Genomic DNA, 53,576 nt, shown 5'->3' with positions numbered 1-53,576 from the left:
GGTCTCGATCACCGCCTCGCCGCGCCCGACCACGAGCCCGTGTTCCCTCAGCGCGGTGCGGCAGCGGGCGCCGTAGGAGGCGTGGTCGAGGAGCGATGCGCCGCCGACGACCACGAGCTGCGCTTGGCGGTGACGTCGACGCAGGAGCGCGAAAGCCTCGATGATCCCAGCCGTGTTCTTACGCGCCTCGAATCCGCCGACGCTCAGGACGACCGGCCCGACGCCGATGCCCCAGCGCTCCCGCACGATCGTGTCGGCTTCGGTCGGCGCCTCTCGGTAGATCGACAGGTCCACCCCGTTCCCGACGACGCCGACCTCCGTACCGCAATCGTCCGCGATCCGGTCGGCCCAGGCGTGGCTGACGGAGAGCAGGTGCGTGGCCTCCCGAATGGAGCGATCCTGCCAGTCCGCGAGCACCGGGTCTGCGAAGCTGTCGACGTGGTGGACCGTCCGCACGAAGCCGGGGATCAGGCGGCGGTCCTTGAGCGTCGCGAGCGCATTGCCGCCGATGCCGCAATGGGCGTGAAAGACATCGAAATCACAGGCAGCGGGGGACGCGAAGTGGCGCAGGTAATCGTCGATGCGAGCCCGCACCCGGTCGACCGTCGTGCCGCCGACCGGCTGTGCGGCCACCGAGACCGTCGGGCAGGCGGCTGCGCGAAAGAAGCCGCGCCCGGACGGATCAGGCGCGTGGACCGCCGCCTCGTGCCCGAGCGCGCACAGGGCCTCGGCAAGGGCGAGGCAATGCGCGACGCCGCCCCGCGGATTGGTGGAATGGGTCAGGACGGCGATGCGCAGGGCCGTCATCGGACGGCACCCAGGCCGTCCTGGCCGCAGCCGATCAGCGGGCTGAGCGCGAAGTCCCAGACCACGGCATCTCCGCCGGCGGCATCGCGCACGCGGGCGACCCGGCTGGCGTCGAGCTGACCCACCGTTGCGACCGCGATGTCCCGTTCGGCGAACCGCGCGCGGATGGCGGGCGTACGCTCAGGGTGCACGCTCAGGAGGTAGCCGAAGCTCGGGAAGGCGGTGAGCCAGCGATCGAGCGGCACATCGGCCGGCCGCGGGATTGCGTCGAGATCTATGACGCCGCCGACGTTCGAGCATTCGAGCAGCATCAGGGCGGTGCCGACGACACCCGCCATGCTGATGTCCTTGGCCGCCCGGCAGAGCCCGTCCTCGGCGAGGCCCGGCAACAACGCCAGATCACCGCGCAGACGCTCGCCGGCTGTGCCGGTCGAAGCGTCCCAGTACGGGTACGGGTCGCGGAAGCGCCCGCGCAGGTCGATCGCCGCAACGAGGTCATCGCCGGGCGCCGCGTCGAAACTCGTGAGCAGGCGCCGGCCGGCCCGGCCGAGCACCGCGACCGCGAGGTTGCCCGTATCGGCCCGGGTATTGGTATGACCGCCGACGATCGGGACGCCGTAGAGCGCCGCCGCGTCGGACAGGCCAGCCAGGATCGGGTCCGCCGCCGCGGCATCCCGGCTCCACAGCGCGTCGACCACGGCGAGCGGGCGCCCGCCCATGGCGGCGATGTCGCTGAGGTTGACCATGATGCCGCAATAGCCGGCGAAGTACGGATCGGCCGCGACGAAGCTGTCGAGGAAGCCCTCGATGGCGAACAGCAGGTGGCCGTCGCCATCCGGTATGGCGGCGCAATCGTCACCGACCGGCACCGTGGCGCGCCGGACGTTCAGCCCGAGCCGGGCGACAACGGCATCGATGTCGCACTTGTGCGCGACGCCGCGCGCGTCGCGGATCTGGCGAGCCAGGGCCTGGAGGTCGAAGCCCGCCGCCATCAGGCGGCCTTACGGAACGTGACGAGCCCGTGCTCGGGATCGTGCATCGGCGGGTAGGCCGCGAGATCTGCCTGCATCAGGTGATGCGGCCGCCCGTGCAGGTCGACCGCGTCGAGGCTCGTCCAGTGCAGGGCTTCGAACAAGGGTACGTTGCGGTCCTGCACATGGGCCAGGAACCGGGTGCAGCCCCGCGCGCGGGCCGAGGAGACCGCGACCTGGATGAGCCCGGCGCCCAAAGCGGCGGTGCCGCGGAACGGACCGGCGACGGCCAGGCGCGAACCCCACCACTCGCCGGGACGCTCCTGACCTTCGTGGATGCGCACGGTGCCGACGACGGAGTCGGCGTCGCCGCCGAGGGTCGAGAGAGCGCAGATCGGGATCGCGTGGGCGTCGACGGCGTCGCGGTCGTCATCGGTGAAGATGCGCTGCTCCGCGCAGAAGACTTGGCGGCGCAGGGCCGCGCAGGCGCGGCGCTCCCATGCACCCGTGGCGAATTTAATGCGGAAGTGGCTGGGCCAGTAGGGCGGCACCGGTTCGAGGATCACGATGCCGTCCCTGCCCGCTCGTAGGTGGAGAGCGCCGAGCAGGCGCCGCAGCGCCCGCAACCCGCTTTGATGTCGGTGGAGCGCAGATCTGCGGTGGCCAGCATGGCGGCGAGCGGCGCCAGGATGGCGTGCATGAAGTCGGGGCCGGGCGCCGGGTGGCTCTCCAGGGGGGTCCCGGAGATCGGCACGAACGGCACGACGAACGGGTAGACGTCCATCCCGATCAGGCGCTCGGCCATCGCCAGGATCGCCTCCGGCGCATCGCCGAGGCCCGCCAGGATGTAGGTCGAGACCTGACCCCGCCCGAAGACCGGCACGGCCGCCGCGAAGGCGTCGAAGTACCGCTCCAGCGGCACGCCGGCCTTGCCGGGCATGATCCGGGCCCGGATCTCGGGCGTGACGGCCTCCAGGTGCATGCCGAGGGCATCGATGCCCGACGCTTTCATGCGCTCGAACCAGCGGTCGTCATCCGGCGGCTCGCACTGGGCCTGGATCGGCAGGTCGACCGCGGCTTTGACCGCGAAGGCGCTCTCGCAGAGCACGGCGGCGCCCCGGTCGGTGGCGTTCGGGGTGCCGGTCGTCATGACCATGTGCCTGACGCCGTCGAGGAGTACGGCCGCGCGGGCGACCTCGGCGAGCTGTTCGGGCGTCTTGTGCGCGACGGTGCGGCCGGCGGCGAGCGATTGGCCGATCGAGCAGAACTGGCAGGTCTTGGTGCGGCTCGCGTAGCGGATGCAGGTCTGGAGCACCGTGGTGGCTAGCACGTCCCGCCCGTGCAGCACGGCGATCTTCGAATAGGGCACGCCGTCGAAGGTCGAGAGCGCGTAGAAGCGCGGCTTACCCGGAAAGGTCGCCTGCCCGATCACCACGCCGTCATGCTCGATCACCGAGACCCCGTTGGCGTCCGGGCGGCGGACCAGGAAGGGCGACTCGAAGGCGGCCTCAGTGTGGACCGGCACCATCACGGTGCGCCCCGCGATGGTCATGGCCTTGTGGTCCGATGGCCCGGCCCCGCCGCGGCGGCTCGGGGCCCCGGCGCGGCTGTCGGCGAGCCTAACGCCGTAGGATTGCAACGCGTTGATCAGGCGTTCCGTTGGCATCCCGACCAGGCCCGCCACCACCGACGGGCACGTGGGGAGGCTCGTCGGAAGCGGAGAACTGCTCATGGTCGAGGCTCCGGAAATCGGTCTGGGAACGGATCGGCTGGTGCACGAACGAGGCCGGGCGGTCGTCGTGGAGCAGGCTGAGGAGTTCGGGCCTCGCGTAGTGGCCGACGGAGTCCATCATCCGCTTGCGCTTGGTCACCAGCGCGAGGTCCATATCGGCGATCAGGATGCCCTCGCCGGCGCCCAGCGGCTCCGCGAGGTGCCGGCCCTCGGGCGAGACGATGGCGGTGCAGTTGCCGCCGCGGCAGGCGCCGCGCAGGCGCTCGTCCGGGCAGACCTGCTCCACCTGCGCGTCGGTGAGCCAGCCCGTGGCGTTGACCACGAAGCAGGCCGCCTCCAGGGCGTGGTGGCGGATCGTCACCTCCATCTGGTCGGCGAAGATCTGGCCCACGAGCGAGCCCGGGAACTGCGCCGCGTGGATCTCCTCATGGCGCACCATCAGGGCGTAGCGGGCGAGCGGATTGTAGTGCTCCCAGCAGGCCAGCGCGCCGACGCGCCCCACCGCCGTGTCGACCACGGTGAGGCCTGCGCCGTCGCCCTGACCCCAGATCATGCGCTCATGGTAGGTCGGGGTGATCTTGCGGCGCTTGAGCTTGAGGCTCCCGTCGGCATCGAAGATCAGCTGCGCGTTGTAGAGCGAACCGTGATCGCGCTCGTTGACGCCGAGCACGATCACCGCCCCGTGGCGGCGTGCGGCGGCGGAGACGGCCTGGGTGACGGGCCCCGGCACCGTCACGGCCCGCTCGTAGAGGCGCAGGTGCTCGGCGCCCTGCATCGCCGGCGGCAGCACGAAGGAGAAGTAGGGATAGTAGGGCACGAAGGTCTCGGGGAAGACCATGAAACGCGCCCCCTTGGCGGCGGCCTCGTTGATCGCATTGAGCACCCGCTCCAGGGTCCCCTCTGGCCGGTCGAGATCCGGCGCGATCTGGACGGCGGCGGCTCGCACGATCCGGTTGTCCGACATGGGTGATCCTCCGGCTGTGACGGCGGCCGCGTCGCGCGCAGCCGCCGGATGCGACGTCCCGGACTGGGTGCAACCGGGCCGGTCAGACGGTCCAGGTGTCGATGATCACCGCATTGTCGCGCTTGTGCAGGAGGATGCAGTCCAGGACATCGAGGGGGTTGATCATGCGGATACCCTCGATGAAGGCGGCCTCGCCGTGACCGTAGAGGGCCTGGGTCGAGAACCGGCAGGCGTAGACCTTGCCACCCTCGGCCATGAACTTCTCGAGCTGGTTGTTGAAGTTGAGGTGCCCCGGGAAGGCCTCGTCGCCGAGCCGCGGGAAGCCGCGCTGGACACCGAGCGTGATGCCGGGTCCGTAGAGAAGGATCGAGGTCTCGAAGCCCTTGCGCTGCAGACGGGTGGCCTGGAGCAGGTTCACGAGGCCGATGGAGCCCTCGAACGCGACGGTGTGGAAGGTCACCAGCGCCTTCTGGCCCGGCTCGGCCTTGACGTCCTCGAAGACCTTCTCCTCGTAATCGACCAGGAAGTCGCCCTTTTTGTGAGGCTCGCGGTTCACAGCAGGCATTGATCTCTCTCCTCGATGGATTGGACCGCGGCAGCCGGAGCCTCCGGCGGTCACACGGCGTCCATGGCAAGCGGTGTGCCACAGTGCGGCGATCAATAAGTCTATCAATAAGCCCGTATGGTATGCATACAATAAACAGATCAATCGTCGCACGACCCATCGTCGTTCGTGGATTATGACGCTCATCGTTCGAGCAAGTCGTGCCTCGCGATCGCTCAGTAGATGCTCAGGCCATGATCGCGGATTGCAGGCATTGTATGGATGAATCGGCCCGCGCAGCTGGAACCGATCGCGGTACGGCTATTGCTAGCCATACAATTCAGAATTGATCGTATTACGACCCGGGCCGCGACGAATGACTGCGCCAGAGCGAGACGAACGACCGAACCCGCAGATTGGCGGGTCCGGGGGCTGGACGCCGGATCTGAAGCGGTGGGGCAAGCCGCACTACCTCGCCATTGCAAAGGCGTTGGCCGAGGACATCCGAACCGGGCGTCTGACCGCGGGGACGCGCCTGCCGACCCAGCGCGCGCTCGCCGAGGCGCTCGACCTGAACTTCACGACGGTGTCGCGCGGATACGTCGAAGCCCATAAGCGCGGGCTGATCGAGGGGCGCGTCGGTCAGGGAACCTTCGTGGTCGATCCCGCTCGCCCGGCGCGTTCGACCGGTGCCACGGCAGCGCGTCGAACCGGTCCCGTCGACTTCACCATGAACCTGCCCCCCGAGCCCGACGCGCCGGCCCTGCAAGCCCGCATGCAGGCCTCGTTCGCGGACCTGTCCGGCGATCTCACCAACCTGTTGCGCTACCAGGGCTTCGGCGGCACGGAGGAGGACAAGGAAGCGGCTCTGCGCTGGCTGAAAGGCCGCGGGGTCGTCACGTCCCGGGAGCGTCTGCTGATCTGCCCGGGTGCGCACAGCGCCCTGTTCGGCATACTGGGGCAGGTCGCCCGGGCGGGCGACACGATCTGCGCCGAGCGGATCACCTATCCCGGGATCCGCGCGCTCGCCGCACATCTGCGCCTGCGCCTGGTCGATTTGCCCATGGACCGATACGGGGTCGATCCGGATGCCTTCGCCGCCGCCTGCACCAAAGTCGCGCCGAAGGCCATCTACCTGAATCCGTTGCTGCAGAACCCCACCACCGCGACCCTGCCCAGGACGCGGCGCGAGGCTGTGATCGCGGTTGCGCGGCGATACGCCGTCACCATCATCGAGGACGACGCCTACGCCCGGATCTGCCCGTCTCCGCCGCCGAGTTTTGCGGAACTCGCGCCGGAGATCACCTACTACGTGGCGGGTTTGGCCAAGTGCCTGGGCGCCGGACTTCGGCTCGCCTTCCTGGTCGCCCCGAGCGCCCGTTCCGCCCTGCCGCTCGGAGGCGCACTCCGAGCCGCAACCGTCATGGCCTCGCCGATCTCGACGGCCCTGGCGACGCGTTGGATCATGGATGGCACGGCGGAGGCCATCGTCCAGTTCGTCCGCGAGGAATCGGCCGCCCGCCAGCGCATCGCAACCGCGATGCTTCCCGCCGGGACCTACACGGCCGATCCGCACGCCTTCCACGTCTGGATCACGTTGCCCGAGGGGTGGACGCGCTCGGCCTTCGCCAGCCAAGGTCGGTCGGCCGGGCTCGGCGTCATCGCCAGCGACCCGTTCTGCGTCGCGGGGACGCCACCGGAGGCGGTCCGTCTCTGTCTCGGCGGCCCCTCGACCCGTCAGCAGATCACGCACGGCTTGGAGGTGCTCGCCCACGCCCTCGAAGGCTCCCCGGCCCTCGCCTCGGCCTACATCTGAACCGCCCAGGCCCCATAGCGGTCGAAGCACACGCCCGGTCACTCGATGATGCGCGCGGCGGCCGTACCCTCGACCCGCCGGATGGCAATTGGGAATGACGACGATGACCGCGTGATCAAGGTCTTTCCGGTCATCGGCCGTGCAGCCGAAAACCGCCTGATCGCGATCGCCATGCGAAGGTCTCCCGGCGACCCGGAGGACTGCTTCCGGGCTACGCTGCCGTGAGCGATCCGAACTCGGGCGGCGACAGGCCATCTTCGCCTCCCGCGTCCGCGGACGTGGCACTCAGGTCACCCAACGGACTTCGCGCTGCCGCAGCGCATCGACGAGACCGTCCGATGCCGCTTCGCTCGCGCGACCAATCTGCTACGCAGCGGCCTGGACCGTCACGAAGGGCGTTGACTTGGACCCCCGAAGCCGTTCAGAACGCATCCCGTTGCGGGCGTAGTTCAGTGGTAGAACGTCAGCTTCCCAAGCTGAATGTCGTCGGTTCGATCCCGATCGCCCGCTCCAACTAACGCGCTGAAGCATCAGCCTTTCTGACAGTCTGCCGCTGATCTCGCGTTCCCCACGTTCCCCGTCGCGTTCCCCAGAGGCTGTTCAGGCCCCGTTCTTCGCGGCCCGATGGGCGAGCCTCAGCCCGGCCACCGTCCGCGATTTTCCGACCGCGCCGCGCGAGTAGCGCTGCGTCGTCGAAACCTGTGTGTGGGCTGCAGCCGACCGGATGTGGTCGAGATCCGCCCCCGCATCCTCCGCCTCGGTGATCGCGCCTGCCCGAGCGTCCATGTTCCAGATCTGGTCCGGCACGCCGGCCGCGCGGGCTACGATTCGCCATTCCCGCCCGTAGGCAGATTCGGCGTAGGGCCTGCCGGCGGTCTCATCGATGATGAGCGGCCCGATGCGGCGGTCGACCGGTACGCGATCGAGCAAGGCCAGCACGAGAGGGCAGAGCTTGAGGTCGTGAGCTGCGAAGGCGCCGGTCTTAGTCGTGGCCTTGCGCACCAGGAGGTCGGCGGCGAGGTCGGACCACGTCAGCCCGTTCGCCCAGCGCCGGCCGTTCAGCAGGATGCCGGACGCCCCCTGCCCTTTCGGGACTGGCTCCCATTCACCGATCACGTCCTTTTGGCGCAACGCGGTCTCGAACTGGATGGCTGTGCCCAACGCCAGCGATAGCCGATCCAGTTCGATCGCCTTCGCGACGAACGCCTCGACGTGGCCGAGCTCCATGGCGATCCGGCGCCGCGCCGGCTGTGCGAATCGGGCGTGCTCCAGCACTTCATAGAGGCGACGGCACTCCGGCAGCTCGGCCATGATCCCGAAGGCGAATAGCTCGCGCAGCTTCTTAACGATGCCGTAGGCGCGACGCACGCGCTCTAGGCCGCCCGGAACCTTCGGCTTCTTGGCAGCCTCGTACCACCGGTAGAAGTCGCCGATCTTGAGCGCGGCGAGCGAACGGGTGCCGAAGGCCTTCTCGATCAGGATGAGGGTGTAGGTGTCCTTGGTCCGAGTGTTGTGCTTGAGCCGCTTGAACGGGCTCGCCTCGTCGACCTGATAGCGGCGGGACAGACCCAAGATCGTCCCGTCGAAGCGCGCCGTCTCGCGACCACGGCCTGAGGACCATTCGAGCATTTCGGCCTGGAGCCGGAAGCACGCTGCTTCGATCAGAATGCGATCGGCAGGATCGTCAAGCTTGTAGCGGAGCGGTACCGTCTTCGGCAGGTAGCCGACTTTCACGAGGTCCGCACGGGCGCACCAGTAGAGGCGGTGGGTGCCATCCCGATTGGGCCTGGTCTTCAGGCCGGGGGCGTTGAGGTCAGAGGGCATCGAGGTTCTCCTGTCCGTCGAGGGCGGATGCCTCGACGCGGGAGAGACCGTAACGGCGGTTGAGGTAGGCGACGACGCCGGGCCAGAACCGGCCGCCAAACAAGGGGTCTACCTTCGGCAAGCCATCGCGCTCGAGGATGATGGCCGCAGCCTTCCAGGAAGCCGGATCTTGGCTGAGGCGGCGCGCCACCTCAGCCTCACTCGGAAACAAGCCCTGATCCTCGTGAGCACGGCGGGGCATTGTCAGGCCTTCACCGTCGGGAGGGCATCGAGGACCTGCTTAGCAAGCGCTTTCAGGTCGAGAATGGTGATGATGCCTTTTGTATTGGCGAGCGTCTCGGCCAATGTGGCCTCGTCGTTCAAGAATACGAATGAAGTCTTCGGTTCCGGTAAGTCTTTCGCCAACGCGACTTGCGGAGAACCAACCTCGTCGATGTAAACGACTTTTTCGCCGATCTTGGATCCACCCAAGAAAAACCCAACCAGATCGGAGGTCGTCTCACCTGTGAGTAGCCGGTCGAAGCGGGAGCGAAGATAATCCTGCGAGAAGTTGACGGCGTTTCCGGTGCTCAAACCATGTGCAGTCATGACTGCGATTGCACGAACGATGCAGACGTCGACGACCGTGAAGCGCTTCCAATTGCGACCGCCGGCCACCTCGGGGAACAGCCCATTACGGTTCCGCCACGTGCGGAATGTCATGGGCTCGCAGCCGGCGGCAGCCGTTAGCGTCGAGGTGGTGAAGGAGCGATCGTCGAGAAACATCTTAGCTCACCTGCACCACTTTTGTGACACGATCTGAGAAGTGACGCAAGTGCACCGCTCCTCTGTTGCCGGAGTCATCCGGCCGCGCCGGCTCTGGCTCGATCACGAGCTTCCCGAGCGATCAGATCGGCGAACCGCTAGGGCAGGCATTTACAAAGCAGGCGGCGGCGTCCGTGAGGCTCGGCCGTGCTCGGCAATCTGCGCTACCCGAGACAAGGGACAGCACCGGATGCGTGAGCGGCGTTCGTGAGGGCCATTGGCCATTTCTCGTGTAGCCCTCCCGCGCACAAACTCGACAGCAGACCTGATCTGATTTCAACAAGTACTCTCTGCCCTTGCTAAGATTCACTGCTTATGGACAATCGCCGGCGGCGCGAATCAGCGCGCCTTGCTGAGGTGTCGCAATGCGATTTGCGCTTCTTACTGGTTCGGTCCTGATTGCGACCGGCTTTCTCGGGTCATCAAGTGCCATCGCGATGAGTTGTAGCGAGCGCAATAAGGAATGCTTTCGCTTCTGCGAGACCAATTTCACTAAGAAGCCCGCTTGCACGTCGCAATGCGCGGATGCCATGCCGAAGTGCATGCAGGATGGGTGCTGGAGCACCAAGATGTCCAACAAGTGCGGTTACACGAAGAGTTGACCGGACGGGTCCAATGTTGAGTGGCGCTCGTCTCAAAGCGCACGCTCCATGCTCCGTTATGAGGTCGGCGGCGTTGGGCGCTTTGCCGACATCCACGCCCGCCTCAAGCATCACCCCCGATGCAGAAGGGCGGGCGTGGATGCCCGAGGCCGGGTCAGGTCCTGCGATCTGCGCTCCCCGAAACGGGGGACCGCAACTGACCGTGCGAGGGACCGGGCCGGTGGCCACCGCCTCAGCCCTCCTTGAGGTCATGATCGCCGCCACGCAGCCACACGACCTGCGAGGCATGTCCTTCCGGCGCACCCAGGGACGGCTCCGCGTCGCCCCCGTCCTCGAGGTCCGGATCCTCGTCCATCTCGTCGAGGGCGGCCACGAGGTGGTCGACCGCGTCGAGGGCTAGGGCTAGCGCGCCTTCGATACGGTGGCGGGTGTCGACGGCCAGCAGCTGCGGCCGGCGCATGAACGGGATGATGTCGCCCATGTCAGTGTCCCTTACGTTCAGCGGCAACGTGGTCGAGGAGTTCGTGGGCAAAGGCCTCCGCGGCATTGAGGTCGCCGTCGTTGATAATCTGGACAGCAATCATCGCGAGCCGCGTTTCGCGGTCTGCGGGCGTATCAGGCACTCGGCGCGCGACCTCCTCGTCGACTGCGGTCTCGACGTCGGTCAGGGCATCGCCAAGCCAGTGCATCAGCCTGCCGATGTCGTTGTGCTCTATCGCTCCGTAGCGCCCGACGCTTGTTCCGCAGCGTGGTCCCCAGGTGTAGGCGTAGGCCACGGCGCCAACGTGTTCGGCGATGTCTTGGACGGCCCGCAGCTCGTCCATCGAGGCGGACGCGAGGTCGAGCATGCCTACGAGGCTGGGCGGACCGGCCTGTACCGCGAAACTTGCGCGCCCGCTCGCGACGCTTGCCAGGGCGTCGAGGTGTAGGTCCCGCCGCAGCCGCTCCAGGTCCGGCGCCATCATCGCCGGCCCGGCCCGACGTTCGAATTCGGCGATCGCGATGCCGCGGAGGCGTCCGAGCTCGATGGCGATGCCATCCGGGATCCGAGCGAAGCCAAACGGCTCGATCGCGGGCGAGGCCATGAAGCCTGGGGGTGGGGCGTACCAGTCGACCGGATCGGCCAGCGTGCGTGCGCTGGCTTCGCCGATGATCGCCTCGTGAATGTCGAGAGCGATCCGACCCGTGAACGATTGCTCGGACCGACGCTTCCCCGGTGAGACCTCCGAGACGTACTCAAGCCAGCAGATGGCCAACGCCTTCGCCAGCACGTTGTCTGGCGACGGCGGCAGGGCCTCGGCTGCGTCGAGCAAGGCACCTCGACGCTCGGCGGCTCGTTCATAAGCGGCATCGGCCTCAGGATCGCCCTCGGGCTTCCCGAACGTCGCGTTCCAGGCGCGCCAGCCGTCCATGATCTCGTCGGCTGCAGCGCCGGTTGGCACGGCTTCGACTGGCGCCGCGCGCTTGATGAATCGCCCAGCGGCGTCCCGAGCCCGGGCGGCGCGCTGGCGGAGGTCGGCGGCTGGCTGGGCAGCCTTCGCGGTGTTCTGCTTCGTCATGGCCCTCTCCATCACGCGAGAGGGAGGTAGCCGTAGGCGAACACGCCCCCGGCGATGATGAGGGTGGCGGTCAGCAGCTCGCCGGCCAGGTCGAGGAAGCGCGGGGCTCGGACGTGGGCGGTGTCGGGCCGAACGGGTGCGACGAGCTCCCAGGCCTCGACGGTGCCCGGGGCGGCCTCGTCAGCTTCCAGCGGCGGCTTGGCGCCATTGTAGAGGGATGAGGGCGAGCGAGAGCGTTCACCGGCGCGCGCCGGTGCTGTAGAATGACGGGTAGCCATGATCGTCTCCAAGCGACGTGCGTGGTCAGGGCCGGGAACGAGGCTGCAACCTTGTCCCGGCCTGCAATTTGTGCCATCATAAAAATACGATGTCAATTAGTGATGGCATAAAAAGACGAGGTCGGCCGGCGACCGGGAAGGGCGAGCCGGTGACGGTACGCCTGCAGCCCGAACACGCCGCTCCCCTAGACGCCTGGATTTCAGATCAGCCGGACCCGAAGCCCTCGCGGCCGGAGGCGATCCGCGAGGCGCTCACCGAGCACCTGAAGGCGAAGGGCTATCTGAAGTGAAGATCATTACCGTCGGCGATCGCGGAGCGATCAGATGCGTGCAATCCTCATTGCCGCGGTAGTCGCGATCGCGGTTGTTGCAGTCGTGGTTCTCAGTCAAATCGTGACGCACGGCTAGGACGAACCTGATTCGCTGTGTCCTGCCAACCACGCAAATTCTGAATTGGCCAAACGTTCAAATTTCGCGCTGGCAGCCGCCGGTAGGCTAAGTGCATCACTGGGCTCGCTTCTACGAGCAGACGCCCATGCCGATGCCTCTCTACGACCGCTTACACCGCTATATCGTGGTCGCGCTGCTGTGCGGCGGTTTAGCTATGATCGGAGCGGCTTGGCTCTGGGACGGCTTGTGACGGACTGATTTACTGGCCAGGGCTACGTGCAGCATCGCGAGGATCTCTAGGGGTGAGCCGGATCGCGACCATCGTGAGTGTAGCGGTCGTGGCAGCGGCAGGTACGCATTTGCTCGCAAACGAGGGCGTCGAGCACGCTCCCCTGAAGGTGCTGGGCGCCGGGCTTATCGCGAGCGGCCTCGTTGCGCTACTGAACCGGGCATGAGCTGCCCTGAGCCCGATGAGTTGTTCCGCGCCCGTCTCCTGCGAGTCGTTGCTGATCACGAGCGGCATCTCGTGAGAATGGCGTATGGTTCGTTCCTCGATCGCATCGGCCGGAAGTACGACTGGTTCAGGACCGGAGTGCCGCTTAAGGGCCTCGACGGCTTCAAGGATGACATCACCGGGGACGAGACCTGACCGCATCCTGCGCCTCATGGAAGAGGCGCTGAGCGCCCTACCTAGCGAGATCTCACCGATTGGATCTCGACCATGTGGTACCTCTACGGCGCCGTGCTGATCGCCGGGATCGCGAATGCCATCCAGCCCGGCCAGAACAGCACGCTGGCCAGAAGCTTTTCTCAGCCCCTTGTCGCCGGTCTGGTCGTCGGGATCGGCACGGCGTTGACTGTCTTGGTCGCTGGCCTTGTGTCCCGTCGCTTGGCATGGCCAACGCCGCAGGAGCTGTCGCAGGTGCCCTGGTGGGCCTGGGGCGGCGGTATCTTGGGTGGGGGGATCGTGATCACCCAACTGCTGATCGCCCGCCAAGTCGGAGCCGGGGTGTTCCTCGGCCTGTTGATCACCGCAGGCGTCGTGACTTCGATCCTCCCAGACCATTTCGGGTGGGTGGGCTTCGAGGAGCATCCCGCCAGCCTCTGGCGGGTCCTGGGCGGCCTCCTGATGGTGGCCGGCGTTGCGCTCGTGGCGCTCTTCTAAGCCTTTCCGCCCTCGAAGCCGCCGGCGTCATCTTCATCGAGGAGAACGGCGAGGGGCCGGGGGTTGGCAAACTGATGTGCGACAGTGACAGGGTAGCTATGATCGAGGCTGTATGATGTGTCGCACCGCTCTTCCTACTTGACGAGCAGGAACCTATCATATTGACAGGTGTTGCGCCTATCAGGATGATAGGTGCATGACGACCGACGCCGAATCTTCGCAATCTCCGCAGCCGCTGTCGCAGCCGCGCGATCCCCCACCCAAGCCATATGCTCACGTGCTTATGGCTCGCATCAGATTCCTTGCCGACCATTCGGAGCGGGTGATCTTCGGCGATCATGCCCGCGAACGGATGGACGAACGGGACATCACCGACGGAGACGTCCTAAGGGTGCTTCGGCTCGGTGAGATGAAAGGGGGAATCGACGCTGGTGAAGACCCCGGCGAGTGGAAGTGCAAGATCGTGGCGAAACCGAAAGGGTCACGGCTTATGGGAGTCGTGACGATCGTCATGGTGGATGAGCACCTGTTCATCAAGACTGTCGAATGGGAAGATCGATGACCTCGCCCGCAGGGTTCCGCCTCAAAAATGCAGAAGAGCGCGCCGAGCCGTTTCACTACACCATGTGCGGCTTGGATGATATATACTTGCTGAACGGCTATGACGTTCACAGTACAAAGCACGGACGTGGCGTGTCCATCAATAATCAGGAAGAACTGCATGCCGCGATTGGACTATATTTAGTCAAAACTAGAAAGGCCTTAGGCCCAAAAGACGTCAGGTTTTTGCGTAAGCATCTTGATTGGACGCAAGAAGAACTTGCAGATGAGTTGGGCGTCACTAGTCAAACAATTGCACGATATGAAAAGGGGACAACCGAGATTGCCGGTCCAGCAGACAAACTTATCAGATTTTTATTTGTATTTTGTCTACTTCCAGAAGGCGATCAGCTCAAGATCATCAGAGAGATCAAGAAATCAGCACAGGATCATCTAGAGCTTGACGAAACACGAGACGAGCCTGTGTGTTTTGGATCCTTTTCTACTGGTTGGTTGATAACCCCACCGATGTGTAAAAGCGCTAGTTCATGCGTAATGGATTATAATTAAATAGAGGGTCATCGGGTTGTTCATGCTCGGTGGCCTCAGCTTTTTAGTTGGCGTAGACCAAAAGGATGATCTGCTGAAAAATCTAGCGGACAATAACGCTTCTGTGGCGCGCACTCAGTTTTGGTTACGCCTGATAGAACTCAGAACACAAGAAGGTCGGTGCGATGACTGAATTTATTGCTACCTACGATCTTAAAAAAACCATTCCCGATCCGTATGCAGCCTTCAAAGAGGTCGGACGTGCACACAGTTGGTATACATCCGTCTACGATAGTAAGACAGGCGCGCTCGTTTCGCTGCCGAACACTACAATATGTTTGTCTGCAGACAATATGCGTACCGCTGTCGCATCTTTCGCAGCTGTGATTGCGCAAGCGAGGCGTGAAATTGTCCATATACATCTAGAAAAAGTGACTATAATCGGAGGAGGAGAGGTGCGCGCATTCGCCGAAAATGAATCGATTGTTTATTAACACATTATGAAACTATTGACGTCTATATTGGTCGCAATAGTAACCAATTCCGGTGAGGCACTACAGGCAAGATAGAGATGACCAGTCCAAAGAGTGGGGGCGAATGGAATAATTACTGCATATATTCCGGTAAATATCTTCCAGATGCGGCGATGAACGCCGAGCACGTTATCCCGAAATCGCTCGGAGGCAACTTTTCAACGGTAATCAGAGCTTCAAAAAAGCTCAACTCTGAGTTTGCAACTAAGATTGATGCTCCCATCACGCGTGACCCAATGGTCCAGTTCGGGCGGCGGGATGCTAACGCACGAGGACATAGCAAGAAAGAACCGATGCCAGTGCTTAGAGACGCTCACTTCTGGAAACAGGGTGAGTCTTGGTATGAGCCGGAGAAGCGTTACACGCTGGAGGTTCCGAAAGGCAGGGGACCGATTGTTCACGATCGCAAGACGGGCAGCAAATCGATCGGAGTGAAAGCTGGCGGATACATCATTCCTGATCTGAAGATTGATCACGTTGCACGAATGAAATTTTCTGCCAAAACTTTGCTTGGAATTGGATGGAAGTACTTTCGAAGTGACATTCTTCGTTCTGTCGATGTGGATGTTCTTCGACACATTCTCTCCGCCGATCTGCGCATAATTGAAGGAGAAGGTGAGGGTAGACTGAGATACTCTGACCCGTTCCTCGTGCGTAGCGAAGATCGTGAAACGCACGAGTTGGTAAAAATCGAGAGGGTTTTGGTCAAGGCGGATCAGACTAGCGTCCTGATGCGCGAATTCGATGGCCGTCTGGAGTGGACTGTTTCCTGCGTGGGGTATCTAGTCGGTAGCATTTCGATACCGGTGCAAACTCCACTTCTAAAAGGAGATGTGCAGCCACGCGGCGGCATCCTTTTGACGGTCAAGAAGGACCGGCTTGAGCCGGAGCTGGTAAGCCCATTCTAGACGCTTGGCGTAGTGCCTCCGGGTTCGCCTGCCGCTACAAGCCACGTTAGCTCCAGTCGCTCAGATCCTCCTTCGCCCGCGGCTCCGTCGCGCCCAGGTCGGCGATGCCGCCTACACGTCGTACATCCCGCGGGGCGGCGAGTTGTAACCCTCCCCTCGATCCAGATCTGGCATCGTCACACCCATGTCGGCTGTCAGACCGCCGCGGTTCTTCATCCTGACTGCCGTCGCTCGCATGCCAGCTCGGTTGAGGCCGGTGACCTCGATCTGGCCGTGGAAGCTCGACTCCCCGAACCGATCGATATGCCTGCCGAGTTCGGCGACGTGCTCCCGAAGCTCCGACATTCCGCGGCCGCTGCCAGCACCCCCGATGCCGCCTGGAGGCGCGTCCGGGATCTCCAAACCGCTGCGGGTGATGGAGCGGACACTGCCATCCGGCATTTTCATCAGGCCGTTGCCGAGGTCGAGGCCTTCCTTGCCGTCGAGGCCCTTGATGAGGTGGGGCTCATCCGGCGTCTTGGCAGCCACGGGGCCATCTTTCGGCATGGGGACCGGTCGGACAGTGCCGATGCCGTCTCGCGTGCCGATTCCTGCGCCATAGCGGCCGTGCCAAGCGCCCCAGCCCTCGCGCTTGGCTGTGCGTAAGGCGAAGTCGATCTGCTCTTTCCAGTGCTTCGGGTCGCTCGCATGATGCCCGGTTTCCCGGGTGTAGCGATCGCCGAGGCCACCCAGCGTCAGGCCAGGAACGCGGGAGGCGTAGTGCAGCTGAAACGGCCCGAAGCTCGTACCCTTGTCGCCAGGCGTGTTCCTGACGCCCGGCACTGAGCCTCGCAAGCCTTCCGAGTTGGCGATGCGCAACGCTACGGTCGGATCGATGCCGTTCGCCACAGCGGAAGCCCGGATGTAGGCCGCCATTTCCGGGTTCACATCGCGCATGTCGCTGGCCGAGATGCCGCGGGTCGAGCCTACGACACCACCCCCGGCTCCTAGACCACCCCCGCCTCCGCCGCCCGCACCTATCCCGCTCCCACCGCCACCGAAGCTGGCGCGCTGGATCAGGCCACCGAGGCCCCCGCTGCCGAAGCTGGCGTTCTGGATGCCGGACCCGCCCCCGCCGCCAGAGCCATCGCCCGGCACGAAGTTGATCGGGACGTTGATGCCGGTGCCGACCGCCTCAATGATCCGCTGAAGCAGCGTCTTACCGGCCTCGGCGCCTGTCTCGCCCGCCTTCGTCTGGAAGTCCTCCAGCATGGCCGGGCGACGCGGCGGAAGCGGAGCATCGACGATGGCTTTGCCCATCGTCTCGCCGACCTTCTTGCCGGCCTCTTCGCTGCCGCCAGCCCAGGCCGGCATAGTCTTCGTCCACCAATCGCGGATCCAAGGGGTCGTCTCAGGCACCACCGTGTCCAAGTGCTCGCCAGTGGAAGGGTCGATCGCTCCGGGCCCTTCCTTCTCGGCGATCTTCGGCACTTCCTGCGAGGTGGCATAGCCCGCTACGGCCGCACCGGCACCGAGGCCGAGCGTGATGCCGCCTAGGCCAAAGCCGGCCATCGGAATGGCTTTCACGGCATTCAAGACCGCGCCCTTCTCGACAGCGGCTCCCTGCAGCATTTTCGCGGCGACAGTGAGCTCGGCGGCAGCCGACGGCAGGCCGAACCCGGTGGCGATCTTATAAGAGGCATAGCCCGAGGCCGCGAGGCCGCCGGCAACTGCGGCGCCCCCAGCACCAGCCGCCATCATCGGGTGATCCTTCGCCACCAGGGCGATACTCTGGAGTCCCTCGGCCAGCGCCTTCAGGCCAGCGGCCGCCGGCGCCATTAGCGGCGACGTCGCCGCGGCCAGCACGTCCTCCAGGCCAGATTTCACCGCCTTCAGGCCCTCGGTCGGATCCTCCTTCAGGTTCCGGTTGTAGATATCGTCGAGGGAACCGGTCTGCCGCTGGAGAGCAGCATCCTTGTGCAGCCGGGCACGGAAAGACTTGAGCCCAATCTCGTTCGCGAAAAAGTTCGAGGTGTTCTGCCGGAACATGGTCGCGAAGACCTTCGACAGCTCCTCGTCGTCGTCGACGTTGACGCCCTTGGCTTTAAGCGCCGGTAGGACGACGGTCTCCATCCACTTCAGCGGGTTCTGGTGCGCGAGGGTCGTGTCCTTTACCGCGCCCGAGCGCCAGGCGGTGGCGTGACCCGCTTTCATGATGACCTGACTCTTGTCGAGCAGGCCGTACTTCATCCACTCCTCGGCCTGCTTCTTATCATTGACCTTGCCGTTGATGACGTTGTTGAAGGCGTTCGCCGCTGTGCCGGCGCGCTCACCCTTCATCGTGCCAACGATCGAGGGCATGATCGTGGTCAGGAACTCTTCGTCGTAGCCGCGCAGGGACGACTTGGCCTGCTGGGCGAAGTTGATCGCCTCGTGCGGATTGAAGTTGCCGCCCGAGAAGACCATCGCCCGAACGAGGCCTTCGGTCTCCCGCTCGAATCGGTGTCCGTCTCCGGCCGACCCGCGCTCTTCAGCGAAGCGGGCCATCTTGTTGCCCATCTCCCCGGCGCTGTCGGTGATCTTGCCGCCGGCCGCTGCGTTCACCGCCGCCGAGGCTTTCTGCATGAAGGTCAGGTGCTCCAGGGCATGGTCGAGCGACCCGAACGCCGAGACGGTCTCGTTCACGACCTTGAGGTTCTCCTCAAACGTCGCGGTCGGCACCGCCTTGACGGTCTCGCGGGAGGCGCGCTCGATCTGAGCGAGCTCCGCATCGGTCCGGCCCGCGTTCTTCAGCGATACCGTCTCGTGCTGGAGCCGGGCGCCAGCTTTCACCCCGTCGATCGTGCCATGCACCACGCTGTGCGCCGACACCGCGCCGGCCGCCGCGCCGGCCGCGAGCCCGATAGCGCCGTGCTGGCGCATGTGCCGGGCCGCCTCCGCCTGCTCCTTGGCGAGATGGGCGGCAGACCGGGCGGCTTGGTCCTCCACCCTGATCTGCGTCCGCATGGCGCCGGTGGCGGTCTCGGTGGCGGAGCGAAGGCGGACCTGGTGAGACTCCAGGCTGCTAAGATCGGCCCCGAATTTCACGGCTGCCGATTCAGCATGCTGGAGCGCAGACGACTGAGCGGCGACCGCTGCGGTAGCCCGGCGGACGTCGCCCTCGGCCTTGCGCTGGGCGGTCGTGTACTGGACGACGGCCCGGGTCGCCGCCTCGATCTCCTTGGCCTCCGCGGAGCCCTTGGTGGCCCTGACGCCATCGAACGCCGCCCTGGCGACCTTCGCCTGCTCCAGCGCCCGCGTGGCAGCCTGAGCGGCGCCCTGTGTCGCCTTGAGGCCTGCCTCAGCGGCCGAGAACCCGGCCCGGGCCGACATGGCCGCATTCACCGCCTTCGAGGCCTGCTCGACCTGCTGGAAGTCCTTCGCCATCCGCTGCAACGGCGCCGAGACCTTCGAGACCTCCTCCAGCTGCCGGACGCTTTTCACCACACTGGCAATCGAGGCGCTGGCACCCTTGTCCTCACCGGAAATGACGAGGCGGGCTTCGATGGTCTTGGCGGCCATTGCGGCGGCTCCTCAGTGCGCGACAGGCAGGCCGACGCTCAGGACGGCGGCGGACATGCGGTAGGCATCGGCAAGGGCCTTCATGGCGGCCGCCAGCGCGTTCATGGCCTCGACGGCATCCGGGGTGCCGATCTTGCCGAGGTCCAGCGCGACGGCTCCCACGTAGGCCGAAAGGGCCGCGGTCACTTCCTCGCATCCAGGCGGCTGGGCGGGGATGAGGCTCGCTACGGCGCTCAATGCCGTGCCTCCGGTGCGGGCTGGACCGGGATCGCCCCGACCCACGAGGCCACCGCGTCGACCGTGCGCAGATCCGGCGCCTGGCGTAGCAACAGCACCGCGGCATCGGGCGTGAGATCGAGGCGCAGGGCCAGGGCGAAGGCCACGAGTCGACGTTCCTCGGCCTCGGCTTCCGGCACACCCATGATCGTGTCGAGGCGCAGGTTTCGGCGAAGGGCCGCAGCCTCCGCGCGGTCCTCATCGTCTAGTTCGGCCAGGGTCACGCGACGCTCCGCAGGTACTGCATCGCTTCGGCGGGGCCACCATCGCGCGGGGTGTCGTCCACCATCTCGAACCGCTCCAGCACCGGCCGGGCGCGGTTGCCGGCGTCGGGTAGTTCGCGGGCGAGGTGCGCCAGGGCGGTGTCGGCGGAGCGGAGCTGCTCGGCGGTCACGAAGTCTTCGCCGTAGGCGAGGAAGGCCGGCAGGTGCACGGCGTTCAGAAGAGAGACGGCGTTCCACGGTGCTTCGATCGCCGCACGATAACGAGTGCGGGTGTAGCGGCGGCGGGTGCACTCGAACGGATGACCGGAACCCGTGACCCTGCCGGTCTGGCCCGTGTAGAACAGCCCCTTGTTCGACTTCCCGGTCGACTGCACCTCCGCCTGCTTCTCGGCCGGAAGCGGCTCTCTTCGACCGTCGATCGCCCAGAGCATGACGTCTTCCCGGTCGACGATCTCTTCCGGGGCGCGGTCGAGGTGGCGCAGCTCGGCCTCGACAGCCGGGATCCACCCGAACTCCGCGGCAAGCGGCTCGGCATGCAAGCGGGCCGTCTCCGCCTCGGCGAGGTCGCGCAGCAGGATCCGGAGTGCCATGGCGTGGCGGACATACTCTGCTGGCAAGCGCTGGCGGACGACGGAGCACTTCGCCACAGCGTCGGCGTGCTGAGCCCGGCGGGCATCCCGCTCCCGATTGTCCCGGACGCTGGCAATGCGACGGTTCAGGGCGGCCACGAGGGCCTCGGCGCGATCGAGGTCGACGGTCGCCCGGGCCTTGGCCGCCTGGATCTTCTCCAGGTCGGCGGGCGAGGCGTCGAGGATCTGCTCGCGGTAGGAGGCCTCGGCCGCCTCACGGTCGCGGGTCGCCGTCTCGATCTGTTGCTGCGCATCGGACAGGCCGGTCACGAGCGCGTCAAGGTCAGTGCCGGTCCGGCTCAACGCCACGAGGTCGGTAGCGGGCTTGGCGGTCTTTTGGGCGGGTGTCTTCACGATCGATCCTCCTGCGATACGGGGGTGCGGGAGCCGGTCATCAGCCAGCGCTCCACTCCGGGTTTTCGGGTTCGCCCATCTCCGTCAGGAGCTTGTGGACGTAGCGGCCCAGGACCGTGGTCAGGGATCGGAAGTCGACCTTGCTAGTGGCAGGATCGATCTTGATCTCCTCGGCCATCTCGACGGCGATGCGGGTCGGCCACGAAAGCAAGGTGTCCCGGACGCCGCGGGCCTCGTCGAAGAAGGCAGCCTCCGCGGCGGCCCGGTTGACGAGAGTCCGATCAGCCACCTCAAATTCGAGCTTCCGCAGCAGCGCGAGGTACGTTTCCTTCATCGCGCGGGCCTGGGCGGTGGTCATCAGCCGCCCGTCGACCATGACGGTTGCGCCGCCATCCGCCTCGTCTTCAGCGTCGTCGTCGGCCGGCCGTGCATCACCTGATGCACGGGCTGATGCACGGCTTGATGCACGGTCGCGCCCGCTGCCCTGATCCTCGTGCTCCGCGCGGCCCGCGCGACGACCGGAACGGGTCAGATCGATGTTAGCAGCACGGTCGGCTAAGACCTCGGAGAACCTGACCTTTTGCCCATACGACCGCACCGCGCCGGCCTTGATCTGGCGGGACAGGACGCTCCGGTCGATGCCGAGGCGCTCGGCGGCTGCCGAGATGGTGATGAGGGGGTCGAGATCGCCGCCGTGCATCAAATTGGACCCTCAGCGCTAGGGAAGGACCGCGCATCTACAGCCCGTAGCCTCGCCGAGGTGACAGGGTCCCCCGACTGTTGCTCAAATGTCACGGATCGGGAGGATGGCGGTCCTTCGGCCAACTTCCGGTCACCATCACGGCGCGTGAGGGAGGGCGCGGTCATGATCGATACGGCTCGACGGGCGTCATGCCAGCCGCCTTCAAGGTTCGCTGCATCGAGGCCTGAGAAGCCGCGACGCCCGCGTTTCCCTGGTCTGCAAAGACGTGCGAACAGATCGAGGTTTCTTCCTGCTTCGCCACCATGCGGGCAAAGAACTCGCTGCGGATCTCCTGCAGGCTACGGCCCTCTGCGAGCAGCTGGCGCCCGAGGCTGACGGGGATGCTCCTGTCGATCGAGGAGGCCAGCACCGACATGTCGGTGACCTTGCCGATCAGGCTGACCTGCATCTTCACCTCGACCAAGGGCGTACCCTGCGCGATGAAGTCGGCGATCAGTTCGGGCGAGCCGCTGGCGACGCAGTGGGCGGCGATCTGGGAGGCCTCGGACCGATCAGCCTCGGTCATTGGCTTCGGCTCCTGACAGGCCGACCGAGGCCCAGGCTGCTTTGCTATCCTAGGCATAGCTCAGGTCCTGTGGCTGGGATGAAGGGGTGGCACCCGCGGCTCTCTGCTGCTCGTCAACCAAGAGCATAGCGGGTGCCTCGCCAGACGGACGGAGGGCCGCCCGGCGATCTCGGATCAGGCGGCCTGGCGCTGGGCGGGAGCGTCGAGGTCGGGCAGCGCCACGCCCTCGGCTTTAAGCTTCGCCCGCACGGCCTGGCGCAGGAATTCGCTCGTGGTGATGCGGTTCTGGCGTGCAGCTTGGACGATGGCGCCGGAGATGCCGTTCTCCGTGCGGAACCGGACGAACTCCGGATAGGTCATGGAGCGGTCGGCGGTCTTCATGGCGCTGTCCTCAGGCTACGGCTGGAGTGTGCCGATGGTGCCCGAGGGGAGGCGCGCCGGGATACGTCACGATGTCCGCAATGTCCGCGGCGTTCACCCCGGGGCCATCGCAGCACCGGCCCATCGCCGTGGCAGATCGGCCAACCCCACACCCTCGAAGTAGGCGCACACCGGCTCCGAACTGCGATCTCCTGCGAGGTATGCCGCCAGCGCGATGTCATCGCCATTCAGGAGCATCCCAAGTGCGACCCGGCTGACTGTCCACGGGCCGCCTGCGATCCGGCGGCCGATGTCTCGCTCCACACACCAGCGTCTGAGCGTTCGAACGTCCCGGCCGGCGATCTCCGCGGCTTCGTCGATCGTCAGCCCCTCCCGGCGATCAAACGGGATCAGGCACCGCGGGCCATCTACGATAGAGCCCAGCCCAACTACCGCCGACCGCGAGCGCTGCAACTCGGCGATAGTCATGGCAAAGCCCCTGCATCGGCGGCCGAAGCAGCATCTGAAGCTTGTAGTGCCGCCTCGATCTGCTTGCGAGTATCGATCAGGCGCACCGCAAGGTTCGCCACGGCGCGGTAACTGGTAAGTTTCTTCCGACACGCCGCGATCACCTCGGCGATCTCCGGTGTGAAGACGCTCTCGCGCCGAAGTTGCTGGCAGGCACCCACCACCACAGCAGGAGGGAAGCCCTCGTCGACCAGGTCGTAGACCAGGGCCTCGAGGTAGATCTCCGGATTCTGCGGGCCCTTCACGCGGGCGTCGAACATCACAGCGAGGGCGGCTTGCGTCGCCCGCCTGTCCGGCTTGAGCGCAAGGGCGGCCTCGATGTCGTCCGCCACCGCAGCCAACGCTCCAGGCGAGGGGCAGGCCATGAAATCACGGCGGATCTCCTCCCGCCGCCGCGGACTCTGCCTGACCTCGTAGCAGAGTACCTCGACCTGAGAGAAACGGGTGGACATCGTGACGATGGCCTCGCCGTGCCGCTTCATCAGGCGCTCGGGCTCGAGGTGTTTGATCAGACTCGGCAGGCGTGACGCGCCAGCGGCCCGGACGAGAAGCTGATCACTCATCGGCATCCACCTTCGCCATCAGCCAGTCTCGAGTCGCGCTGAAGCCGCGGCGGCCACCGGCGCCGCTGTTATCGGAAACCCGATGTCGGACCGGTTCGTCGGCCCAGCGCTCGGCGTTCAGCCAAGTCTTCGGATGCGCGATGAACTCAGGATCCTTGCCGGCTGTGGCGGCCGCATAGCGTTCCGCGCCAGCTGTCAGCTCGTCGACTGTGACCTGCCCCTTGGACAGGATGCGCTCGAAGACCGGCCGAGCTGCACCCTTCCCGACCTTTCGGGGAAACACCGTCCAGAATCGATCAAAGGCTGCATCATCGATCGATTCAGACTTGGTTCTTTTTCCTTGGTTCTTCTTACTAGGTTCGGGGGACCGTTTGGTCCCTACCTCGGCGCACCGTTTGGTCCCTACCCTAGGGACCGTTTCGTCCCCAGGGGTAGGGACAACCTCGTCCCTAGGTAGGGACCGTTCTGTCCCTAGGTCGCCGCGCTCGAATGCCGGCCGGAAATGGTTCGAGGCGAATGCCCGCCCGTCCTCTCGGGTCGCGTGCTCTCGATCAATCCAACCCTTCTCGCGCAGCTCCTTCACGGCCCGCACAACCGACCTGCGCGCGAGCCCGGAGGTGTGGGCGAGCCGGTCCAGCGATGGCGTGCACTGGCCGGTCTTGCTGTTGTAGTGGTCGAGGATCTGGGCCAGCACGGCCCGCGCGGCCGGCGACAGGCTCTGATCGCAGCAGGCCGCTACCAGCAGCCGGAAACGGTCGACGAGGTCGCCAGCCATCGCTCAGACCTCCCGCGCCATGCAGTCGACCGCGATGAGCTCGTCCGCGATCTCGATCGCGCGTAGGGCTTCCTCGCCGGAGCAGTCGGGCCATGTCCGGAAGATCCACTGCACCGTGCCCCTGGTGCTCATCACCTCGGGCGGGTTCTCGACCAGGACGCGGGCGATGATGGGGGCGAGGTCGCGGCGGCTCATACCCGCGCCCTCCAGCTGTCGACGGTCGGATAGGCGAGTTCGGCGAGCACTGCCGCGGTGGCGGGCGGGAGGCCGAAGCGCCGGGCGAGCCTCTGGACCGCGATCTGGGCGGGTGCTATTTCGGAATAGTCGGTCTGCCGAGCGACACCTTTCGAGGGACGGACGCGCTGGCCGGCGCTCCGTCCCTTCTTCGTTTTCTGAACCACAACGCGTTCCCTTCGTCGCTGTGCGACGAGGAACCCGGGCTAGCTAGAGCAACGGCTTACCTGTGCTTCCCAAGCTGAATGTCGTCGGTTCGATCCCGATCGCCCGCTCCACGCCTTTCCCCATCGAAGACGACCGCGCGCGATAGGCACGCCCCTGCTCGGGACGGCCTTACCGGTCGATGGCGCGCCGTCCCGAATATCGAGAGACGCGCCATCCGACATCTGGCAGACGGCGATTCGATCGCGCGTCAGGCTGTCCGGGACGGGGCCTGAGCGAGGGCGGCCTTGGGCATGAGCATGTGCACGCCCTTGTTGCCATCGACCGTCTGGGTGATCCGCAGGTTTCCGGCCAGCGAGCACAGCATATAGGCTTGGTTCCGAGTGAGTCCGGTGCGCGCGCAGACGAGGCGGACCATCTCGCGCACGGCCTGCCGCATCGCCTCGTCGAGGCTCTCGTGCAGGCCGATGGACATCAGGTCGGTGGGGGTCTCGGCGAACGGCCAGGCGCCCGGGAGATCCTTGCGCACGGTGAGGCGGAACGTGCCGGTGAGCCCGGTCTCGAGCGCCGTGATGCAGACCTCGCCGTCGCCCTGGACCCCGTGGCCGTCCCCCGCGTAGAAGCCGCCGCCGGGATTGAACACCGGCAGGTACAAAGTCGTGCTGACCCGCATCTCCTTGTTGTCCATGTTGCCGCCGAAGGCGCGGGGCACCGGTGTGCCGACCCGGCCCCAGGCGGCGGGCGGGGCGGTGCCCAGGATGCCGAAGAACGGGTCGAGGGGCAGTTCCGTGCCCCAGGGCAGCCGGCAGAGGCCGCGGGCGGTGTCGATGTCGGCGTGGATCGTCTCGTAGTCGGTGAACTCGTCCGGCAGGGTGCCGAGCAGCGGCAGGATCGCCACGAAGCCCCAATCCAGGCGGAACTTCAGGTCGAGGATGTCGACCTGGAGCATGTCGCCGGGCTCGGCGCCCGCCACGTGGACCGGCCCGGTGACGAAATGCGGGCCGGGGCCGCGCTGCAGGGTGTCGAGGGCGTGGAGCAGGTCGGCCGGCACCCGGGCTGGATCGGGATGGAGCGACTCGCGCCCGCCCGCCGGATGCGAGTGCAGGGTGACGGTGTCGCCGGACGCCACGGTGAGGACCGGCGGCAGGGCGGCGTCGAAGTAGCCGAGCACCATCGTCTCGGGCGTGGCGGGGATCTCGTGATGCGTGGACACGGCGTCTCCTTGTTGTGCCGTCAGACGGCGATGTGACGGGTCAGCGTATCGTGGTTCAGCGCACCGGGGGCGCCGCGCTCGACGACGCTGCCCCGGGACAGCACCACCACGGCGTCGGCGACCCGCAATGCAAAATCGAGATACTGCTCCACGAGCAGCACCGTGATCCGGCCCTTCAGGCCGGCGATCACGGTCTCGATGGCGGCCACGATCGAGGGCTGGATGCCCTCCGTCGGCTCGTCCAGCAGGAGCGCCCGGGGTCGCGTGGCGAGCGCCCGGGCGATGGCGAGCTGCTGCTGCTGGCCGCCCGAGAGGTTGCCGCCCGGGCAGTGCCAGAGCCCGCGCAGGGCGGGGAAGAGCGCGACGGCCTCGTCCACGGCATCGGTGCGCTCCAGCCCGTGGGCGCGGGCCGCGACACGCAGGTTCTCGGCGACGGTCAGCTCCGAAAAAATCTCGCGGCCCTGGGGCACGTAGGCGAGGCCCGAACGGGCGCGGCGGTCCGGCGACAGGCGGTCCAACGTGATCCCGTCGAGGGCGATCCGGCCGCGGCTCGCCGGGATCAGGCCGGTGAGGCAGCGCAGCAGCGTGGTCTTGCCGGCGCCGTTGCGGCCGAGCACGGCCAGGCAGGCCCCCGGCTCGACGGCGAGGTCGATCCCGCGCAACACCTGCGCACTGCCGTAATGCTGGTCGAGCCCCTCGACGGCGAGGCGTGCCGGTGCGGGCGTATCCCTCATCGCCCGAGGAAGACCTCGATGACCCGGGCATCGCCGCGGGCGCCGCGCATGCTGCCCTCGTAGAGGGTGCGACCCTCGTGCAGCACCGTCACCCGGTCGGCGACGGCCTCCACGAAGGCCATGTCGTGCTCGATCACCAGAATCGCCCGGTCCGGCCGCCGAAGCGCGCGGATCAGGGCAGCGGTGTGGGCCGTCTCGGCGTCGGAGAGACCGGCCACCGGCTCGTCGAGCAGGAGGAGCGCGGGCTCTGCGGCCAGCACCATGCCGATCTCCAGCCACTGCTTCTCGCCGTGGGCGAGGCGTCCGGCCAAAACCGCGGCACGCGGGGCGAGGCCGATCTCCCCCAGGACGGAGTTGATGCGGGCGGGGCGTTCGCGGGACGCCAGCGCGGGCCCGCAGCCAATCTCCAGATTCTCGCGCACGGTGAGGGCCGGGAAGACGCTGGGCTTCTGGAACTTGCGCCGCACGCCGGCCCGGGCGATCGCGGCCTCGGAGCACTGGGTCAGGTCGAGCCCGTCGCCCAGGGTCACCCGGCCGGCGACCGGCTTGGTGATGCCGGAGATCACGTCGAGCAGCGTGGTCTTGCCGGCGCCGTTCGGCCCGATCACGGCCCGCACCTCGCCGGGATCGACCGCCAGCGAGACGGCATCGAGGGCGGTGAAGCGCCCGAAGGCGACCGTCAGGGCATCGACCACCAGGGCGCTCATCGGGCCGCCCGCAGCCAGGTCGGGCGGAGGCCCGCGAGGTCGAGGAGCCCGTTCGGTAGCACCAGCACCACGAGGAGCACCAGTCCCGACAGGATGAAGGGCCACGCCTCCGGCATCGCGGCGCTGAGCCAGAATTTCAAGCCGTTGACGAGCACGGCGCCGATCACCGCCCCGCCGAGCCGCCCCAGCCCGCCGATCGCCACCCAGACGGCGATCTCGATGGAGAGGTCCGGCGCCAGCACCCGCGGGTTGATGATGCCGACCTGCGGCACGTACAGGATGCCGGCCAGGGCGGCGATCATGGCCGAGAGGCACCAGATCCCGAGCTTCAGCCGGGTGGTGCTATAGCCCAGCGTGCGCAGGCGGGTCTCGTCGTCGCGGCAGGCGAGCATCCGCCGCCCGACGGCGCTGCCGACCAGGAGCCGGGCGCCGGCGAGCACGGCGGCCAGTGCCATCAGCGTGGCAACCGCGAGGCCCGTGACCACGCCGGGGGCGCCCATCGGCCAGCCGAACAGCAGCGGGAAGCCGGTCATGCCGTTGTTGCCGCCGAGACCGGTATCGTTGCGGTACATCAGCAGCATCGCGACGTAGACGAGCGCCTGGCTGATGATCGAGAAATAGACGCCGTTGACCCGCGAGCGGAACGAGGCGAGCCCGAACAAGAAGGCGACGAGGCCGGCGACCGCCAGTGCGAGGACGAAGGCGTAGGCGGCGTGGTCGAGGCCCGCCCAGTAGGCCGGGAGGCTCTTCCAGCCCATGAACTGCACGAAGTCCGGCAGCACCCCGGTCACGGCGGCGCCGTGGGCGAGCAGGTGCATGGCGCAGACATAGCCGCCGATGGCGAAAAACAGCCCGTGCCCGAGGCTGAGGATGCCGAGATAGCCCCAGACCAGGTCGAGGGAGACGGCCAGGATCGCGAAGGCGGCGAGCTGGCCCAGGGCGTTGACGAGGTAGGGGGCGGGGGGAGCCACCAGCAGGGCCGCCGCGGCGGCAAGGCAGAGCCCGACCAGCCCGGCGACCAGGGGATCGCGCAGGGCCCGCGTCGCCGGCCCGGTCGGGCGCGCCAGGGCGGTCCGGAGGGTTCCGCTCATCGCCGCCGCCGGACCGCGAACAGCCCCTCGGGCCGGCGCTGCAGGAACAGGATGATGCCGACGAGCACGATCACCTTGGCGGCAACCGCGCCGGAGATCGGCTCGAGCAGCACGTTGGCGCCGCCGACTCCGAGCGCCGCCACCAGGGTCCCGGCGAGGCTGCCGACGCCGCCCAGCACCACGACCATGAAGCTGTCGATGATGAAGCCGGAGCCCATGCCGGGATTGACGCTGTAGATCGGGCAGAGCGCCACCCCGGCGAGCCCCGCCAGCCCCGAGCCGAGGCCGAAGGCGAGGCGGTCGACCCGGCGGGTCGGCAGCCCCAGGCAGGCGGCCATGTCGCGGTTCTGGGTCACCGCGCGGATGTCGAGCCCGAGGGGGGTGCGGCGCAGGATCAGCAGGGTCAGGGCCAGCGTCACCACCGCGAAGCCGATGGCGAAGAGGCGGTTCCAGGTGACGACGAAGTCGGCGTAGAGCGGTACGCCGCCGCTGACGTAGGCCGGCATCGCGAATTGCAGGTTCTGCGTCCCGACGGTGACGCGGATCAGATTCACCAGGAACAGGCTCACCGCCCAGGTGGCGAGCAGGCTCATCAGCGGGCGCCGGTAGAGGTGGCGCAGGATCAGCGCCTCGACCACGATCCCCACCAGGGCGACGGCGCCGAAGGCCACCGGGATCGCCGCGACGAGGTAGAGGTCGAGCAGCCCGGGGGCGAACCGGCGCAGCGCCTCCTGCACGCCGTAGGTGGCGTAGGCGCCGAGCATGATGAACTCGCCCTGGGCGAGGTTGATGACGCCCATCAAGCCGAAGATGATCGCGAGCCCGGCCGCCGCCATGAACAGGATGCTGGCGAAGCTCAACCCGTTGTAGACGACCGCGAGGGCGTCGCCGATCGCGACCGCGCGGCCGACCCGGGCGAGCCCCGCATCGACGGCCGCCCGGAAGGCCGGATCGGTCGCGTAGGCCGGATCGCCCTTCAGCGCCGCGAGCCGCGCCCGGGCGGTCCCGGACGGACTCGCCGCCACGGCGCCAATCGCCGCGACGCGCCGGGCCGGATCGGCCGAAGACAGGGCGGCCGCCTGGGCGAGGCCGGCGATGGTGGACTTCAGACCGGGATCCGTCTCCGCGTCCCGCGCCCGGTCGAACACCGCCTCCGGCACGGTCGCGATGCGCCTTTCCAGGACCGCGAGACCGGCGGCGCGCGCCGCCGGATCCGGTCCGGTCAGGAGGCCGATCATGCCGCGCGCGGTCTCGACGGCGGCGCGCTGGCGCAGGCCGAGGACGGGCGCGCGCGCCTCCGCGGCCGGCCGAACCGCGTCGGTGACGGCGTCGCGGCCCTCGGGCGCCCCCGGGCGATCGAGCAGGACCGCGCCCTCGGCGGTGCAGGACAGGCGGCGCTCGGCCAACGCGCCCAGGATCCGCCCCGCGAACGCCAGGTCATCGCCCGGCAGCGCGCCGCCGGCCTGGACGAGGCCCTCGGCCCCGCGCACCTGCGCTGCCCCGTCGCCGCAGAGCGCGGCCGCGAGCGCCGCCCGGTCGAACGGTGCGGCGGTGGCCGGGAGAGCGAGACAGGCGAGCGCCAGGGACCAGAGCGCCAGGATGGCACGCCGCCCCGGATCAGCCATAGGGGCTGAACGGGACCGGCTTCGGGGCGTCGGGGGATTGCCAGAGCACGTCGAAGCCGCGCTTCTCGTTGACCGACCCGATGAAGACGCCGCGGGAGACGTAGTTGTCCGCCCCCGTCATGGTCAGCGTGTAGCCGGACGGGTCGTCGAAGCTCAGACCCGCGAAGGCCTTGCGCACCTCCGGGACCGCGAAGGACCCCGCCTTGGCGGCGGCCAGCGCCCAGAGCTGGACGCTGTCGTAGGCCGAAACCATCGGATCGATCACGGTGTCGGCGCTGAACGGGACGTTCTTGGCCTTCACGTAGGATGCCCAGTCGCCGAGGAATTTCCTGTTACGCTCGCCCTTGGCAGCCTGGAGATAGGCCCAGCAGTTCAGATGGCCGACGAGCTTCCCGGTATCGAGACCCTCCAGATCGGCCTCCACCATGTCGAGGCCGAGGATCGGGACGTCGGTGGCACTGATGCCCTGGTTGGCGAATTCGCGCAGAAAATCGGGGATCGAGGAGCCGACGACGGTGAGCACCACGATCGGCTGGCCGCCGGGCTGGCTGGCGAAGCTGCGCACCTGGTTCACCAGCGTCTGGAAGTTCGAGAAGCCGAAGGGCACGTATTCCTCGCGCCACGCGGTCTCGGGGATGCCCTTGCCCGTCCAATAGCCCTTCAGCTGCTTGTTGATCGTGCGCGGCCAGACATAATCCGAGCCGATCATGAAGAAGCGCTTCGCGCCGACCCCGTCCGGACCCATCAGGTAGTCGACCGCGGGCAGCACGGAACTCGCAGGCGGTGAGTTCACGTAGACGACGTTCTTCGAATTCTCGTCGCCCTCGAAATGCAGCGGGTAGAACAGCAACCCGTCATTCTGCTCGACGACCGGAAGCACCGACTTCCGCGACACCGAAGTCCAGCACCCGAACAGGGCCGCGACCTTCTCCTGCTGGAGCATCTGCCGTCCGACCTGTGCGTAGAGCGGCCAGTCCGAGGCGGGATCGGAGGTCACGACCTCGATCTGACGGCCGTTGACGCCGCCGCGCCCGTTGATCTCGTCGGCCGCCATCCGGACCACGTGGTTCAGCCGGCCCTCAAGATTGGCCATCGTGCCGGAGGACGAGAACAGGCAGCCGAGCTTGACCGTATCGGCGGCGAAGGCCGGCCGGATGAGCGCAGGCGCCGCCAGGAATGCCGCCGTGCCCAGGACGCCGCGCCGCGTGAGTTGCGTCATCGATTCCAAAGCTCCCTCGGCCGCACGCTCGATTGTCGGCCGCGGGGTCGGGGACGGGAAGGTCAAAGAGGCTGCAGATCGCCGGATGGCTTGCGCATATTGGCGTCACTTGTACACGCGACGGGCAGAATTCGCCCGGGACCATCCGCTTCAAAGACCGGAATACGGGGCCGACGTATAACGGCACTGAAGCGCGGCCGCTTCTGAGGCACGGAGCGGTCATGCCGCGGATCCCGACATCCGCTTCCCGGGGCGAGCCGATATGTGCGCCCGTCACGGCAATGATCGCCGTCCCGAATTCTCGACCGGCTGCTCACGGTTCGAGCCCAGCCTGAAACGCGTCCTCGGCTGATGCGCCGCGGCGCTGACGCTCGGCGTCGGACCGGCTACGGCGCGGGCGGCACGGAAATGGCAGCGCAGCGGCGAGCGATCCGGGCTTGGAGCGGCGCAGGGATGGAAACGGCATCGGCGATCGGCGCGGCAGTCCGCGCGCAGCGGGGCCGGGTTGAGGCTTTGTTCGCGGCGCTGGCCCGCTGCGGCCGGACCGAGCCCGGGTTCACGCGGGCCTCCTACAGCCCGGAGGAGACCGCGGCCCACGCGGTGGTGGTGCGCTGCGCCGAGGAACTCGGCCTCGCGGTCCGGCGGGATGCCGCCGCCAACACCACCATGACCCTGCCGGGCCGGGACCGCCGCTTGCCGCCGATCCTGATCGGCTCCCATCTCGACACCGTGCCCCAGGGCGGCAATTACGACGGGGCCGCCGGCGTGGTGGCCGGCCTCGCCGCCGTCGCGGCCATCCGCCGGCTCGGTCTGACGCCGGAGCGCGACATCACCGTCATGGCGATCCGCGCCGAGGAGAGCGTCTGGTTCCAGGTATCCTACGTCGGCAGCCGGGCAGCGCTCGGCAGCCTCCCGGACGGGGCCCTCGATGCCGTCCGGATCGACGACGGCCAAGCGCTCGCCGGGCATATCGCCCGGGCGGGCGGCGACCCGGAAGCGCTGCGGGCCGGCCCGCCCGCCCTCGACGCCACCGCGATCCACGCCTTCCTGGAGGTGCATATCGAGCAGGCTCCGAGCCTCGAGGAAGCCGGGATCCCGGTCGGGCTCTGCACCGGGATCCCGGGCAACGTGCGCTATCCCGATGTCCGGATCCGCGGGCGTTACGACCATGTCGGCACCCCGCGCCGCTTCCGCCGGGACGCCGCCATAGCCGGCGCGGAGATCGCCCTCGCCCTCGACCGGGTCTGGGCGGAGCGGGAGGCGGCCGGCTGCCCGATGGCGGTCACCTTCGGCCGGTTCCACACCGACGCCGCGGCGCACGGTATGACCACGGTCCCCGGCGAATTCCGCTTCAGCCTGGACATGCGGGCCTACACGGCCGGGGTGCTGGCGGAACTGGAGGCCGCCTTCCTGGACGCTGTGGCGGCGGCGGAGCGCCGCGGCGTCAAGGTGGCGCTCGGGTCCCGAGCGGAGGCCTCCGTGGGCGCGGTCGCGCCCCGGATCCGCGACGGGCTCGCGGCGGCGGCGGACGCGCTCGGCATCGCGACCCGGCCCCTCGGCAGCCCCGCCTCCCACGACGCCGCCGCGTTCGCCAAGGCCGGCGTGCCGATGGCCATGCTGTTCGTGCGCAACGCCAACGGCAGCCACAACCCCGACGAGGCCATGGCGATCGACGATCTGCTCGACGCCACCGCGATCCTCACCGTCTGGCTGGCGGCGGAAACCTGCGGCGGCTGAGGACCGGTCTCCTCGGGCACCGCAACGCGCGAGACTGACCGCCTGGGCAGTCCGGCGGCGGCAGGTCAGTGACCGTCTGGCACCGCTGCGGGATCGCACGCGTAGGCGATCCGGAAAGCGGTCGGGAACGGCGTGCCGTCATCCTCGACGGCGCTCTCGGCGCGGAGATCGTCCCGGAGGAGGATCCGGCGCACCATCTCCGGGATCATGACGCCGGCCATGTAGCGGCCCAGGCATTCGTGGTGACCGAGGCCGAAATGCAGGTACGCGTGGTCGGGCCGGGTCGGGTCGAAGCGCTCGGGATCGGGCACCCAGTCGGCGTCGAACATCGCCGACAGGCTGAGGGGCAGCACCACCCTGCCCTTCTGGATCCGGCGCGCCCCCGGGCCACCGCGTCCGAGCACGTGGTCGGTCTCGGCCTGCCGGAACATGAAGGCGACGATCGGCGCGAAACGGAGCGCTTCCCACACGAAACCGTCGAAGGCCGCGATGTCGGCCGCGGCGGCCCGCGCCGCCGCGTGGACGTCCGGGCGCCGCAGGATCTCGGCCAGAGCATTCACCACGGCCTCCGCGGTGGTCTCGATGGTGCCGATGAGGAGACCGCCGACGTTGATGACCACCCGGTCGATCCCGAAGCCGGCCGCGACCGGCATCTGCAGCCGCAGAAGCCGCGTGAGCACGTCGTCGGGCGGGTTCGCGCCCGCCTCGATGGCCGCGAGCCGGGCCGGAATGAGCGACGCGAAAGCGGCCTGCATCTCCGCGCGGGCGTGCTCGGCGGCGGCCTGGACCTTCGCGGCATCCGGACGCCCGTCGAAGGGCAGGTTGTTAAACTGGTCGAGCTGGTTCGCATACGACCAGCGCAAGAGGTCGGCGTCCGGCGCCGGGAAGCCGAGGAACTCCTGGACGATCCGCATCGGCACCAGGCGCGCAATCGACGCGACGACGTCGAGCGATCCGCCGCCCGCGTCGAGAACCCCATCGGTGATCGCGCCCGCGCGCGTCCGGATGGCCGGAAGGTCGCCCCAGGGCAGCACGGCGCGCATCACCGCCTTGTCCCTGTAGTTCACCTCGGTCCCGTCGAGCGCCAGCATGAACGAGCCCATCTTGGGCTTGTAGAGCGCGACGGAGAAGACGCTCGGCAGGGTGAGGATTTCGGCCACGTCGGCGCGCCTGGCCACGAGGACGACCGCGCCGCAATCCAGGATCGGCGCACGCTCCCGCAACTGCGCGAAGAAGGGTCCGGGGGCGCGCCGGATCCAGTCGCGGGCCACCGGCCAGCGATCCGCCACCGGCAGGGCTTCCAGCTCCGCGAGGCAGGGCGCGGCGGGATCGGGCATGCGCGACTCCATTCCACAAGGCGGCCGCGTTCGGCGGGGCGGGCCGTCAGTTCAGGGAGATATCCAGGCCTTCGCGTAGGCGCGCGACGAGTTCGCCCTGTCGGTGCGTCTGGGTCTTGGCGAACAGGGCGCGCAGCTGCGTCCGCACGGTGGAGATCGCGATCCCCCGCTCCCGGGCATGGGTGCTGAGCGAGCGCCCCGAGGCGACCGCGTGGGCGAGGACCGCCTCCGCGCCGGTCAATCCGAACAGGCATTGCAGGCGGCCGGGGGCCCCCTCCTGCAGCTTGGGTGCGCCGTTGCGGATCACCACGGCGAGTTCGGCCCTGACCCGCGAGCCCGTGCCCGTCGGACGCTTGGACAGGGGATGGAGCGAGACCCGCATCGGGGTGCCGGTCTCGGCACAGGTGATGGCGATATGGTCGGCCTGGGTGATCTTGACCCCGCCCTTGGCGGCGGCGAGCGCCTCGGTGGCGGCTTTGGCGATCCGGCGCGAGCACGGCCCGTCCTTGATGGCGAGGCTGCCCCGGTCGAGGGACAGGCCCGTGCGGGACTTCGCCAATGCCTCGGCGGCGCGGTTGGCATGGGCGACGCGCAGACGGGAATCCGTGAGGATCACGGCCGCGTCGAGGAGGTCGAGGGCGGAGGCGAGATCGGAGGACCGCTCCGAGGCCTGCCGCATCAGGGCGTAGAATTCGAAGGCCCGGCGCAGATGCGGCACGAGCGTCGACAGGCGCCGCATCTCTGCGGACTGGAACGGGCCCGCCTCCTCGTCGCGCATGGCCGCGAGGGTCGCCATCACGTCGGCTTCCCGGGCGAAATACGTGACCAGGCTGTGCTCGATGCCGAACGGCCGGACGACCTCCTTGAACAGGGCCGTCTCGCGGAACTGGGCGGGATCGACCCCCTCCTCGGCGCGAATCACCTTGCCCTGGTTCGACAGGATGTAGGGAAGCCGGGGGTCCTCGGTGGCGTGCCGGTAGAGGAACGTGCGGTACTGCGTCCGGTCGAACCCTGACACCGCCCACATGGGCTTGCGCGACCCGTCCAGGCTGAACACGGCGAGCTGCCCGACCCGGCCGCCGACGAAGCCGACGAGGTCTTCCAGAAGCGCGGACCACTCTTCCGGCTGGCCGACACGGTCGTAGATCGACCCGACCAGGTGCGAATAGGTCTCGAGTTCTTCCATCGCCACACTCCGCTGTCAGGGACAGGTTGAACGCGGACGTAACCTACGGCTCGCGGTGGTGATCGGCCTCCTCGACGGGCATGGCGGGCGGTGCCGTCCGGGCGGCAGGCTGCGCCACGTGTCCGAGGACGGCGGCGAACGCGGCCGGTGCGCTCGTCGATCGCGTCACGACGGCAGCTCGGGCATGGTCGGGGCCCTGGCTTAGGGTTGCTCGTACATTCGTTTTAGCAACGAGAACGAGAAGCGCGTCCCCCAAATGGATGAGGCATGCGCCGAGGGCCGTGCGACGGCTGTGGGATGGATGGCCGGTAACATCGCATGCCGGCAGGCCCGACCGCGTATCGCGCAGGCGGGGGGCGACAGGCGTTACGGTGCGAGCTTAAAGGCGCGTCAGCCGCAGCCGCCATGCGGGGTCCTGGGCGGCGCCCCTCACGGCCGCGCTGGGAGCGGTCGGGAAGACCTGCTCGATCACGTCCCGGTCGACAGGCCCCTCCGACAAGGTCACGCAGCCGCCGAGCGACAGCGCCAGCAGAGCCGCCAGCGCTGGCACCCGGATCGATCGTTCCGCCGTCCCGGCGCGGACGCGGCGCGGCGCGCACATGGCCCCGCCCCCCAGTTGATGGTCCCTACGCCGCGACCCGTCGCTCCGCGGGCGCCAGATCCCGGCTCGCCTGCTCGATCCGCACCAGCCAGCCCTCGGCGGCCTCGGCGCGTCGTTCGGCAGCCTGGACCCGCGCCTCCATCGCCTGCATCTGCGCGGCGGCCTCGGCCTGGAGCTTCCCGATCTGCGCCTCGGCGCGGGCCCGGATTTCCCCGGCCTTCGCGTCCGCCTGAGCCTGAACCTCGCGCAGCAGCACCTCGAAGGCGCGGACTTCCTGCTGCGAGCGCTTCAATTCCTGGAGCAGGGCGTCCTGCTCGGCGGCCTGCTCCCGCAGGCGCGTTTCCTGCTGCTGGGCGGCGCTCTTGGCCGCGGTGAGGGTGTCGAGCACACCGGTCCAGTCCGAGGGCATCCGGCGGGGCGCCGGAGCCGCGCCGTTCACCACGGCGATCACCGGCGCCGGCTGGGGGGATGCGGCCGGCGGCTTGTCCTGGCCGTCCTGCCGGTGCGCGACGATCTGCGCATCGAGGTTGGCCCAGAACGCCTCGTCCATCGCTGGCATCGCGGTTCCCTTCTGCCCGTTCGTGTCTCAAGACGGCGGCGTTGGCGACGCTGCGTCACGCGTCTCTCCGGAAACGCCCGCCACAGCATCATCCGCAGGTCGAAGAACCCCCGATGGCCGGGGGTTCGACGATTGCTCTCAAATGGCCGACACGGCGGTCCTGCGCGAATCGGCAGGGGCCATGACGAATTCGGCCTCGATCGTTTCGGAGATCCGCCGCAGCCACTCCTCGGCCAGCGCGGCGCGCTCCTCGGCGATACGGGCCCGCTCCTCCGCGGCCCGGATCTGGATCGCGGCCTGCGCCTCGGCCTCGTCGGTGCGTTGCTCGGCGGCGCGAACCTTCGCATCGGCGTCCCGGAGGTCGGCACGGACCTGCTCGACGAGGTCCTGGACGCGTCCCTCGTAATCCTGGGCGCGATCCTCGACCGCGCGGATATATTCGGCCGCACCGCGCACCCGATCGAGCAGGCCCGACCATTTCGCGGCCGTCGGGAGCGAGGTCAGGACGACGACCTTGCCCTGGGACATCGCGCCGTCCGTGGTCGGCTCGGTGGCGGCGAGCACCGCGCCGGACTGATCGGAGGCGATCCGTCGTGACTGTTCCATGATCGATCCTGGGGCCGGGCTGGAGGACGGGAGCGACGGGGGTGGAGCGCCCGTTCGCTCAGGCCTCGGCCTCGATCTGGCTCATATGGCCGCCGAGCAGCAGCGTCTTGGCGGCCGCGTCGATCCGGGACAGCCACTTCTCGGCGGTATAGGCCCGGAGGTCGGCGACCCGCACCTGCTCTTCGGCCGCCCGGACCCAGGCTTCCGCCTCGGCCTGGAGCGTGCGCACCCGGGCCTCGGCTTCCGCACGGATCTCCTCGACCTGCGCATCCGCATCGGCCTGGACCCGCTGCAGGCGGATATCGGCCCGCGTCTGGATCTCGTGGGCCCGCATCTCGGAGAGCTGCAGGCGCTGCTGCGTCTCCTTGAGCTCGCGCTGCACGGTTTCGAGCAGCACCCCGTGCGAGGCGCTCTGCTCGCGCAGGCGCTTCTTCTGCTCGTCGGCAAGACCGACCATGCCGTTGATGATGTCGAGGGTCGTCATCCAGTCGGAGACGGCGTCGGGCTGAACGTCGGACGACGTCGGTCCGGAGGCCTGTTCCGAGACCGGTGCCGGGACCGGCTCGGCGTCGTTGACGGCCGGCTGCGGGACGACCGCGGCCGGGACCTCCTCGGAATCCAGGCTCAGCCGCAGCGCGGGCATGTCGGCCGGACCGGAGGTCGGTTTGAGCCTTAAGATCTCCGCCGACGGTTTCTCGGAGATCCGGTCCAGACTCTCCGCGACCTGCGTCAGAATGTGGGACCAAGAGGCTGTGGGAGCCGCGATCATGCTCATTTCTGCCTTTCCCATGGCGAACATGGCATGATAGAGACACAGTCATGGTTAATGACTCGTTAATTGTGTATTCGCCCGCTAGCTTTTCATAAGCTCCTCCTAACCACAATTAATCTTCGTCCCGCTCGACCGTCGGGGCGGGCCTCGACCGATCCGCCGTCGTGATGCGTCGAATATCCCGCGATGTCCGGGCTGGCCGATGCCCGTTGGGTCAATACATCCTGCAGTATCGGCGCGACCGAGAAAGCCACGGCGGTCAAAGGCAGGCGATATTGGTCTTTAAGCTCGATCAATATTTACCTTGCATGCATTTTTTGGGATATTAAACATATATCAAAATAAATTTCTCGCCTGTATTTGATGTAATTATTCGATATGACTGCAATCAATCGGTCGTATTGGTCCGGAGCCCCAAAAAACGGTCCTTGTGTACCGCAAATCCGCCTCGCCAGATGGATCTGGATTCGAGAGTGCGCCCGCACCGCACCGATGCGGCGACATCGGTCGAGTTCAGGACTGGAGGACCGCCAGCGCATCGTCGACGGGCCGGAAGCGGGCGAAGCGCAGGGCCAGCACCGGCAGGACCAGGAGGTTCAGAACCGTCGAGGTCGTGAGGCCGCCCAGGATCACGAGCGCCATCGGTCCTTCGATCTCCCGACCGGGCTCGCCCGCGCCGAGGGCGAGGGGCAGCAGCCCGAGACCGGTGACAAGGGAGGTCATCAGGATCGGAACCATCCGATCGGCCGCACCCTCCGCGGCGGTGGCGGCATCCCAGGGCCGGCCGTCGCGGTTCACCATCTGCTCGTAATGGGCAACCATCATCACGCTGTTGCGCAGCGAGATCCCCGAGAGGGTGACGAAGCCCACGATCGAACCCAGCGACAATACGCCGCCCGCGAGCGCGGCCGCCGCCACGCCGCCCACGAAGGCGAAGGGTAGGTTGACGAGGACGAGCATCAGATTCGCCGTGGAACCGGTGACAACAGCGAGCAGCACGATGATCCCGAAGCCCGCCAGCCCGGCATGGATCATCAGGTCGCGCCGGGCCGTGTCCTGCGCCTCCGCGGCCCCCGAGAAGGCGACGTAGACCCCCTCGGGCAGCCGGACCTCGCGGGCGATCTTGCGCTTGGCCGCCGCCACGAAACCCGACACGTCGCGGCCCTCGACGTTGGCGGTGACCGCCTGCATCCGCTGCGCCCCAAGATGCTGCACCTGATAGCGGCCGGCACTCTCGTAGACATCGGCGACCTGCGAGAGGCGGACGAAGCGGCCGCCGGGCACCCGCAAGGGTAAATCGCCGATCGCACTGAGCCGGCGCCGAACCTGCGCGTCGAGGATCACCAACACGTTGACCGTCGCATTGCCGCGGTAGGTCTGACCGACGACATCGCCCTGGTAGGCGGTGCGCACCGCCTCCAGCACCTCCACCGGATCGAGCCCCCAATGGCGCAGATCGACCGGCCGCAGGGCCACGGTCACCTGCGGCAGGCCGGCCGGGGAGGCCTGCTGGACGTCCCGGGCACCCTTCACCTCCGCGAGCTCGCGCGCCACCGAGCGGGCGGCGGCCTCGATCCGGTCGAGATCGCTGCCGACCACGTTGACGACCACCGGCGCGGTGAAGCCCGACACCGTCTCCTCGATGCGTTCGGTCAGGAAGGTCTTCAGCGAAAAGGCCGCGCCGGGAAAACCCGCGACCAGCGTGCGGATCGCCATCTCGATATTCCGCTGCGCGGCCCCGTCGAGGCCGGGCTCCAGGTCGATATGGATCTCGCTGTAATGGGGTCCCGCCGTGTCCTCTCCGGCCTCCGCGCGCCCGATCTGTGCGGCCACCGCCCGTACCCCCGGGATGCCTTTCAGGCCGCCGGTGACGAGGCCGCTGAGCCGCTGCGATTCCTGCAGGGAGGTGCCGGGCACGGCCACCATGTGCAGGATCATGTGGCCTTCCTTCAGGTCGGGCAGGAACACCGCCCCGAGGGTCGGCAGGATGGCGGCGCCGCCGAGCGTCACCAGCACGCCCACGAGCATCGTGATCCGCGGCACCCGGCCAATCCGCGCCAGCAGCGCCAGATATCCCGCGCGGCTCCAGCGCACGACCGGGGGTTCGCGGGTCGCGGCGTCCCGGGCATTGCGGCCGCCGAGGAGGAGCAGCGCCAGCGCCGGCGTCACGGTCAGCGCGACGAGCAGCGAGGCGACGACCGCCGCGACGTAGGCGAGGGCCAGGGGGCCGAACAGGCGTCCCGCCACCCCGGTGAGCGCCAGGACCGGCAGGAACATCAGCAGCACCGCCAGGGTGGCGTAGGCAACCGAGCTGCGCACTTCGAGCATCGCGCCGAGCACAACCCGGGCGGCCCCTTGCCCGCCGGGGCGCGCCGCCCGCAGGCGGCGGGAAACGTTCTCGACGCCGATCACCGCGTCGTCGACGACCTCGCCGATGGCGAGGGCGAGGCCACCCAGCGTCATCGTGTTAAGGCTCTCGCCCCAGGCTTGGAGGGCGAGCGCGGCGGCGATCAGCGACAGCGGGATCGCCGCCGCGCTGATCAGCGCCGCCCGCCAATCCGCCAGGAAGACCAGGAGCACGATCACCACCAGGACCCCGCCGAACGCCAGGGCCTGGATCACGTTGCCGGTGGCGACATCCACGAAGTTCGCCGGCCGGAACAGGTCGGCGCGCAGGGACACCTCCTCTCGGTTGAGGACCGGGCGCAGCTCGTCCAGGGCGGCCTCGAGGCGGGCCGTCACCGCCCGGGTATCGACCCCGACCTGGGCGCCGACCATCAGCAGAACGCCGGGCTTGCCGTCCACCAGGGCGGCGCTGATCGCCGGCTCCGGGGCGGCCGTGACCGTGGCCACGTCGGAGAGCACCACGCTCGCTCCGCCGTCATTGTGGAGCACCGTCCGCCCGAGCGCCTCCGGGGTGAGCGACTGCCCCTCGGTCCGCAGCAGCACGCGCTGGTTCGGGGTGTCGACGAAGCCGGCCCCGCGCACGCCGGTCGCCTTGCGGGCCGCGGCCAGCACGTCGTTGAGGCCGATCTGGTAGCGGATCAGGTCGTCCGGGCGGATCTGCACCTGCAGCGCCCGCACGGCACCCCCGTAGAGCGACACCTGGGCGATGCCCGGCACCGCCTGGAGGCGTCGGCGCACGGTCCATTCGGCGACGTGGCGCAGATCCATGGCATCCCGGGTGCCGGAGGTCAGCCCGACGAGGAGCACCGTGAGGGTCGAGGAGGTGAGCGGGGTCATCGCGGGCGCCGCGACACCGTCGGGCAGGCGCCCCGACAAAGCCGCCAGCCGCTCGTTGACCCGCTGGCGCACCCGGTCGACGTCGCTGCCCGGCCTGAACACGGCGGTGATCACCGACAGGCCCTGGATCGAGGTCGAGCGCAGCGTCTCCAGGCCGGGGAGGCCGCCGACCGCGACCTCGACCGGCTGCGTCACCAGCACCTCGACCTGCTCCGAGTCGAGGCCCGGCGCCTCGGCCTGGATCGTTACGGTCGGCGGCGCGAATTCGGGAAAGACATCGTAGCGGGCGCCGGCCAGCGCGGTGAGTCCGAAGATCACGAGGGCGCAGGCCAGGGCCAGCACCACCCGCGGCTGACGGACGGCGAAACCGACGAGGGCAGCCTGGGGACCGAAGCGGCCAGCCCAGCCGGACGGCTCAGTCATCGTCGTCGCCCACCACGCGGATGCGGCTCTTCATCTCCTCGGAGAGGAGGGCCTGGCCGCCCCGCAGCACGATCTCCGCGCCGTCCGGCAGATCCTCGACCACGTAGGCGTCCGCCGACATGGGGGCGTCCGGCCGGATCGGGTGCCGGACGTAGGCGCCGTCGCCGGTGCCGCGATAGACCCAGCTGCTCCCCTCCCCGTGGACCACGGCATCCTCTGGAACGAGCACGCCGCGGACTGCGCGCTCGCCCGGCAGGAACGCCATCGTGCTGGTGCCGGGCAGGAGGCCGCTGTCGCCGGACACGAGATAGAAGAAGCTCTGACCCTGGAGGCGGGGATCGGTCCGGGTGGCGGGCGAGACCAGGCGCAGGGCGACCCGCTCGCTCTGCGGCGGCACCTCGGCGAAGACGGCCTGCGGCGGGCTCGCGAAGGTCTCCCCGGGCGGCAGCGTCACCTGCATCAGGAAATCCGCGCGCTCGATCAGCCGGGTGACGAGGGGCGCGCGGTCGATGATCGCCTTGCCGAGCGCGGAACCCCATTCCTGCCGCGCGGTCGCCGCGAGGGTCCGCACCTGCGATTCGGCTGCCGCCTGGGCGGCCCGGTCGGTCAGGAGCGTGCCCTCGGCGGTCTCGATCTGGGCGACCGCCACCACCCCGGCGCCGAGGTTGCGGGCGCGGCGGGCGGCGCTGGCCGAGACCTCGGCCCGCGCCTGGGCGGTCTGGAGCGCGGCGACGGCGCCCGCGTAGCTGTTGGCGAGCTCGGTGATGCGGGCGAGATCGAGAACGGTGCCGTAGGCGGTCAGCTCCTGGCGATGCTGCACGGCCGGGCGCGTTTCGGTGATAAGCCCGATCCGCGCGCGCTCTGGATCGGACAGCCGGATGAAGGTCCGCCCGTCTTCCACGGCGGTACGCAGCGCCGGCAACCGCGCCTCGGCCGCCGGCGGCTTGCGCGTGGCGGGCAGGAGGACCGCGAGCCGCTCGCTGGCCGCATGCAGGCCGAGGGCGGCCTGGGCGCGCAATCCTCGCCCCGGCTCCGAAACGGCGACGCCGATCGCCCCGAGCAGCAGCAGCCCAACGATGAGGCGCGTTCTCCGACCCACCCCAAGCCCCCGCGTGATTGCCGAAACATCCCGGATTGAATGCCGAATGTACCCGATACACCCGGATGAGCCCGGCTCAAACTCCGTGACGGTCGATAGGGGGGGATGCGTTTCGGCGCCGGGTGGGCCGAGATCAGCCTGAAAGCGCGAGGCCATCGGGGGCGCGCTGCGCGGGCCCGGGGCTCAACGACCGTATCAGGGTGTCATCGAAGACCGTTCAGGCGCCGCGCCGAATGCGATCGATTCGATCAGATGCGCGTGGAGAGGCCCAGAGCACGCAATCGGACCGGTCGTCCGACGCCGGCATGCAGCGAGGCGATGTCATCGGGGTCGCAGGACGCACGTCGCCCTCCGGAGGGCGGACACGGGCCGCACGGACGAAAAAGCCCGCCTCGACGGGCGAGGCGGGCTTCCGCATGACGTGCAACAGGGTTGTGCTAAATCAGCAGCCGTCGCCCTGAACCGGCGCGGTCTGACGATCGGCCATGGTGTTGTTCATCGCACCCACGGTCCCGGGAGAGGACGGCTGCTTGCCGCCCGCGAGGTTCGCGGCACCCGGGTCGGCGCTGGACTTGGGGGCATTCGCCGTCGCCTGCGCGTCCGCTGTCTGAGCAGCACCCGCGTTGTTCATGGCCCCGACCGTGCCGGGCGAGGCAGGCTGCTGGCCGCCGGCGAGGTTCTTGCTCGACTTGTCGACATCGGAGCTCTTGGGGTTGGATGCCTGCTGATCCGGGGTCTTGGGCATGGTCGTCCCGGTGCTGCACGGGGCCGCGAGGGCGGGGCCGGCGACCAGGGTCAGGAGCGCGACGGCACTGGCCAGACGTGAGACCTTCATAAACATTCCTCCAGATATTTTACTCCGGGCTAAATGCTAAATCCTCCCGGGAGTTCCGAGGTAGATGTCGCGAACTTCACCGTGTCGCAGTACACGATCTGAATTCGCGGAGCCTCGAGGCGCCGGCCTTGCGCAGCGGCCGTGCGTCCCCGCAGGCCCCGTCGTCGGATTCTCCGGCGGACGGTGCGGCATCGACCTTGCACTCCGGTCCGGGCTGTTCAAAGCTCATGCAGGCGCGTTCCGCCCTGGCCGCGGATCGAATCGGGCCCGGCGGCGCGACGGAGTTGCAGGGGAGCGGATCCGTTGACGAGCGTGGACCTGAACTCGGATCTCGGCGAGGGCTACGGCGCCTATGCCTGCGGCGACGACGCGGCGATCCTGGACATCGTGACCTCGGCCAACGTCGCCTGCGGCTTGCACGCGGGCGATCCCGAGATCATGGCCCGGACCTTCGCCCTGGCGCAGGCGCGGGGTGTCGCGGTGGGCGCCCATCCGGGTTTCCCCGATCTGTGGGGCTTCGGTCGCCGCCGGATGCCGTTCAGCCCGGACGAGATCGAGCGGCTGGTGGCCTATCAGGTCGGGGCCGCGGCGGCGCTGGCGGCCTATGCCGGCCATCGCATCACCTACGTGAAAGCGCACGGGGCGCTCGGAAACCTCGCCGCCGAGGAACGGCCTGTGGCCGACGCCATCGCCCGGGCGGTGCGGGCGGTGGACCGGGACCTCGCCATGCTCGCGATCGCGCTCAGCGCGCAGGTTGCCGCGGCCGAGGATTTCGGGCTCGCGGTGCATCAGGAGATCTTCGCCGACCGTGGCTATACGGAATCCGGCCTTCTGATCCCCCGAGGACAGCCCGGCGCCCTGATCACCGATTCCGGCGCGGCCGCCGAGCGGGTCCTGCGGATGGTCGAGGCCGGGGCGATCCTCACGGCCAGCGGCGCGGCGTTGCCGACGCCGATCCGCTCGATCTGCGTCCACGGCGACTCGGCCCACGCGGTCGCCACCGCCCGGGCGGTCCGGGACCGGCTGGAGGCGGCCGGGGTGACGCTGGCGCCGTTCGGTCCGTGAGCGACGTCGTCAGCGAGCCCCGTCTCCTCGACGCGGGCGAGGCGGCGCTGGTGGTCGAGTTCGGCACGACCGTCGACCCCGCGATCAGCGACCGGGTCCTGGCGCTCGACGACGCCCTGGGTGCCGACCCGCCCGCGGGCCTGCGGGAACGCGTCCCGACCTACCGCTCCCTGATGCTCCACTACGATCCGCTGGTGCTCGACCGCGCAGCGCTCGCGGACCGGGTCCGGGCCCTCGTGGCAGGCACCGCCACCCGGGCGGCCGCCACGACCCTGTGGACGCTGCCCTGCTGCTACGACGCCCCCCATGGCGAGGACATCGCCGAGGTCGCAGAGCGCACCGGCCTCGCCCCCGAAGCGGTGGTGTCGACCCATGCCGGGGCGACCTACCGGGTCTACATGTACGGCTTCGCCCCGGGCTTCGCGTATCTCGGCGGCCTACCGCAGGCTCTGGCGGTGCCCCGGCGGGCGAGCCCGCGGCCGCCCCACCCGGCAAACGCCGTGGTGATCGGCGGCGGGCTCGCCGCGGTCGCCACCGTGCCGATGCCGACCGGCTGGTACGTGATCGGCGCCACCCCGGCCCGGCTCTACGCGCCGGAGCGCGACCCGAGCTTCTTCGTCGGCGCGGGCGACCTGATCCGCTTCGAACCCGTCGATGCCGCGACCTTCGACGCGCTGCGCGCCCGCGAGGCGGCGGGCGAGGCGGTGGTGCGCCGCTGGGAGTCGCGCTGATGACGGCGCTCGTCGTCGAGGCCGCCGGCCCCGGGATCACGCTACAGGATGGCGGCCGGCACGGCTACCTGCGCTACGGCATCACCGCGGCGGGGCCGATGGACCCGCTGATGCACGCCACCGCCAACCGCGCGGCCGGCAACCCCCTCGACGCCACCGCCATGGAGGTCTCCACCGGCGGGGTCACGGTCACGGCGGCGGAGGGCGCGGTCGGCCTCGCCCTGGTCGCGCCGGGCTTCCGGATCGCCCTGGACGGGGCGGCTTTGTCCGGCGCCGTCGCGCTGACCCTTGAGCCGGGTCGGACCCTGGCGGTGCGGGCTGGCGATGCCGGGTCCTGGGGCTACCTCGCGGTGAGCGGCCGGCTCGACGTGGCGCCGGTCCTCGGATCCACCGCGACCCACACCCGCTCGGCCCTCGGCGGCCTCGACGGGCGCGGCCTCACCGCCGGCGACCGCCTGCCCGTGGCCGAGGGACGACCGGGCGCGGCGACGCCCCACAGGCTCGTCGTGCCCTGGCTGGAGCGGGATGCGCGCCTGATCCGCGTGGTGCTGGGTCCGCAGGACGATTACTTCGCCCCCGACCAGATTGCGGCCTTCCTGGCCGGGCCCTGGACCGTCTCGCCCCGGGGCGACCGGATGGCCTGCTTCCTGGACGGGACGCCCGTGAAGCACGCCAAGGGCCACGATATCGTCTCCGACGGCGTGGCGATGGGCGCGATCCAGGTCCCCGGCAACGGCCTGCCGATCGTGCTGATGGCCGACCGCCAATCCACCGGCGGATACCCGAAGATCGCCAGCGTGATCGGCCCCGATCTCGGCCGCCTCGCCCAGGCGCGCGGCGGGGCGCGCCTCGCATTCCGGGACGTCACGGTGGCGGAGGCGGTGGCGGCGCGCAAGGCCGAGCGCGACCATCTCCGGGAGCCGGCGGCGCGGGAACCGGTGGTCCGCACGGATTTCGCCTCCGACTTCCTGCTGCGCCTCAACCTCGTCGGCGGGGTCACGGACGGTCGCGCCTGAGCCGGCGACACGCTATGGCCGGGCCGCGCCTCTGGCGGTCCCGGAGAACCGGGTCTCCGGCGGCAGTTTTTCGAACGCGAGCAGGAAAGTCTCCCCCGCATGGCGCACGCCGTCTCCGCCCCGGGCACGCCGCCCGCGCGCAGCAACGAACCGCTCAACGGCGACAGCGTCCGCCGCGCCCGGATCGACCTCGCCGCCTGCCTGCGCTGGGCCGCCCGGCACGGGCTGGAAGAGGGCATCTGCAACCATTTCTCGGCGGTGCTGCCCGAGCGGCCCGACCTGTTCCTGGTCAATCCCTACGGTCTGGCCTTCGCGGAGGTGACCGCGTCGAGTCTCCTGCTCTGCGACTTCCACGGCAACGTCGTTGAGGGCGACGGCCAGCCGGAGGCCACGGCCTTCCACATCCATGCCGAGCTGCACCGGCTGAAGCCCCGCGCCCGGGCCGCCTTCCACACCCACATGCCCTACGCCACGGCCCTCGCCATGCTGGAGGGGCAGCCCCTGGCCTGGGCCGGCCAGACCGCCCTGCGCTTCTACGGCCGCATCGCGGTGGACGAGGATTACAACGGGCTGGCCCTGGATTCGGATGAGGGCCGGCGGATCGCAGAGAGCGCCGGCGATGCCGACGTGGTGTTCCTCAAGAATCACGGCGTGATGGTCCTGGGCGAGACCATCGCGGAGGCCTGGGACGATCTGTATTACCTGGAGCGGGCCGCACAGGCGCAGGTGCTCGCCCTGAGCACGGGGCGCACCCTCAAAATCGTGCCCGAAGCGATCGTGAAGCACGTGGCGGCCCAGGAGGCGGCCGGCCGCGCCGAGAGCGCGCGGATGCATCTGGAGAGCGTCAAGCGCGTGCTCGCCCGGGACGAGCCGGCCTTTTTGGCGTGACCGGCGCTCACGGCGTCGCCCGGATCCTGTCGAGCAGCGCCGCGTCGGCATAGCCGTCCGCGGGCAGCCCGACCGAGCCCTGGAAGGCGCGCAGGGCCGCCCGGGTCTTCGGGCCGATCTTCCCGTCGACACCGCCGGTGGGCAAGCCCCGCGCGGTGAGCCGATACTGGATATCGCGCCGCTCGTCGGCGGTGAGCGGCCGGTCGCCCCGCGGCCAGTCGCGGACGAGACCTGGATCCCCGCGCAGGCGGTCCGACAGGAGCGCCACCGTCAGCGCGTAGGCGAGCGCCGTGTTGTAGCGCAGGATCACCGCGAAGTTCGGCCGGAGCAGGAAGGCCGGACCACGGATCCCGGCGGGCAGGATCAGGGTCGCCTCCGCGGTCTCGTCCGGAATCGGGCGCCCGGGGACGGGTGACACGCCCAGCGCCCGCCACGCGGCGAGGCTGCGGGGCGTCGTCTCGTCGGCGAGCGCGGCGTCGAAGTTCTCCGGAAGGATCGCCTCGGCGCCCCAACCCTCGCCGGGCTTCCAGCCCTGGGCGCGCAGGTAGTTGGCCGTGGAGGCCAGGGCGTCCGGCACCGAGGTCCAGATATCGCGTGTCCCGTCGCCGTCGAAATCGACCGCGTAGCGCTGGTACACGCTCGGCATGAACTGGGTGTGGCCCATCGCGCCCGCCCAGGAACCGGTGAGCCCGCCGGGCATCCGGTCCAGCGGAGCCTGGTTCCACGCCAGGATCTGGAGGGCCGCCGCCAGCTCGTCGCGCCAGTAAGGGGCGCGGGCGGGGTCACCGCAGCCAAGGGTCGCCAGGGAGCGCACCACCGGCTTCACGATGGCGGGGTTGTCGAGGACGGCGCCGTAATTCGACTCCACGCCCCAGAACGCCACGAGGATGTGACGATCGATCCCGTACCGGGCCTCGATGGCCGACAGGGTCTCGGCATTCTCGGCGAGCTTGCGCTGGCCGTCCGCGATGCGGGACGGGGTGATGCTGGCCTCGATGTAGTCCCAGATCGGCCGCACGAACTCGCCCTGGCTCCCGCTGGAGGCGAGCACGTCCGGATCAGCGGTTAGGCCGGCGAGCTGGGCGTCCGCGACGCTCTGCGGCACGGCCCGCGCCGTGGCCCAGGCGATCAGGTCGGCGCGGCAGGTCTCGAAGGCCTGCGGCGCGGGCGGGGCGGCGTCAGGTGCGGCGACCGCCAGGGTCGGTGCCAGCGCGCAGGCCATGGCGAGAATGCCGATCCGCGCGGGCTGCTTCGGCGCATCGTGAGCGGGCATGGGCATCTCCGGCGATTCAGATCCCTCGACGTACCAGCATAACCCGCAGGGCGGGGCGGCTTCCAGGAAGCGGCCGGTCTCGATCGGACGCCAATTGGGGCCATCTCACCAAGTCATGTGACCCGTCCGCCGTGCCCGCGCGGTGCCCGACGAACAAACGCGGATATCCGACGTTCACCCGACATGGCCCGAGGGAGACCGACCCGGTGAAGCGTGCGGCCCTCGCGATCCTCGGTACGGCGTTGCTCGCCGCGGAACCGGCCTGCGCCCTGGAGGTGACCCGCAGCCGCGACATCCCCGCGCCGCCCGGCGCGGTCTGGGCGCTGGTCGGCGACTTCTGCGCCATCCAGCTCTGGCACCCGCAGGTGGAGCGCTGCATCCTGTCGAGCGACGACGAGGATGACGGCATCCGCGCGCAGATCCGCGGCCTGGTGGTGAAGGGCGGCCTCGGCACCGTCGTGGAGGTCGAGACCGCGCGGGACGAGGTCGGCATGAGCTACAGCTATGGCTTCGTCCAGGGCCCACTGCCGGTGCGCGCCTACAACGCGACGCTAACCGTCCGGCCGAACGGCACCGGATCGACGGTGCTCTGGAGCGCGACCTTCGACGCCGAGGGCATGAGCGATGCCGAGGCCGTCGCCGACATCGCGGGCGTGTTCGAGTCCGGGCTTGCCGGGATCGCCCGGGAAGCGTCCAGATAGACCCCGTCGAATCGCGTGGGTGCGAAACGCTCTTCGGGCGGCAACCAGCCGCCCGGCACGATCCCCAGGGGCAGTCTCAGGAGGCCGAGACCCGCATGCGTCGTCACCGCCACGCCAAGATCGTCGCCACCGTGGGCCCCGCGACATCGGCGCCCGACCGGCTCCATGCCCTGTTCCTCGCCGGCGTCGATACGTTCCGGCTGAACTTCAGTCACGGCGTCCAGGCGGACCATGCCCGGGTCCACGCCGCGATCCGTGCTCTGGAGCAGGAGGTCGGCCGGCCGATCGGCATCCTGCAGGATCTCCAGGGACCCAAGATCCGGATCGGCACGCTGCGCGACGGCCGGCTGGATCTCGAGGCGGGCGAGACCGTCCGGTTCGTCCTCGACGGCACCGACGGTGACAAGCAGGCGATTCCCCTGCACCACCCGGAGATCTTCGACGCCGTGGTGCCCGGCCAGGAATTGCTGATCGACGACGGGCGGGTGCGGGTGCGCGTCACCGGGCCGGAGCGGACCGCCATCACCGCCGAGGTGGTCACCGGCGGGACGATCTCGAACCGCAAGGGCGTCAACCTGCCGGGGACGCTGCTGGACCTGTCGCCGCTCACCGCGAAGGATCGGGCGGACCTCGCCTTCGGGCTCGAACTCGGCGTCGACTGGGTGGCCCTGTCCTTCGTGCAGAAGCCCTCGGACGTGATGGAGGCGCGGGGGATCATCGGCGACCGTGCCGGGATCATGTCGAAGATCGAGAAACCCCAGGCGCTGGAGCGGATCGACGATATCATCCGCCTCTCCGACGCCGTCATGGTGGCCCGCGGCGACCTCGGCGTGGAGATCCCGCACGAGGACGTGCCCGGGCGGCAGAAGGAGCTGATCCGCGCCTGCCGGCTTGCGGTGAAGCCCGTGGTGGTGGCGACCCAGATGCTCGACTCCATGGTCAATGCCCCCGCGCCGACCCGGGCCGAGGCCTCCGACGTCGCCACCGCGATCTACGACGGTGCCGACGCCGTGATGCTCTCGGCGGAATCGGCCACCGGCCGCTACCCGGTCGAGGCGGTGGCGATGATGGACCGGATCATCCGGAGCGTGGAGGGGCACAAGCTCTACCACTCGATCGTGGCGGCCTCGGAGCCCGGCGAGGAGGAGACACCGCCCCACGCCGTGGCGACCGCAACGGCCGACCTCGCCGAGGCCGTGCACGCCGCCGCCATCGTGGCCTACACGGCCAGCGGGACCACGGCCGCCCGGGTGGCGCGCAAGCGCCCGGCCGCCGCGATCCTGGCGCTGACGCCGAACCTCGCGACGTCGCGGCGGCTGAGCCTCCTCTGGGGCGCGCACAGCGTCCTGACCGAGGATGTCGACTCCTATGAGGAGATGACCGCGAAGGCCCGGCAGCACGCGCAGGACGAGGGCTTCGCCAAGCCGAACGACATCATCGTGGTCACCGCCGGCATCCCGTTCCACACGGCCGGCAACACCAACAACATTCGCCTGCTGCAAGTCTGAGGCGGAGGCCCGGGTGGAACGCGCCCCGCCACTCGCCCGTTGAATCGAAAGCTGCGCCGTTATGGCGCGCCAACGGAGGGCCGACCCATGAACCTCATCGGACGCATCGTTTCAAAGATCCTCGGCAACGAGAACCGCCCCGTCGATCGCGACGACCGGAACGCCAGCACCGCGACGCCGATCGGCCGCCTGGTCACGAAGATCCTGGGCCGATAGGGCGCTCGGCGCCGAGCGCGTCACAGCAGAACCTTCAAGCCGTTCCCGATCGCAACGCGGGCGCGTACGGCTCGAACGCGCTGGCCGCGCGCCGTCAGGCGCGCGGCCTCACAGTTAGTTCGCGATCGCGGCGGCCGTCTCCTTGACGGTCGGCGCCGCCGGCACCGTGTGTTGCCAGAACGCGCCGGTCCGACCCTTCGCCATGCCCTCCTCATAGAGGGCGCGCATGTAGGCGGTGTCGAAACCCTTCGAGGGGGGGACCTTCGGGCCGTCCTCGTCGATATAGGTCAGGTTGAAGCCGATGCCGTTGTTCCGCGCGAGCGCGTAGGTCGCCGTCAGCGTGGCCCGCGAGCGGGCCCGGCTCGCCGTGGTGAAGGAACGCCCGACGATCGAGAGGGTGTTGTCCTTCGTGACCTCGAAATCGGGTTCCAGGCGGCCGTTGATCACAACGAAGATCTCGGCCTTGCCGCCGGTCCGGATCCGGCCGTCGCGCAGCAGCAGCGTCTGCGGCAACGTGAAGACCGGCGTCACCACCGAACCGTCGACATGCATCTCCTGGAAGCGCGTATCGCCCGCCGAGACGTCGATCAGCTGCGGCGGGAACACCGCCGGGATGCTGGCCGAGGCGGCCAGGACGTCGCGGAACAGCTCCCGGGCGTTCGGCACCCCGCTCGCCGCGATGGCACCCATGTTCCAGATCACCGCGCGCTGGGAATCCAGGTTCGTGGTCACCACCAGCAGGCGCCGGCCCTTGGCGTGCTCCTCGGCCACCGCGCGGATCAGGTCCGGCGTGACGTAGCGGTCGATCAGGTTGCGCAGGCGCCCGTCGCCGAACAGGCCCGAGCCGAACAGCACGTTCGCGAGGTTGGGCGACGCCACCAGATCGCCGGCGACGCCGCTGGTGTAGAATTCGGTCAGGTAGGCGTCGTAGGCCGGACCCAGGAAGGCGAAGGGCGCGATCAGAGCACCGGTCGAGACACCCGACACCAGGGTGAATTCCGGTCGCTGGCCCGAGGCCGTCCAGCCGTTGAGCACACCGGCGCCGTAGGCCCCGTCGCCGCCGCCGCCCGAGAGTGCGAGGTAGGTGAATCCCTTGGCCCGACTGTGCGGGTTGGCGGCGAGTTCCGCGATCGTCTCCACCGAGGCGTCGGCGAATACGCGGGCGCCCGGAATGCCGGGAATGCCCGCGAGCGACGCCTGCTCGGCGGTGTACGGCGTGCGCGGAAGACTGCCGCAGGCCGTGACCTGGCCCGCCAGCCCGAGCGCCACCAGCGCGTGCAGGCTTGTCCGACGGAAACCCATCCTCGTCACCCCGATCCGTGAAACCCGGCCACTGTGCCATACGGAACGAGCTTGGCCGCAGCGGAGGTTCCGTCTTAGCCGGCCAATGGGCGCGATAACATGGCGCTGTTGCGCGGGGGTCACGATCATACGGGATCGCGGGTTCGCGAAACCGATGCGGGCGCATCACCCACGCGGTGGCGCGATCGGGCCGCCGCGCCGGACGCCGTCAAACCTTTGGCGGTGGACAGGAGGCGCCCCGGACTGCCCGGCGCCCTTGCAACGCTCGCGAGCCGCGCGCTAGGGTTCCCCGCGGCTTGACGAGACAGGGTGTCGCACTGCGGTGCGGAGCCTGTCGCGCGGGTGCGCGGTCCGCACGGCGGCGTGGCCGGCCGAATGGCGGGTCCATTGACCCGGGATGCGCATCGCAGACCATGGCGCAGCGCGAGCCGCAGGGGGCGGAGGGGATGATGGAAGCGGGCGTCGTAGGCTGGACGGATGATCGCGTGGCGCTCCTGCGCCGGCTGTGGGAGGAAGGGCAGAGCGCGAGCAAGATCGCGGCGCAGCTCGGTGGCGTGACCCGCAACGCGGTGATCGGCAAGGTCCATCGCCTCGGTCTGGCCGGACGCCCGAGGGGCGGCGAGGAACTGCCTGCCGCCGCCGTCGTGGTGCCGTCGGCGAAGACCGTGGAGATCGAGACCGCCATCGCGGTGGTCGAGACGCAGGCCCCCGAGCCGGTGGCGATCCTGTCGCACCGCCCGGCGCCCGAATTCCCGGCCCCCGCGCCGGCGACAGCACCGGTCCCTCTGGCCACCTCCCAGCGGGTCACGATCATGGACCTGCGCGAATCCATGTGCCGCTGGCCGCTCGGCGACCCGACCACACCGGAATTCCGGTTCTGCGGCGGACGCGCGATCACCGGCCTCCCCTACTGCACCCACCACGCCGAGATCGCCTACCAGCCCGCGGCCGAGCGGAAGCGGGATCGCCGGGTCGCCTCGTTCCGCT

General features: G+C 68.7%; 58 protein-coding genes and 1 tRNA gene (2 of these 59 only partly in view). 17 read left to right on the top strand and 42 right to left on the bottom strand.

Annotated features, from left to right (window positions below):
• The 6 genes from AC3IF1_RS09710 to AC3IF1_RS09685 form a co-directional block, all read right to left on the bottom strand.
• Window positions 1–807, bottom strand: partial view of an MSMEG_0565 family glycosyltransferase gene (locus AC3IF1_RS09710; protein WP_489217373.1) — the 5' portion only. Its footprint begins 369 nt before the window's first position; the window shows 807 of its 1,176 coding nt (coding positions 1–807); it begins with the start codon at window positions 805–807; its stop codon lies off the left edge, out of view.
• A complete protein-coding gene (locus tag AC3IF1_RS09705) occupies window positions 804–1,799 on the bottom strand; it encodes a sll0787 family AIR synthase-like protein (RefSeq protein WP_489217372.1) in 996 nt (331 codons plus the stop codon). Before AC3IF1_RS09705 ends, AC3IF1_RS09710 begins: the two co-directional genes overlap by 4 nt.
• The gene (locus tag AC3IF1_RS09700) at window positions 1,799–2,344 is read right to left on the bottom strand and encodes an MSMEG_0567/Sll0786 family nitrogen starvation N-acetyltransferase (protein ID WP_489217371.1); all 546 of its coding nucleotides are present in this window, start codon (window positions 2,342–2,344) and stop codon (window positions 1,799–1,801) included. Before AC3IF1_RS09700 ends, AC3IF1_RS09705 begins: the two co-directional genes overlap by 1 nt.
• Window positions 2,341–3,444 carry an MSMEG_0568 family radical SAM protein gene (locus AC3IF1_RS09695; RefSeq protein WP_489220361.1) on the bottom strand — a complete coding sequence of 368 codons (1,104 nt, stop codon included), beginning with the start codon at window positions 3,442–3,444 and terminating at the stop codon, window positions 2,341–2,343. Before AC3IF1_RS09695 ends, AC3IF1_RS09700 begins: the two co-directional genes overlap by 4 nt.
• A complete protein-coding gene (locus AC3IF1_RS09690; protein WP_489217370.1) occupies window positions 3,398–4,474 on the bottom strand; it encodes a Nit6803 family nitrilase in 1,077 nt (358 codons plus the stop codon). The genes AC3IF1_RS09695 and AC3IF1_RS09690 overlap by 47 nt, the downstream gene beginning before the upstream one ends.
• Before the next feature lie 82 nt (window positions 4,475–4,556).
• Entirely contained in the window at window positions 4,557–5,039 is a 483-nt protein-coding gene (locus AC3IF1_RS09685; RefSeq protein ID WP_058191264.1) for an MSMEG_0572/Sll0783 family nitrogen starvation response protein, read from the bottom strand.
• A 355-nt stretch (window positions 5,040–5,394) separates the two neighbouring features.
• Here AC3IF1_RS09685 and AC3IF1_RS09680 point away from each other — a divergent pair, with 355 nt between their 5' ends.
• Window positions 5,395–6,834 carry an aminotransferase-like domain-containing protein gene (locus AC3IF1_RS09680; RefSeq protein ID WP_489217369.1) on the top strand — a complete coding sequence of 480 codons (1,440 nt, stop codon included), beginning with the start codon at window positions 5,395–5,397 and terminating at the stop codon, window positions 6,832–6,834.
• Window positions 6,835–6,872: 38 nt separating this feature from the next.
• Here the strand turns inward: AC3IF1_RS09680 and AC3IF1_RS09675 are convergent, their stop codons facing one another.
• On the bottom strand, window positions 6,873–7,007 hold the full coding sequence (locus AC3IF1_RS09675) for a hypothetical protein (protein ID WP_489217368.1): 135 nt from the start codon (window positions 7,005–7,007) through the stop codon (window positions 6,873–6,875).
• A gap of 265 nt (window positions 7,008–7,272) precedes the next feature.
• On the opposite strand from AC3IF1_RS09675, the gene AC3IF1_RS09670 reads away from it, so the two are divergent.
• Window positions 7,273–7,347 (top strand) — tRNA-Gly (locus AC3IF1_RS09670).
• A gap of 87 nt (window positions 7,348–7,434) precedes the next feature.
• On the opposite strand, the gene AC3IF1_RS09665 is transcribed toward AC3IF1_RS09670, so the two are convergent.
• From AC3IF1_RS09665 to AC3IF1_RS09640, 6 genes are all read right to left on the bottom strand, one after another.
• Window positions 7,435–8,658 (bottom strand): integrase, encoded by a 1,224-nt coding sequence (locus tag AC3IF1_RS09665; protein ID WP_489217367.1) that lies wholly within the window; start codon window positions 8,656–8,658, stop codon window positions 7,435–7,437.
• Entirely contained in the window at window positions 8,648–8,848 is a 201-nt protein-coding gene (locus tag AC3IF1_RS09660; protein WP_489217366.1) for a hypothetical protein, read from the bottom strand. The genes AC3IF1_RS09665 and AC3IF1_RS09660 overlap by 11 nt, the downstream gene beginning before the upstream one ends.
• A gap of 53 nt (window positions 8,849–8,901) precedes the next feature.
• Window positions 8,902–9,423, bottom strand: coding sequence for a MerR family transcriptional regulator (locus tag AC3IF1_RS09655; RefSeq protein ID WP_489217365.1), 522 nt, complete (start codon window positions 9,421–9,423; stop codon window positions 8,902–8,904).
• A gap of 873 nt (window positions 9,424–10,296) precedes the next feature.
• Entirely contained in the window at window positions 10,297–10,545 is a 249-nt protein-coding gene (locus AC3IF1_RS09650) for a hypothetical protein (RefSeq protein ID WP_489217364.1), read from the bottom strand.
• A gap of 1 nt (window position 10,546) precedes the next feature.
• Window positions 10,547–11,623: a hypothetical protein gene (locus tag AC3IF1_RS09645; protein WP_489217363.1), complete on the bottom strand. Its 1,077-nt coding sequence runs from the start codon at window positions 11,621–11,623 to the stop codon at window positions 10,547–10,549.
• 11 nt (window positions 11,624–11,634) lie between these two features.
• Complete coding sequence (locus AC3IF1_RS09640) at window positions 11,635–11,901, bottom strand: hypothetical protein (protein WP_489217362.1); 267 nt, start codon at window positions 11,899–11,901, stop codon at window positions 11,635–11,637.
• A gap of 149 nt (window positions 11,902–12,050) precedes the next feature.
• Here AC3IF1_RS09640 and AC3IF1_RS09635 point away from each other — a divergent pair, with 149 nt between their 5' ends.
• From AC3IF1_RS09635 to AC3IF1_RS09610, 6 genes are all read left to right on the top strand, one after another.
• A complete protein-coding gene (locus AC3IF1_RS09635) occupies window positions 12,051–12,191 on the top strand; it encodes a hypothetical protein (RefSeq protein ID WP_489217361.1) in 141 nt (46 codons plus the stop codon).
• A gap of 821 nt (window positions 12,192–13,012) precedes the next feature.
• Entirely contained in the window at window positions 13,013–13,456 is a 444-nt protein-coding gene (locus AC3IF1_RS09630) for a DMT family transporter (RefSeq protein ID WP_489217360.1), read from the top strand.
• Window positions 13,457–13,652: 196 nt separating this feature from the next.
• Window positions 13,653–14,018, top strand: coding sequence for a DUF4258 domain-containing protein (locus tag AC3IF1_RS09625; RefSeq protein ID WP_489217359.1), 366 nt, complete (start codon window positions 13,653–13,655; stop codon window positions 14,016–14,018).
• A complete protein-coding gene (locus AC3IF1_RS09620) occupies window positions 14,015–14,566 on the top strand; it encodes a helix-turn-helix domain-containing protein (protein ID WP_489217358.1) in 552 nt (183 codons plus the stop codon). Before AC3IF1_RS09625 ends, AC3IF1_RS09620 begins: the two co-directional genes overlap by 4 nt.
• 164 nt (window positions 14,567–14,730) lie before the next feature.
• Window positions 14,731–15,039 (top strand): hypothetical protein, encoded by a 309-nt coding sequence (locus tag AC3IF1_RS09615; RefSeq protein WP_489217357.1) that lies wholly within the window; start codon window positions 14,731–14,733, stop codon window positions 15,037–15,039.
• Window positions 15,040–15,116: 77 nt separating this feature from the next.
• Window positions 15,117–15,986, top strand: a complete 870-nt coding sequence (locus tag AC3IF1_RS09610; RefSeq protein WP_489217356.1) for a hypothetical protein — start codon at window positions 15,117–15,119, stop codon at window positions 15,984–15,986.
• A gap of 111 nt (window positions 15,987–16,097) precedes the next feature.
• On the opposite strand, the gene AC3IF1_RS09605 is transcribed toward AC3IF1_RS09610, so the two are convergent.
• From AC3IF1_RS09605 to AC3IF1_RS09520, 18 genes are all read right to left on the bottom strand, one after another.
• Window positions 16,098–19,526 (bottom strand): hypothetical protein, encoded by a 3,429-nt coding sequence (locus tag AC3IF1_RS09605; protein WP_489217355.1) that lies wholly within the window; start codon window positions 19,524–19,526, stop codon window positions 16,098–16,100.
• Window positions 19,527–19,538: 12 nt separating this feature from the next.
• The gene (locus AC3IF1_RS09600) at window positions 19,539–19,712 is read right to left on the bottom strand and encodes a hypothetical protein (RefSeq protein WP_489217354.1); all 174 of its coding nucleotides are present in this window, start codon (window positions 19,710–19,712) and stop codon (window positions 19,539–19,541) included.
• Window positions 19,713–19,759: 47 nt separating this feature from the next.
• Window positions 19,760–20,026 carry a hypothetical protein gene (locus tag AC3IF1_RS09595; protein WP_489217353.1) on the bottom strand — a complete coding sequence of 89 codons (267 nt, stop codon included), beginning with the start codon at window positions 20,024–20,026 and terminating at the stop codon, window positions 19,760–19,762.
• Entirely contained in the window at window positions 20,023–21,009 is a 987-nt protein-coding gene (locus AC3IF1_RS09590; protein WP_489217352.1) for a hypothetical protein, read from the bottom strand. Before AC3IF1_RS09590 ends, AC3IF1_RS09595 begins: the two co-directional genes overlap by 4 nt.
• A 40-nt stretch (window positions 21,010–21,049) precedes the next feature.
• Entirely contained in the window at window positions 21,050–21,709 is a 660-nt protein-coding gene (locus AC3IF1_RS09585; RefSeq protein WP_489217351.1) for a hypothetical protein, read from the bottom strand.
• A gap of 163 nt (window positions 21,710–21,872) precedes the next feature.
• The gene (locus AC3IF1_RS09580; protein ID WP_489217350.1) at window positions 21,873–22,277 is read right to left on the bottom strand and encodes a hypothetical protein; all 405 of its coding nucleotides are present in this window, start codon (window positions 22,275–22,277) and stop codon (window positions 21,873–21,875) included.
• Between the two features lie 174 nt (window positions 22,278–22,451).
• Complete coding sequence (locus tag AC3IF1_RS09575) at window positions 22,452–22,658, bottom strand: hypothetical protein (protein ID WP_489217349.1); 207 nt, start codon at window positions 22,656–22,658, stop codon at window positions 22,452–22,454.
• 93 nt (window positions 22,659–22,751) lie between these two features.
• Complete coding sequence (locus AC3IF1_RS09570) at window positions 22,752–23,126, bottom strand: helix-turn-helix domain-containing protein (protein WP_489217348.1); 375 nt, start codon at window positions 23,124–23,126, stop codon at window positions 22,752–22,754.
• Window positions 23,123–23,728: a hypothetical protein gene (locus AC3IF1_RS09565; protein WP_489217347.1), complete on the bottom strand. Its 606-nt coding sequence runs from the start codon at window positions 23,726–23,728 to the stop codon at window positions 23,123–23,125. Before AC3IF1_RS09565 ends, AC3IF1_RS09570 begins: the two co-directional genes overlap by 4 nt.
• Window positions 23,721–24,503, bottom strand: coding sequence for a helix-turn-helix domain-containing protein (locus tag AC3IF1_RS09560; protein WP_489217346.1), 783 nt, complete (start codon window positions 24,501–24,503; stop codon window positions 23,721–23,723). Before AC3IF1_RS09560 ends, AC3IF1_RS09565 begins: the two co-directional genes overlap by 8 nt.
• A gap of 3 nt (window positions 24,504–24,506) precedes the next feature.
• Window positions 24,507–24,698 (bottom strand): hypothetical protein, encoded by a 192-nt coding sequence (locus AC3IF1_RS09555; protein WP_489217345.1) that lies wholly within the window; start codon window positions 24,696–24,698, stop codon window positions 24,507–24,509.
• Window positions 24,695–24,904, bottom strand: a complete 210-nt coding sequence (locus tag AC3IF1_RS09550; RefSeq protein WP_489217344.1) for a hypothetical protein — start codon at window positions 24,902–24,904, stop codon at window positions 24,695–24,697. The genes AC3IF1_RS09555 and AC3IF1_RS09550 overlap by 4 nt, the downstream gene beginning before the upstream one ends.
• Before the next feature lie 248 nt (window positions 24,905–25,152).
• Window positions 25,153–26,115, bottom strand: a complete 963-nt coding sequence (locus AC3IF1_RS09545) for an acetamidase/formamidase family protein (protein ID WP_489217343.1) — start codon at window positions 26,113–26,115, stop codon at window positions 25,153–25,155.
• Window positions 26,116–26,135: 20 nt separating this feature from the next.
• Window positions 26,136–26,849 (bottom strand): urea ABC transporter ATP-binding subunit UrtE, encoded by a 714-nt coding sequence (gene urtE / locus AC3IF1_RS09540; protein WP_489217342.1) that lies wholly within the window; start codon window positions 26,847–26,849, stop codon window positions 26,136–26,138.
• Window positions 26,846–27,556, bottom strand: coding sequence for an ATP-binding cassette domain-containing protein (locus AC3IF1_RS09535; RefSeq protein ID WP_489217341.1), 711 nt, complete (start codon window positions 27,554–27,556; stop codon window positions 26,846–26,848). The genes urtE and AC3IF1_RS09535 overlap by 4 nt, the downstream gene beginning before the upstream one ends.
• Window positions 27,553–28,647: an urea ABC transporter permease subunit UrtC gene (gene urtC / locus AC3IF1_RS09530; RefSeq protein WP_489217340.1), complete on the bottom strand. Its 1,095-nt coding sequence runs from the start codon at window positions 28,645–28,647 to the stop codon at window positions 27,553–27,555. The genes AC3IF1_RS09535 and urtC overlap by 4 nt, the downstream gene beginning before the upstream one ends.
• Complete coding sequence (urtB, locus tag AC3IF1_RS09525; RefSeq protein ID WP_489217339.1) at window positions 28,644–30,272, bottom strand: urea ABC transporter permease subunit UrtB; 1,629 nt, start codon at window positions 30,270–30,272, stop codon at window positions 28,644–28,646. Before urtB ends, urtC begins: the two co-directional genes overlap by 4 nt.
• Complete coding sequence (locus AC3IF1_RS09520) at window positions 30,265–31,491, bottom strand: transporter substrate-binding protein (RefSeq protein ID WP_243968569.1); 1,227 nt, start codon at window positions 31,489–31,491, stop codon at window positions 30,265–30,267. The genes urtB and AC3IF1_RS09520 overlap by 8 nt, the downstream gene beginning before the upstream one ends.
• A 453-nt stretch (window positions 31,492–31,944) precedes the next feature.
• Between AC3IF1_RS09520 and AC3IF1_RS09515 the strand changes: the two genes are divergently transcribed.
• On the top strand, window positions 31,945–33,228 hold the full coding sequence (locus AC3IF1_RS09515) for a hydantoinase/carbamoylase family amidase (RefSeq protein WP_243968571.1): 1,284 nt from the start codon (window positions 31,945–31,947) through the stop codon (window positions 33,226–33,228).
• Between the two features lie 65 nt (window positions 33,229–33,293).
• Here the strand turns inward: AC3IF1_RS09515 and AC3IF1_RS09510 are convergent, their stop codons facing one another.
• From AC3IF1_RS09510 to AC3IF1_RS09470, 9 genes are all read right to left on the bottom strand, one after another.
• Window positions 33,294–34,565, bottom strand: a complete 1,272-nt coding sequence (locus tag AC3IF1_RS09510) for a cytochrome P450 (RefSeq protein ID WP_243968573.1) — start codon at window positions 34,563–34,565, stop codon at window positions 33,294–33,296.
• A gap of 46 nt (window positions 34,566–34,611) precedes the next feature.
• On the bottom strand, window positions 34,612–35,751 hold the full coding sequence (locus AC3IF1_RS09505) for a helix-turn-helix transcriptional regulator (protein ID WP_243968575.1): 1,140 nt from the start codon (window positions 35,749–35,751) through the stop codon (window positions 34,612–34,614).
• A gap of 379 nt (window positions 35,752–36,130) precedes the next feature.
• A complete protein-coding gene (locus AC3IF1_RS09500; protein WP_489217338.1) occupies window positions 36,131–36,352 on the bottom strand; it encodes a hypothetical protein in 222 nt (73 codons plus the stop codon).
• A gap of 25 nt (window positions 36,353–36,377) precedes the next feature.
• Window positions 36,378–36,911: a hypothetical protein gene (locus AC3IF1_RS09495; protein ID WP_243968579.1), complete on the bottom strand. Its 534-nt coding sequence runs from the start codon at window positions 36,909–36,911 to the stop codon at window positions 36,378–36,380.
• A 138-nt stretch (window positions 36,912–37,049) separates the two neighbouring features.
• A complete protein-coding gene (locus tag AC3IF1_RS09490) occupies window positions 37,050–37,517 on the bottom strand; it encodes a hypothetical protein (RefSeq protein ID WP_243968581.1) in 468 nt (155 codons plus the stop codon).
• A 58-nt stretch (window positions 37,518–37,575) separates the two neighbouring features.
• Window positions 37,576–38,292, bottom strand: coding sequence for a cell division protein DivIVA (locus tag AC3IF1_RS09485; protein ID WP_489217337.1), 717 nt, complete (start codon window positions 38,290–38,292; stop codon window positions 37,576–37,578).
• 510 nt (window positions 38,293–38,802) lie between these two features.
• Window positions 38,803–41,955, bottom strand: a complete 3,153-nt coding sequence (locus tag AC3IF1_RS09480) for an efflux RND transporter permease subunit (RefSeq protein WP_489217336.1) — start codon at window positions 41,953–41,955, stop codon at window positions 38,803–38,805.
• A complete protein-coding gene (locus tag AC3IF1_RS09475; RefSeq protein WP_489217335.1) occupies window positions 41,948–43,054 on the bottom strand; it encodes an efflux RND transporter periplasmic adaptor subunit in 1,107 nt (368 codons plus the stop codon). The genes AC3IF1_RS09480 and AC3IF1_RS09475 overlap by 8 nt, the downstream gene beginning before the upstream one ends.
• Before the next feature lie 442 nt (window positions 43,055–43,496).
• Window positions 43,497–43,889: an exopolysaccharide production protein YjbE gene (locus tag AC3IF1_RS09470; protein ID WP_489217334.1), complete on the bottom strand. Its 393-nt coding sequence runs from the start codon at window positions 43,887–43,889 to the stop codon at window positions 43,497–43,499.
• A gap of 303 nt (window positions 43,890–44,192) precedes the next feature.
• Between AC3IF1_RS09470 and AC3IF1_RS09465 the strand changes: the two genes are divergently transcribed.
• The 4 genes from AC3IF1_RS09465 (at window position 44,193) to AC3IF1_RS09450 (ending at window position 47,589) form a co-directional block, all read left to right on the top strand.
• The gene (locus AC3IF1_RS09465; RefSeq protein WP_489217333.1) at window positions 44,193–44,954 is read left to right on the top strand and encodes a 5-oxoprolinase subunit PxpA; all 762 of its coding nucleotides are present in this window, start codon (window positions 44,193–44,195) and stop codon (window positions 44,952–44,954) included.
• Window positions 44,951–45,685, top strand: a complete 735-nt coding sequence (locus AC3IF1_RS09460) for a 5-oxoprolinase subunit B family protein (RefSeq protein ID WP_489217332.1) — start codon at window positions 44,951–44,953, stop codon at window positions 45,683–45,685. Before AC3IF1_RS09465 ends, AC3IF1_RS09460 begins: the two co-directional genes overlap by 4 nt.
• Window positions 45,685–46,701 (top strand): 5-oxoprolinase subunit C family protein, encoded by a 1,017-nt coding sequence (locus AC3IF1_RS09455; RefSeq protein WP_489217331.1) that lies wholly within the window; start codon window positions 45,685–45,687, stop codon window positions 46,699–46,701. Before AC3IF1_RS09460 ends, AC3IF1_RS09455 begins: the two co-directional genes overlap by 1 nt.
• A 99-nt stretch (window positions 46,702–46,800) precedes the next feature.
• The gene (locus tag AC3IF1_RS09450; protein ID WP_489217330.1) at window positions 46,801–47,589 is read left to right on the top strand and encodes an aldolase; all 789 of its coding nucleotides are present in this window, start codon (window positions 46,801–46,803) and stop codon (window positions 47,587–47,589) included.
• 7 nt (window positions 47,590–47,596) lie between these two features.
• Here AC3IF1_RS09450 and AC3IF1_RS09445 read toward each other — a convergent pair whose 3' ends face one another.
• Window positions 47,597–48,811, bottom strand: coding sequence for a lytic murein transglycosylase (locus tag AC3IF1_RS09445; RefSeq protein ID WP_489220360.1), 1,215 nt, complete (start codon window positions 48,809–48,811; stop codon window positions 47,597–47,599).
• 257 nt (window positions 48,812–49,068) lie between these two features.
• Between AC3IF1_RS09445 and AC3IF1_RS09440 the strand changes: the two genes are divergently transcribed.
• The 3 genes from AC3IF1_RS09440 to AC3IF1_RS09430 all read left to right on the top strand — a co-directional run bounded on the left by AC3IF1_RS09440 (window position 49,069) and on the right by AC3IF1_RS09430 (window position 51,287).
• The gene (locus tag AC3IF1_RS09440; protein ID WP_489217329.1) at window positions 49,069–49,563 is read left to right on the top strand and encodes an SRPBCC family protein; all 495 of its coding nucleotides are present in this window, start codon (window positions 49,069–49,071) and stop codon (window positions 49,561–49,563) included.
• A gap of 95 nt (window positions 49,564–49,658) precedes the next feature.
• A complete protein-coding gene (gene pyk, locus AC3IF1_RS09435; protein WP_489217328.1) occupies window positions 49,659–51,071 on the top strand; it encodes a pyruvate kinase in 1,413 nt (470 codons plus the stop codon).
• Window positions 51,072–51,158: 87 nt separating this feature from the next.
• Window positions 51,159–51,287: a TFIIS helical bundle-like domain containing protein gene (locus tag AC3IF1_RS09430; protein WP_243968602.1), complete on the top strand. Its 129-nt coding sequence runs from the start codon at window positions 51,159–51,161 to the stop codon at window positions 51,285–51,287.
• Between the two features lie 114 nt (window positions 51,288–51,401).
• Here AC3IF1_RS09430 and AC3IF1_RS09425 read toward each other — a convergent pair whose 3' ends face one another.
• Entirely contained in the window at window positions 51,402–52,589 is a 1,188-nt protein-coding gene (locus AC3IF1_RS09425; protein ID WP_489217327.1) for a patatin-like phospholipase family protein, read from the bottom strand.
• A 449-nt stretch (window positions 52,590–53,038) separates the two neighbouring features.
• Between AC3IF1_RS09425 and AC3IF1_RS09420 the strand changes: the two genes are divergently transcribed.
• Window positions 53,039–53,576 carry the 5' portion of a GcrA family cell cycle regulator gene (locus AC3IF1_RS09420; protein WP_243968638.1) on the top strand. It continues 2 nt past the right edge of the window, so 538 of the gene's 540 nt are visible here — the first part of the coding sequence; its start codon is at window positions 53,039–53,041; its stop codon straddles the right edge of the window (only 1 of its three bases is visible, at window position 53,576).

The organism is Methylobacterium sp. E-012, assembly GCF_057836545.1.
The sequence above is the reverse complement of the archived record's forward strand: the minus strand, read 5'-3'. Positions and strand labels throughout refer to the sequence as shown.

What these genes read in the sequence shown, in the direction of transcription:
- AC3IF1_RS09505 (WP_243968575.1), bottom strand. Translation starts at nt 35,751, where the DNA reads ATGGAAGAACTCGAGACCTATTCGCACCTGGTCGGGTCGATCTACGAC.
- pyk (WP_489217328.1), top strand. Translation starts at nt 49,659, where the DNA reads ATGCGTCGTCACCGCCACGCCAAGATCGTCGCCACCGTGGGCCCCGCG.
- AC3IF1_RS09450 (WP_489217330.1), top strand. Translation starts at nt 46,801, where the DNA reads ATGGCGCACGCCGTCTCCGCCCCGGGCACGCCGCCCGCGCGCAGCAAC.
- AC3IF1_RS09665 (WP_489217367.1), bottom strand. Translation starts at nt 8,658, where the DNA reads ATGCCCTCTGACCTCAACGCCCCCGGCCTGAAGACCAGGCCCAATCGG.
- AC3IF1_RS09615 (WP_489217357.1), top strand. Translation starts at nt 14,731, where the DNA reads ATGACTGAATTTATTGCTACCTACGATCTTAAAAAAACCATTCCCGAT.
- AC3IF1_RS09470 (WP_489217334.1), bottom strand. Translation starts at nt 43,889, where the DNA reads ATGAAGGTCTCACGTCTGGCCAGTGCCGTCGCGCTCCTGACCCTGGTC.
- AC3IF1_RS09655 (WP_489217365.1), bottom strand. Translation starts at nt 9,423, where the DNA reads ATGTTTCTCGACGATCGCTCCTTCACCACCTCGACGCTAACGGCTGCC.
- AC3IF1_RS09620 (WP_489217358.1), top strand. Translation starts at nt 14,015, where the DNA reads ATGACCTCGCCCGCAGGGTTCCGCCTCAAAAATGCAGAAGAGCGCGCC.
- AC3IF1_RS09570 (WP_489217348.1), bottom strand. Translation starts at nt 23,126, where the DNA reads ATGACTATCGCCGAGTTGCAGCGCTCGCGGTCGGCGGTAGTTGGGCTG.
- AC3IF1_RS09485 (WP_489217337.1), bottom strand. Translation starts at nt 38,292, where the DNA reads ATGAGCATGATCGCGGCTCCCACAGCCTCTTGGTCCCACATTCTGACG.
- AC3IF1_RS09515 (WP_243968571.1), top strand. Translation starts at nt 31,945, where the DNA reads ATGGAAACGGCATCGGCGATCGGCGCGGCAGTCCGCGCGCAGCGGGGC.
- AC3IF1_RS09495 (WP_243968579.1), bottom strand. Translation starts at nt 36,911, where the DNA reads ATGCCAGCGATGGACGAGGCGTTCTGGGCCAACCTCGATGCGCAGATC.
- AC3IF1_RS09705 (WP_489217372.1), bottom strand. Translation starts at nt 1,799, where the DNA reads ATGGCGGCGGGCTTCGACCTCCAGGCCCTGGCTCGCCAGATCCGCGAC.
- AC3IF1_RS09455 (WP_489217331.1), top strand. Translation starts at nt 45,685, where the DNA reads ATGACGGCGCTCGTCGTCGAGGCCGCCGGCCCCGGGATCACGCTACAG.
- AC3IF1_RS09645 (WP_489217363.1), bottom strand. Translation starts at nt 11,623, where the DNA reads ATGACGAAGCAGAACACCGCGAAGGCTGCCCAGCCAGCCGCCGACCTC.
- AC3IF1_RS09630 (WP_489217360.1), top strand. Translation starts at nt 13,013, where the DNA reads ATGTGGTACCTCTACGGCGCCGTGCTGATCGCCGGGATCGCGAATGCC.
- AC3IF1_RS09690 (WP_489217370.1), bottom strand. Translation starts at nt 4,474, where the DNA reads ATGTCGGACAACCGGATCGTGCGAGCCGCCGCCGTCCAGATCGCGCCG.
- urtC (WP_489217340.1), bottom strand. Translation starts at nt 28,647, where the DNA reads ATGAGCGGAACCCTCCGGACCGCCCTGGCGCGCCCGACCGGGCCGGCG.
- AC3IF1_RS09580 (WP_489217350.1), bottom strand. Translation starts at nt 22,277, where the DNA reads ATGACCGAGGCTGATCGGTCCGAGGCCTCCCAGATCGCCGCCCACTGC.
- AC3IF1_RS09585 (WP_489217351.1), bottom strand. Translation starts at nt 21,709, where the DNA reads ATGCACGGCGGCGATCTCGACCCCCTCATCACCATCTCGGCAGCCGCC.
- AC3IF1_RS09510 (WP_243968573.1), bottom strand. Translation starts at nt 34,565, where the DNA reads ATGCCCGATCCCGCCGCGCCCTGCCTCGCGGAGCTGGAAGCCCTGCCG.
- AC3IF1_RS09610 (WP_489217356.1), top strand. Translation starts at nt 15,117, where the DNA reads ATGACCAGTCCAAAGAGTGGGGGCGAATGGAATAATTACTGCATATAT.
- AC3IF1_RS09430 (WP_243968602.1), top strand. Translation starts at nt 51,159, where the DNA reads ATGAACCTCATCGGACGCATCGTTTCAAAGATCCTCGGCAACGAGAAC.
- AC3IF1_RS09675 (WP_489217368.1), bottom strand. Translation starts at nt 7,007, where the DNA reads ATGGCGATCGCGATCAGGCGGTTTTCGGCTGCACGGCCGATGACCGGA.
- AC3IF1_RS09535 (WP_489217341.1), bottom strand. Translation starts at nt 27,556, where the DNA reads ATGAGCGCCCTGGTGGTCGATGCCCTGACGGTCGCCTTCGGGCGCTTC.
- AC3IF1_RS09685 (WP_058191264.1), bottom strand. Translation starts at nt 5,039, where the DNA reads ATGCCTGCTGTGAACCGCGAGCCTCACAAAAAGGGCGACTTCCTGGTC.
- urtE (WP_489217342.1), bottom strand. Translation starts at nt 26,849, where the DNA reads ATGAGGGATACGCCCGCACCGGCACGCCTCGCCGTCGAGGGGCTCGAC.
- AC3IF1_RS09445 (WP_489220360.1), bottom strand. Translation starts at nt 48,811, where the DNA reads ATGGCCTGCGCGCTGGCACCGACCCTGGCGGTCGCCGCACCTGACGCC.
- AC3IF1_RS09640 (WP_489217362.1), bottom strand. Translation starts at nt 11,901, where the DNA reads ATGGCTACCCGTCATTCTACAGCACCGGCGCGCGCCGGTGAACGCTCT.
- AC3IF1_RS09605 (WP_489217355.1), bottom strand. Translation starts at nt 19,526, where the DNA reads ATGGCCGCCAAGACCATCGAAGCCCGCCTCGTCATTTCCGGTGAGGAC.
- AC3IF1_RS09480 (WP_489217336.1), bottom strand. Translation starts at nt 41,955, where the DNA reads ATGACTGAGCCGTCCGGCTGGGCTGGCCGCTTCGGTCCCCAGGCTGCC.
- AC3IF1_RS09560 (WP_489217346.1), bottom strand. Translation starts at nt 24,503, where the DNA reads ATGGCTGGCGACCTCGTCGACCGTTTCCGGCTGCTGGTAGCGGCCTGC.
- AC3IF1_RS09565 (WP_489217347.1), bottom strand. Translation starts at nt 23,728, where the DNA reads ATGAGTGATCAGCTTCTCGTCCGGGCCGCTGGCGCGTCACGCCTGCCG.
- AC3IF1_RS09490 (WP_243968581.1), bottom strand. Translation starts at nt 37,517, where the DNA reads ATGGAACAGTCACGACGGATCGCCTCCGATCAGTCCGGCGCGGTGCTC.
- AC3IF1_RS09425 (WP_489217327.1), bottom strand. Translation starts at nt 52,589, where the DNA reads ATGGGTTTCCGTCGGACAAGCCTGCACGCGCTGGTGGCGCTCGGGCTG.
- AC3IF1_RS09650 (WP_489217364.1), bottom strand. Translation starts at nt 10,545, where the DNA reads ATGGGCGACATCATCCCGTTCATGCGCCGGCCGCAGCTGCTGGCCGTC.
- AC3IF1_RS09575 (WP_489217349.1), bottom strand. Translation starts at nt 22,658, where the DNA reads ATGAAGACCGCCGACCGCTCCATGACCTATCCGGAGTTCGTCCGGTTC.
- AC3IF1_RS09680 (WP_489217369.1), top strand. Translation starts at nt 5,395, where the DNA reads ATGACTGCGCCAGAGCGAGACGAACGACCGAACCCGCAGATTGGCGGG.
- AC3IF1_RS09625 (WP_489217359.1), top strand. Translation starts at nt 13,653, where the DNA reads ATGACGACCGACGCCGAATCTTCGCAATCTCCGCAGCCGCTGTCGCAG.
- AC3IF1_RS09520 (WP_243968569.1), bottom strand. Translation starts at nt 31,491, where the DNA reads ATGACGCAACTCACGCGGCGCGGCGTCCTGGGCACGGCGGCATTCCTG.
- urtB (WP_489217339.1), bottom strand. Translation starts at nt 30,272, where the DNA reads ATGGCTGATCCGGGGCGGCGTGCCATCCTGGCGCTCTGGTCCCTGGCG.
- AC3IF1_RS09500 (WP_489217338.1), bottom strand. Translation starts at nt 36,352, where the DNA reads ATGTGCGCGCCGCGCCGCGTCCGCGCCGGGACGGCGGAACGATCGATC.
- AC3IF1_RS09695 (WP_489220361.1), bottom strand. Translation starts at nt 3,444, where the DNA reads ATGCCAACGGAACGCCTGATCAACGCGTTGCAATCCTACGGCGTTAGG.
- AC3IF1_RS09555 (WP_489217345.1), bottom strand. Translation starts at nt 24,698, where the DNA reads ATGAGCCGCCGCGACCTCGCCCCCATCATCGCCCGCGTCCTGGTCGAG.